The 55,030-nt window shown below is 65.6% G+C and carries 56 protein-coding genes (2 of these 56 only partly in view); 34 read left to right on the top strand and 22 right to left on the bottom strand.

From position 1 onward, the window contains the following. Positions 1-249, top strand: the final stretch of a protein-coding gene (locus tag KW845_RS16660) for a thiamine pyrophosphate-dependent enzyme (RefSeq protein ID WP_218370454.1). The gene continues 351 nt to the left of window position 1, outside the view; 249 of the gene's 600 nt are visible here — the last part of the coding sequence; its start codon lies beyond the left edge, outside the window; the stop codon is at positions 247-249. A 23-nt stretch (positions 250-272) separates the two neighbouring features. Continuing rightward, a complete protein-coding gene (locus tag KW845_RS16655; RefSeq protein ID WP_255592707.1) occupies positions 273-1,268 on the top strand; it encodes a tripartite tricarboxylate transporter substrate binding protein in 996 nt (331 codons plus the stop codon). Positions 1,269-1,332: 64 nt separating this feature from the next. Here the strand turns inward: KW845_RS16655 and KW845_RS16650 are convergent, their stop codons facing one another. Then, entirely contained in the window at positions 1,333-2,313 is a 981-nt protein-coding gene (locus tag KW845_RS16650; RefSeq protein WP_218370453.1) for an NAD(P)-dependent oxidoreductase, read from the bottom strand. A 164-nt stretch (positions 2,314-2,477) separates the two neighbouring features. On the opposite strand from KW845_RS16650, the gene KW845_RS16645 reads away from it, so the two are divergent. The 3 genes from KW845_RS16645 to KW845_RS16635 all read left to right on the top strand — a co-directional run bounded on the left by KW845_RS16645 (position 2,478) and on the right by KW845_RS16635 (position 4,723). After that, complete coding sequence (locus KW845_RS16645; protein ID WP_218370452.1) at positions 2,478-2,777, top strand: LysR family transcriptional regulator; 300 nt, start codon at positions 2,478-2,480, stop codon at positions 2,775-2,777. Between the two features lie 73 nt (positions 2,778-2,850). Further along, a complete protein-coding gene (locus tag KW845_RS16640) occupies positions 2,851-3,660 on the top strand; it encodes an HpcH/HpaI aldolase/citrate lyase family protein (RefSeq protein WP_255592798.1) in 810 nt (269 codons plus the stop codon). A gap of 43 nt (positions 3,661-3,703) precedes the next feature. Then, positions 3,704-4,723, top strand: a complete 1,020-nt coding sequence (locus KW845_RS16635) for a tripartite tricarboxylate transporter substrate binding protein (RefSeq protein ID WP_218370450.1) — start codon at positions 3,704-3,706, stop codon at positions 4,721-4,723. A gap of 16 nt (positions 4,724-4,739) precedes the next feature. Here KW845_RS16635 and KW845_RS16630 read toward each other — a convergent pair whose 3' ends face one another. Beyond that, positions 4,740-5,681 carry a LysR family transcriptional regulator gene (locus KW845_RS16630; RefSeq protein ID WP_218370449.1) on the bottom strand — a complete coding sequence of 314 codons (942 nt, stop codon included), beginning with the start codon at positions 5,679-5,681 and terminating at the stop codon, positions 4,740-4,742. 201 nt (positions 5,682-5,882) lie between these two features. Here KW845_RS16630 and KW845_RS16625 point away from each other — a divergent pair, with 201 nt between their 5' ends. The 4 genes from KW845_RS16625 (at position 5,883) to KW845_RS16610 (ending at position 9,577) form a co-directional block, all read left to right on the top strand. Then, positions 5,883-6,767, top strand: coding sequence for an NAD(P)-dependent oxidoreductase (locus tag KW845_RS16625; RefSeq protein ID WP_218370448.1), 885 nt, complete (start codon positions 5,883-5,885; stop codon positions 6,765-6,767). A 69-nt stretch (positions 6,768-6,836) separates the two neighbouring features. After that, the gene (locus KW845_RS16620; RefSeq protein ID WP_218370447.1) at positions 6,837-7,805 is read left to right on the top strand and encodes a tripartite tricarboxylate transporter substrate binding protein; all 969 of its coding nucleotides are present in this window, start codon (positions 6,837-6,839) and stop codon (positions 7,803-7,805) included. A gap of 30 nt (positions 7,806-7,835) precedes the next feature. Further along, positions 7,836-8,516 (top strand): RraA family protein, encoded by a 681-nt coding sequence (locus tag KW845_RS16615; protein ID WP_218370446.1) that lies wholly within the window; start codon positions 7,836-7,838, stop codon positions 8,514-8,516. Then, on the top strand, positions 8,513-9,577 hold the full coding sequence (locus KW845_RS16610) for a hydroxyacid dehydrogenase (RefSeq protein ID WP_255592705.1): 1,065 nt from the start codon (positions 8,513-8,515) through the stop codon (positions 9,575-9,577). Before KW845_RS16615 ends, KW845_RS16610 begins: the two co-directional genes overlap by 4 nt. 30 nt (positions 9,578-9,607) lie before the next feature. Here the strand turns inward: KW845_RS16610 and KW845_RS16605 are convergent, their stop codons facing one another. Both KW845_RS16605 and KW845_RS16600 read right to left on the bottom strand, forming a co-directional pair. Then, entirely contained in the window at positions 9,608-10,276 is a 669-nt protein-coding gene (locus KW845_RS16605) for a GntR family transcriptional regulator (RefSeq protein WP_218370445.1), read from the bottom strand. A gap of 134 nt (positions 10,277-10,410) precedes the next feature. Then, a complete protein-coding gene (locus tag KW845_RS16600) occupies positions 10,411-11,292 on the bottom strand; it encodes an IclR family transcriptional regulator (protein WP_218370444.1) in 882 nt (293 codons plus the stop codon). A gap of 184 nt (positions 11,293-11,476) precedes the next feature. On the opposite strand from KW845_RS16600, the gene KW845_RS16595 reads away from it, so the two are divergent. The 11 genes from KW845_RS16595 (at position 11,477) to KW845_RS16545 (ending at position 23,463) form a co-directional block, all read left to right on the top strand. After that, the gene (locus KW845_RS16595; RefSeq protein ID WP_218370443.1) at positions 11,477-12,577 is read left to right on the top strand and encodes a GTP-binding protein; all 1,101 of its coding nucleotides are present in this window, start codon (positions 11,477-11,479) and stop codon (positions 12,575-12,577) included. Positions 12,578-12,582: 5 nt separating this feature from the next. Then, the gene (locus tag KW845_RS16590; RefSeq protein ID WP_218370442.1) at positions 12,583-13,953 is read left to right on the top strand and encodes a dihydroorotase family protein; all 1,371 of its coding nucleotides are present in this window, start codon (positions 12,583-12,585) and stop codon (positions 13,951-13,953) included. An 11-nt stretch (positions 13,954-13,964) separates the two neighbouring features. Beyond that, entirely contained in the window at positions 13,965-14,645 is a 681-nt protein-coding gene (locus KW845_RS16585; protein WP_218370441.1) for an isochorismatase family protein, read from the top strand. Positions 14,646-14,674: 29 nt separating this feature from the next. Then, positions 14,675-15,838 carry an ABC transporter substrate-binding protein gene (locus KW845_RS16580; protein WP_218370440.1) on the top strand — a complete coding sequence of 388 codons (1,164 nt, stop codon included), beginning with the start codon at positions 14,675-14,677 and terminating at the stop codon, positions 15,836-15,838. A 54-nt stretch (positions 15,839-15,892) separates the two neighbouring features. Further along, positions 15,893-16,813 carry a branched-chain amino acid ABC transporter permease gene (locus tag KW845_RS16575; protein WP_218370439.1) on the top strand — a complete coding sequence of 307 codons (921 nt, stop codon included), beginning with the start codon at positions 15,893-15,895 and terminating at the stop codon, positions 16,811-16,813. A gap of 20 nt (positions 16,814-16,833) precedes the next feature. Then, on the top strand, positions 16,834-17,709 hold the full coding sequence (locus tag KW845_RS16570) for a branched-chain amino acid ABC transporter permease (RefSeq protein WP_218370438.1): 876 nt from the start codon (positions 16,834-16,836) through the stop codon (positions 17,707-17,709). Continuing rightward, on the top strand, positions 17,702-18,460 hold the full coding sequence (locus KW845_RS16565) for an ABC transporter ATP-binding protein (protein WP_218370437.1): 759 nt from the start codon (positions 17,702-17,704) through the stop codon (positions 18,458-18,460). The genes KW845_RS16570 and KW845_RS16565 overlap by 8 nt, the downstream gene beginning before the upstream one ends. A gap of 22 nt (positions 18,461-18,482) precedes the next feature. Beyond that, positions 18,483-19,178, top strand: a complete 696-nt coding sequence (locus KW845_RS16560; RefSeq protein WP_218370436.1) for an ABC transporter ATP-binding protein — start codon at positions 18,483-18,485, stop codon at positions 19,176-19,178. Further along, complete coding sequence (locus tag KW845_RS16555) at positions 19,163-20,593, top strand: MmgE/PrpD family protein (RefSeq protein WP_218370435.1); 1,431 nt, start codon at positions 19,163-19,165, stop codon at positions 20,591-20,593. The genes KW845_RS16560 and KW845_RS16555 overlap by 16 nt, the downstream gene beginning before the upstream one ends. A gap of 72 nt (positions 20,594-20,665) precedes the next feature. Then, positions 20,666-22,075 carry an FAD-binding protein gene (locus tag KW845_RS16550; protein ID WP_255592704.1) on the top strand — a complete coding sequence of 470 codons (1,410 nt, stop codon included), beginning with the start codon at positions 20,666-20,668 and terminating at the stop codon, positions 22,073-22,075. Beyond that, positions 22,072-23,463, top strand: a complete 1,392-nt coding sequence (locus KW845_RS16545; protein WP_218370434.1) for an MmgE/PrpD family protein — start codon at positions 22,072-22,074, stop codon at positions 23,461-23,463. The genes KW845_RS16550 and KW845_RS16545 overlap by 4 nt, the downstream gene beginning before the upstream one ends. Here the strand turns inward: KW845_RS16545 and KW845_RS16540 are convergent. From KW845_RS16540 to KW845_RS16520, 5 genes are all read right to left on the bottom strand, one after another. Further along, positions 23,456-23,677 (bottom strand): biotin/lipoyl-binding carrier protein, encoded by a 222-nt coding sequence (locus tag KW845_RS16540; protein WP_370628243.1) that lies wholly within the window; start codon positions 23,675-23,677, stop codon positions 23,456-23,458. The two genes, KW845_RS16545 and KW845_RS16540, sit on opposite strands and share 8 nt — an antisense overlap. A gap of 46 nt (positions 23,678-23,723) precedes the next feature. Next, positions 23,724-24,713 (bottom strand): tripartite tricarboxylate transporter substrate binding protein, encoded by a 990-nt coding sequence (locus KW845_RS16535; RefSeq protein WP_218370433.1) that lies wholly within the window; start codon positions 24,711-24,713, stop codon positions 23,724-23,726. A 122-nt stretch (positions 24,714-24,835) separates the two neighbouring features. Continuing rightward, on the bottom strand, positions 24,836-26,389 hold the full coding sequence (locus KW845_RS16530; protein WP_218370432.1) for an acyl-CoA carboxylase subunit beta: 1,554 nt from the start codon (positions 26,387-26,389) through the stop codon (positions 24,836-24,838). Between the two features lie 40 nt (positions 26,390-26,429). Then, entirely contained in the window at positions 26,430-27,644 is a 1,215-nt protein-coding gene (locus KW845_RS16525; protein WP_218370431.1) for a CaiB/BaiF CoA-transferase family protein, read from the bottom strand. Further along, positions 27,641-28,420, bottom strand: coding sequence for a GntR family transcriptional regulator (locus KW845_RS16520; RefSeq protein WP_218370430.1), 780 nt, complete (start codon positions 28,418-28,420; stop codon positions 27,641-27,643). Before KW845_RS16520 ends, KW845_RS16525 begins: the two co-directional genes overlap by 4 nt. 136 nt (positions 28,421-28,556) lie before the next feature. Here KW845_RS16520 and KW845_RS16515 point away from each other — a divergent pair, with 136 nt between their 5' ends. Further along, positions 28,557-29,345 (top strand): SDR family NAD(P)-dependent oxidoreductase, encoded by a 789-nt coding sequence (locus KW845_RS16515; protein ID WP_218370429.1) that lies wholly within the window; start codon positions 28,557-28,559, stop codon positions 29,343-29,345. A 9-nt stretch (positions 29,346-29,354) separates the two neighbouring features. Here KW845_RS16515 and KW845_RS16510 read toward each other — a convergent pair whose 3' ends face one another. From KW845_RS16510 to KW845_RS16495, 4 genes are read right to left on the bottom strand one after another with little or no spacing between them, the layout of a single operon-like run. Beyond that, entirely contained in the window at positions 29,355-31,475 is a 2,121-nt protein-coding gene (locus tag KW845_RS16510; protein ID WP_218370428.1) for an acetate--CoA ligase family protein, read from the bottom strand. A gap of 7 nt (positions 31,476-31,482) precedes the next feature. Beyond that, complete coding sequence (locus tag KW845_RS16505) at positions 31,483-31,866, bottom strand: Zn-ribbon domain-containing OB-fold protein (protein ID WP_218370426.1); 384 nt, start codon at positions 31,864-31,866, stop codon at positions 31,483-31,485. Continuing rightward, the gene (locus tag KW845_RS16500) at positions 31,866-32,999 is read right to left on the bottom strand and encodes a thiolase family protein (RefSeq protein ID WP_218370424.1); all 1,134 of its coding nucleotides are present in this window, start codon (positions 32,997-32,999) and stop codon (positions 31,866-31,868) included. The genes KW845_RS16505 and KW845_RS16500 overlap by 1 nt, the downstream gene beginning before the upstream one ends. A 16-nt stretch (positions 33,000-33,015) precedes the next feature. Beyond that, complete coding sequence (locus KW845_RS16495; RefSeq protein ID WP_218370422.1) at positions 33,016-33,987, bottom strand: tripartite tricarboxylate transporter substrate binding protein; 972 nt, start codon at positions 33,985-33,987, stop codon at positions 33,016-33,018. Positions 33,988-34,177: 190 nt separating this feature from the next. Between KW845_RS16495 and KW845_RS16490 the strand changes: the two genes are divergently transcribed. Together KW845_RS16490 and KW845_RS16485 are read left to right on the top strand one after the other, a co-directional pair. Then, positions 34,178-35,158 (top strand): tripartite tricarboxylate transporter substrate binding protein, encoded by a 981-nt coding sequence (locus KW845_RS16490; protein ID WP_218370421.1) that lies wholly within the window; start codon positions 34,178-34,180, stop codon positions 35,156-35,158. A 35-nt stretch (positions 35,159-35,193) separates the two neighbouring features. Further along, on the top strand, positions 35,194-36,729 hold the full coding sequence (locus tag KW845_RS16485; protein ID WP_255592703.1) for an acetyl-CoA acetyltransferase: 1,536 nt from the start codon (positions 35,194-35,196) through the stop codon (positions 36,727-36,729). Here KW845_RS16485 and KW845_RS16480 read toward each other — a convergent pair. Together KW845_RS16480 and KW845_RS16475 are read right to left on the bottom strand one after the other, a co-directional pair. Beyond that, positions 36,726-37,370: a TetR/AcrR family transcriptional regulator gene (locus KW845_RS16480; protein ID WP_218370419.1), complete on the bottom strand. Its 645-nt coding sequence runs from the start codon at positions 37,368-37,370 to the stop codon at positions 36,726-36,728. The two genes, KW845_RS16485 and KW845_RS16480, sit on opposite strands and share 4 nt — an antisense overlap. A gap of 106 nt (positions 37,371-37,476) precedes the next feature. Then, positions 37,477-38,088, bottom strand: coding sequence for a TetR/AcrR family transcriptional regulator (locus KW845_RS16475; protein ID WP_218370418.1), 612 nt, complete (start codon positions 38,086-38,088; stop codon positions 37,477-37,479). Positions 38,089-38,218: 130 nt separating this feature from the next. Between KW845_RS16475 and KW845_RS16470 the strand changes: the two genes are divergently transcribed. From KW845_RS16470 to KW845_RS16455, 4 genes are all read left to right on the top strand, one after another. Next, positions 38,219-39,196, top strand: coding sequence for an NAD-dependent epimerase/dehydratase family protein (locus KW845_RS16470; protein WP_218370417.1), 978 nt, complete (start codon positions 38,219-38,221; stop codon positions 39,194-39,196). Between the two features lie 27 nt (positions 39,197-39,223). Then, complete coding sequence (locus KW845_RS16465) at positions 39,224-40,552, top strand: NAD(P)/FAD-dependent oxidoreductase (protein ID WP_218370415.1); 1,329 nt, start codon at positions 39,224-39,226, stop codon at positions 40,550-40,552. A gap of 306 nt (positions 40,553-40,858) precedes the next feature. Further along, on the top strand, positions 40,859-41,677 hold the full coding sequence (locus tag KW845_RS16460; RefSeq protein ID WP_218370413.1) for a glucose 1-dehydrogenase: 819 nt from the start codon (positions 40,859-40,861) through the stop codon (positions 41,675-41,677). A gap of 5 nt (positions 41,678-41,682) precedes the next feature. After that, positions 41,683-43,503: a glycoside hydrolase family 15 protein gene (locus KW845_RS16455; protein WP_218370412.1), complete on the top strand. Its 1,821-nt coding sequence runs from the start codon at positions 41,683-41,685 to the stop codon at positions 43,501-43,503. Between the two features lie 15 nt (positions 43,504-43,518). Here KW845_RS16455 and KW845_RS16450 read toward each other — a convergent pair whose 3' ends face one another. From KW845_RS16450 to KW845_RS16440, 3 genes are read right to left on the bottom strand one after another with little or no spacing between them, the layout of a single operon-like run. Then, positions 43,519-44,505 carry a tripartite tricarboxylate transporter substrate binding protein gene (locus KW845_RS16450; RefSeq protein WP_218370410.1) on the bottom strand — a complete coding sequence of 329 codons (987 nt, stop codon included), beginning with the start codon at positions 44,503-44,505 and terminating at the stop codon, positions 43,519-43,521. 10 nt (positions 44,506-44,515) lie between these two features. Next, positions 44,516-45,517, bottom strand: a complete 1,002-nt coding sequence (locus tag KW845_RS16445; RefSeq protein WP_218371400.1) for an NADPH:quinone oxidoreductase family protein — start codon at positions 45,515-45,517, stop codon at positions 44,516-44,518. Further along, positions 45,517-46,767 carry a CaiB/BaiF CoA transferase family protein gene (locus KW845_RS16440; RefSeq protein WP_370628242.1) on the bottom strand — a complete coding sequence of 417 codons (1,251 nt, stop codon included), beginning with the start codon at positions 46,765-46,767 and terminating at the stop codon, positions 45,517-45,519. Before KW845_RS16440 ends, KW845_RS16445 begins: the two co-directional genes overlap by 1 nt. 42 nt (positions 46,768-46,809) lie before the next feature. Here KW845_RS16440 and KW845_RS16435 point away from each other — a divergent pair, with 42 nt between their 5' ends. Continuing rightward, entirely contained in the window at positions 46,810-47,751 is a 942-nt protein-coding gene (locus KW845_RS16435) for a LysR family transcriptional regulator (RefSeq protein ID WP_218370408.1), read from the top strand. An 18-nt stretch (positions 47,752-47,769) separates the two neighbouring features. Here the strand turns inward: KW845_RS16435 and KW845_RS16430 are convergent, their stop codons facing one another. Together KW845_RS16430 and gshA are read right to left on the bottom strand one after the other, a co-directional pair. Then, on the bottom strand, positions 47,770-48,288 hold the full coding sequence (locus tag KW845_RS16430; protein ID WP_218370407.1) for a lipocalin family protein: 519 nt from the start codon (positions 48,286-48,288) through the stop codon (positions 47,770-47,772). A gap of 103 nt (positions 48,289-48,391) precedes the next feature. Next, positions 48,392-49,969 (bottom strand): glutamate--cysteine ligase, encoded by a 1,578-nt coding sequence (gene gshA, locus KW845_RS16425; protein ID WP_218371398.1) that lies wholly within the window; start codon positions 49,967-49,969, stop codon positions 48,392-48,394. Positions 49,970-50,133: 164 nt separating this feature from the next. Between gshA and KW845_RS16420 the strand changes: the two genes are divergently transcribed. After that, a complete protein-coding gene (locus tag KW845_RS16420) occupies positions 50,134-50,670 on the top strand; it encodes a hypothetical protein (protein ID WP_218370405.1) in 537 nt (178 codons plus the stop codon). On the opposite strand, the gene KW845_RS16415 is transcribed toward KW845_RS16420, so the two are convergent. Together KW845_RS16415 and KW845_RS16410 are read right to left on the bottom strand one after the other, a co-directional pair. Further along, the gene (locus KW845_RS16415; RefSeq protein ID WP_218370402.1) at positions 50,660-50,875 is read right to left on the bottom strand and encodes a helix-turn-helix domain-containing protein; all 216 of its coding nucleotides are present in this window, start codon (positions 50,873-50,875) and stop codon (positions 50,660-50,662) included. The genes KW845_RS16420 and KW845_RS16415 overlap by 11 nt on opposite strands. A 209-nt stretch (positions 50,876-51,084) precedes the next feature. Next, complete coding sequence (locus tag KW845_RS16410; protein ID WP_218370401.1) at positions 51,085-51,957, bottom strand: LysR family transcriptional regulator; 873 nt, start codon at positions 51,955-51,957, stop codon at positions 51,085-51,087. 118 nt (positions 51,958-52,075) lie between these two features. Between KW845_RS16410 and KW845_RS16405 the strand changes: the two genes are divergently transcribed. The 5 genes in view from KW845_RS16405 to KW845_RS16385 are tightly spaced (at most 20 nt apart) and all read left to right on the top strand, a layout consistent with a single transcriptional unit that may run on beyond the window. Continuing rightward, complete coding sequence (locus KW845_RS16405; protein WP_218370400.1) at positions 52,076-52,885, top strand: succinate dehydrogenase/fumarate reductase iron-sulfur subunit; 810 nt, start codon at positions 52,076-52,078, stop codon at positions 52,883-52,885. Further along, complete coding sequence (locus KW845_RS16400) at positions 52,882-53,223, top strand: succinate dehydrogenase (RefSeq protein WP_218370399.1); 342 nt, start codon at positions 52,882-52,884, stop codon at positions 53,221-53,223. Before KW845_RS16405 ends, KW845_RS16400 begins: the two co-directional genes overlap by 4 nt. Before the next feature lies 1 nt (position 53,224). Then, positions 53,225-53,578: a succinate dehydrogenase gene (locus KW845_RS16395; RefSeq protein WP_218370398.1), complete on the top strand. Its 354-nt coding sequence runs from the start codon at positions 53,225-53,227 to the stop codon at positions 53,576-53,578. A gap of 3 nt (positions 53,579-53,581) precedes the next feature. Continuing rightward, positions 53,582-54,460, top strand: a complete 879-nt coding sequence (locus KW845_RS16390) for a fumarate hydratase (protein WP_218370397.1) — start codon at positions 53,582-53,584, stop codon at positions 54,458-54,460. 20 nt (positions 54,461-54,480) lie between these two features. After that, positions 54,481-55,030, top strand: the 5' portion of a protein-coding gene (locus KW845_RS16385; protein ID WP_218370396.1) for a fumarate hydratase C-terminal domain-containing protein. It continues 62 nt past the right edge of the window; only the first 550 of its 612 coding nucleotides appear in the window; the start codon lies at positions 54,481-54,483; its stop codon lies beyond the right edge, outside the window.

The following is a 55,030-nucleotide window of genomic DNA, read 5'->3' as shown; positions in this document are numbered from 1 at the left end:
GCCCATGCCGGACGCGGCGTAGACATTGCCGCGGTGGCTACGGCCTGCGGCTTTGGCACGGCCATTGTCGCGCGCACCGAATCCGAGCTCGACCAGGCGGTAGACACGATTCTGCACGGTGCTGGCCCCGTGCTGGCCACCGTGAAGGTGGCGACCGGCCCCCAGCCGACGTCGCTGCCGCCGCGCGACGGGCCGTATCTGCGCAGCCGTTTCCGCGAGGCGCTGCTGGGCGCGGATGCGCATCAGTAGGCAGCAATAACAAAGAGGAGACCATGATGATCGTCACCCGGAATCGTCGCGCAGTGGTGAGCGCAATCGTGTTGGCCGTGGCCGCTTGCGGGCTTGGCATCCAGCCATCTGCCGCGCATGCGGAAGCGGCCTATCCAAGCAAGCCCATCAGGCTGGTGGTGCCGTTCCCGCCGGGGGGCGGCGGCGATCGCCTGGGGCGATTATTGGCCGACCCCCTGGCCAAGGCGCTGCACACCGATGTGGTGGTAGAGAACCAGGGCGGCGCCAACGGCAATATCGCGCTGCAGACGGTTGCGCGCGCCGATCCGGATGGATATGTGCTGGGACTGACGCTCATCGACCATATCGCGGTCAACCCTTTCATCCACAAGAACCTGTCCTATGATCCGTTGAAGGATTTCAAGGCGGTGGGCATGGTGCTGTCCACGCCTTATGTCATTGCCGTGGGGCAAGACGGCCCGGCCACGCTGGCAGACCTGGTCGCCAGGGCGAAGGCCAGGCCTGGCGAGGTAAGCATCGGCTATCCGACGATCAATATCCAGATGGCCATGCTTGAGTTCGGGCGCCGCACGGACACCGAGTTGAACTTGATTCCCTACCGCGGTATTGCGCAGGGCATGCCTGACATGCTGGGTGGCCGGTTGACTGCCTGGGTGGGCACCAGCGTGACCATGCGCGGGTTCATCGAAGGCGGGAAGGTTCGGGGCCTGGGGGTTACGTCGGCCGAGCGTTCGCCGGCCTTGCCCGACGTGCCCACGGTGGCGGAAAGCGGTTACCCGGGCTATGAGCAGGTCACCTGGTACGGCATTGTCGCGCCCGCCAGGACGCCGGACGAGACGATAGGAAAAATCAACCGCGCCTTGAACGAAGTGCTGCATTCGCCCGCGGTGAAAGCTGAGATCGAGCGGGACGGCGCGCGCGTGATCGGCGGGCCTCCCGAGCCGTTCATGAAGGCGCTTGAAGCCGATATGCGCCGCCTGGGGCCGATGATCAAGGCCGCGGGGGTGAAGACGCAGTAACCGGCCGGCGCGGGGCCTGCTGGCGGCAACAGGCCCCGCGACCGCCAAGCGGCTCGCCGCGCCGTCACTGGCTTTCCATCCACACGCGCAAGCCGTGTATGCCCGCGGCCAGGCTTACGCGCGGTTCCCATGCCAGTTGCGTTCGCGCGCGCTCGATCGAGATGTCGAGCTTGCTGTGAGAGGGCGCCTTGGCATCGCGAGTGTCTTCTTTATATGCTGGCTTCAGCGTGCTGTTGTATTCGTCCAGCACCATTCCGACCAGCTTGTTCACACTGGTGGAAACACCCGACGCGATATTGAAGGTGGCCCCCGGCCCGCCCCGGGCCATCATCGCGATGCATCCACGCGCCACATCGCTTGCGTGGATGAAGTCGTGCGACTCTTCGCCCGTGCCGGCAATTACGGGTGGCTGGCCGCGGGCCACAGCCTGCAGCGCTTCCAGAATATATAAGGCATTGACGCCTCTGCCGTGCTGGTTTTCGCCGTAGACCGTAGAGAACCGGGCATTGCATGCGGCAACGCCGTACTTCTGCGCATATAGCCGGCCCAGGTGTTCTCCTACGAGCTTTGTGGAGGCGTAAGTCGAAATTGCCGCATTGACGCCGTATGAGCCAAATGGCGTCTCTTCCGTAATGGTTTCGCTGCGGCGGTCGCCATAAACGGAAATGGAAGAAGCGAATACGATTTTCTTGCCGGCCAGCAGGCGCGCCGCCTCTAGCGTATTAAGCATACCCATTACGTTGACTTCCACGCCGAGGGGCGGGTTGGCGTTCATGGGCAAGGTCAGGTAGCCGGCCAATGCGAAAACACCGTCGACATCCTTCATTGCATGAAGCAGGTCTGGAAGCCGTGTGATGTCTCCCCGGATGACCTTGACGCCAGGCTTGGCTTCCATCACCTGTGCCAGTTCTGATGAACCGAGACTGAAATTATCCAGGAGCCGGATTTCTTTTGCCCCTTTCTCCTGCAATGCATCAACCAGGTGCGAGCCTATCAGGCTTAATCCGCCTGTAATCAGAAACGAACCATTTTCAATCTCGAGCATGTTTGTCTTTCCAGCGTTGTTGAATGAAATTCTGAATCAACAGAAAGGGCAGCCCATAGTACAAGTCAGTACCGCGCGTGACGGGTTTTCAGTGATCTGTTATACGCAATAGTGTGATGCCAAAATGTATGATTCGGCTTTGCACACGCTACGCGGAAAGCCCGGTGAAAAAACGCCTGTTTGACACTCGAACGCTGATCTACTTCTACCTTGTTGCCACCCGGGGTTCGTATCGCCTTGCCGCCCGGGATCTGGCAATCAGCCTGTCTGCTCTGTCTCGGCCGATCCAGCAACTTGAACGGGACCTTGGCGTGCTGCTGCTGGTACGTGGCGGCCGTCACGAAACTCAACTGACGCCTGCGGGGCAGAGTTTTCTTGGTGATGTCGGCCGGATCCTGGGCGAATTACAGGAAATAAGGCTCTGGTCCTGTGAGATCAGTAAATCGCATCGATCTATTGATTAATTAGCATCATCAAGCCCTGGCTTACACGGGGCCCGGCGTGTACCTTGGGCGCTTCGATGATGGAGTGATCAATATGATTCAAATCGGTCTGAAAGATCTGCTGAAACAAGCCCCCGAGTCTGGAAAGACAGTTCTGGGGGCATTTATTTTTTCGCCCGACCCGGATATTTCCGCTGTTTACGGATACGCCGGCTTCGATTTCGTCGTCGTTGACATGGAACACGGTGCCAACGATGTGCGCAGTGTCGCTGGACACGTGCGAGCGTGCCAGGCCACGGGTATTCGCCCGATCGTGCGCCTGGGCGTGGCGAATTTCCCGGATGCCGGGCGCTTGCTGGACGCGGGCGCGGCGGGATTCATGCTGCCCCACTACGGCATGTCCTCTTACGGAGCCAATGAGGTCGTGCGTGCCATGTCATATGCCCCCAAGGGCAGCCGCCCGACTTGCACCGGGGTACCTGCCGCGGGGTTCGGTTTGTTGCCATTTGCCGAGGTGGCGCAGGCTTCCAACGAGAACGTCGTGTCCATGGGCCTGATTGAGGATGCCCAGGTAGTCGAGCGGATAGAGTCGATTCTCGATGAGGTGTCTGTCGACTGCCTGATGCCCGGGCCGGCAGATCTTGCAACGTCCATGGGGCTGCATGGGCAATTGCGCCATCCCGACATTCTCGGGGCTATCGAGAAAATCAAATCAGCAGCCGGCAAACGCCGCATACCGGTAGGGCTGTACATCAACGACCCTGCCGAAATAGAAGGCAGTGATCCGGCCGGCGTGGCGTTCTATGTGTATTCGATCGACTACAAGAGCATGGCCAACCATCTGCGCAATGTCCAGGTCACGGCGCACGAGATCTATAAGAAGGCGACCTCGGTTACCCGGTGACCAGCCCATAAATAATTCTTCTAAATACCAAAGGATGGCAGAGATGATTTTCAAGAAAATGAGGATATTGCGCGCCTTGAGCATGCCTGTTGTAGCGGCTGGAACACTCTTGATGGGTTCAACCCCTGCGTGGGCCCAGGCGGATTATCCGTCCAAGCCCGTCACGGTCATTGTGCCGTTCACGGCTGGAGGATCATCGGACATCACGGCGCGCCGTGTCGCCGATTCCATGTCCAGGATCATGGGTCAGCCTATCGTCATCCAGAATCAGCCCAGCGCCGGAGGCATTGTGGGCGTCAACGCCGCCAAGCGGGCTCCACGCGACGGTTACACGCTCGTTGCGGGCACCATCAGTACCCATGCGATCAATGGCGGCCTGTACAAAGACCTTTCTTATGATGCCGTCAACGACTTCACACCCATCAGCCGCATCGGTTCCTTTCCCAATATTCTTGTCGTTCAAAGCAGCCTGAACGTCAAATCGTTGAAAGACCTCATCGCCCTGGCGAAAGCGCGGGCGGAAGCGGGGCAGCCATTGACCTATGCCTCGGGTGGCGTAGGATCGACCTCTCATCTGGGAGGAGAATTGCTGCAGCAGGTTGCCGGCGTGCAACTGACGCACGTTCCGTACAAAGGGGCTGCGGGCGCGCTCAGCGACCTGCTCGGCGGCCGCATCGATCTGATCTTTGGCAATTCCCAGCTTGTGCTGCCTCATATTCAGACAGGGAAGCTGATCCCTTTGGCTGTCACGACGAAAGAACGGTCAAACCTGTTCCCCGATGTACCCACGGTGGCAGAGGTCGGTTTCCCAGAGGCCGAAATGTCTGTGTGGATCGGCCTTTTTGCGCCGGCCGGCATCCCCCCGGCGGTGGCCGACAAGATCAGCGAGATAACGTTGCAGGCGCTCTCCGACCCCGAACTGGTCCGGGATTTCACGGCGGAAGGCGTTTTCATCGAGCAGGACGAAAGCGTGGCCGCATTCCGCCAAGAGCTGATTGCTCAGAACAAGAGATGGAAGGCAGTGATTGACAACGCTGGTATCGCCATGGATGGCGGCTCATGACAGGCGTTATCCGTAGCTAAGAGATTCTGAGGCCCTGGCCGACTCTTCTGAGCAAATGGGCAAGCAGGCGGGTCGCCGGGGACGGCTGCCCGCCTTCGCGTGTGGCGATATAGAACTTTCGGATCGGTGCGGGCGTGATGGGTATGGCATGTATCAGGCCGCTGCGCAGTTCGTCCTGGCAGACCAGGCGTGAGAACACGCTGCAAAGGCCGTGATGCAATACCAGCAGTTTCTGGATGCCGGGACTGTCAACCTCTGCGACCGGGTTCAGGTGTATGCCCTCTTGTTCCGCCAGGGATTCAAGGATCTGCCGGCTGCCCAGTGGCATGAGCGGTAGCGCCAAAGGAAGCTGAGCCAGCTTATCGAAGGTGATGCCGTCCTTGGTCGCGCCCGCCGGAATCGTGCGGCACATCAGGTAGAGTTCTTCTTCATAGAGAAGCTCGGCACTGATTTGCCTGTCGTGGCTTGGGCCGACAATGATGCCCACATCCACTTCCCCGGCCTTGAGCCACTGGTTGATCTGGCGCGCCGGCCCTTCCAGGATGCTGATGTGGGTCTTCTTCAGGTCCGCGGCATATAGGCTAAGTAATGGGGGCAGCAGAAAGCTCGACAACGTGGCGGGAACGGCGAGCCGTGCCTGCCCGGTGGCGCTGTCCCGGAATTCAATGGCCCTGCGCTGGGCCATTGTCAAGGCAGAGAGCAGGGGCTCGGCGCGCAGCAAGAGTTCGTGCCCGTCCGGCGTCAGGGCAATCCCTTGCCGGGATCTTTCCAGCAGCTTGACGCCCAGGTCGTGCTCGAGCGCCAGGATGCTGCGCGTCAATGACGACTGGCTGACTCCAAGCTTCAGTGCCCCTTCGCGCAGCGACTTTTCCTTCGAGATCACACAGAAGTACTTGAGCTGGTTGAGGTCCGGCAGGGTCTTGATTGCTTCGATCGGGATGGTGTCCAGGTCTTTCATCGTCATCGAGGGATAGGGGCAGGACGTTGGCGCCGGCGCGCCTTGGGCAACTGTATACCGCCAACGGCGAATTCCGCGTCGTGATCAGCGCCAGGGCCGATAATGTACTAATTATGTATTTATCGGCTAGGATTTTCCCTATGTATCAGGTAGGCGCTTAACTTATAGGTATAAAATTGTACTTTTAATGTATTTATTCCCATGAAGATCGTTCTTATCGGCTGTGGCGAAGTCGGGCACTGCTACGCGCAAGCCTGGCTGGCCGCCGGGTATTCCGTGCCTGCTGTCTGTGAACTGCGCCAGGACGGGGCCATGCGTGCCCAGGCGCATGCCTACGGTGCAACCTTGCATACCACGCCGGGGTCGTGGCTGGCCGAGGCAGACCTGGTGGTGTCCGCGGTGTACGGCCATGCCGCCCGTGCTGTCGCCGAACAGGCCATCCCCCATATGCGCGGCGATGCGTGGTATGTCGACTTCACCACCGCCAGCGCGGCCGACATGCGCGCCGCGGCCGAGGTGGCGGACAACCATGGCGTGCCGTTCGCCGATGTCGCCATCATGGGGGCCATTGCCTTGCTGGGTGCCCGTACGCCGCTGCTGTGTGCCGGCACGGCCGCGCCGGCCGTCGTCGAGTTTGCGCAAGGCTGCGGTATTCCTGCCCAGGCCATCGCCGGGCAGGCGGGCGACGCGGTGCAGCTCAAGCTGCTGCGCAGCATCCTGACCAAGGGCATGGAAAGCCTGGCTGTCGAGTGCCTGGTGGCGGCCGAGCAGTTGGGCCTGCGCAGTGCGCTGTACGACGTGCTGGGTGACATGGACCGCACCCCGCTGACGACCTTCCTGGACTCTTTCGTGCGCTCGCACGTGCTGCATGCACCGCGCCGGCTGGCCGAGGTGCGCGAGGCACGCGAGCAATTGGTGCAGGCCGGGCTGCAACCGCTGGTGCTCGATGGGGTAGAGCGCCTGTTCGCGCGTACTGCCGATGGTATCGAGACGGCGCGCGCGGCGACCGGCGGGGCGCCGCTCGAGGTGCCCGACACGGTTTCCGCGCGGCTGGCCTGGCTGACGCCGCTGGCGCGGCAATCCTGAATTCCGCCGCGTCGCCGCAATGGGCGTCGCGGCACGCTCGACACACAATCACAACAGGTGAGGAAGACTATGCAAATCCTGAAGCGCATCATGGCGGCCGCCATGCTGGCATCGTGCTCGGCGGCTGCCGGCGCGGCTGACCTGGGCAATGCGCCCATTACCTTCATATCGCCGTTCCCGCCCGGCGGCGGCACCGATACGCTCACGCGCATGATGGCCACGGCCATCGGGCAGGATACCGGCTGGAACATCGTCGTCGAGAACAAGCCCGGCGCGGGCGGCAACCTGGCGCTGGACGCCACCGCGCGGGCGCGGCCCGATGGGCACACGCTGGTCATGGCCCAGACCGACAACATCGTGCTCAATCCCTGGCTGTACAACAAGCTGAGCTACGACACCTTCAAGGACTTCACGCCGGTAGGGCTGGTGGCTTCCTCGCCCAGCGTGTTCGTCGTGCTGCCGGATTCTTCCTTCAAGACCCTGGACGATGTCGTGCGCGCCGCGCAGGCCAAGCCCGGACAGGTATCGCTGGGCATTCCCGGCATCGGGGGCAGCGGCGACCTGATCGGCCACCTGTGGCGCAAGGCCGCCGGCATGGAACTGATGCATGTGCCGTATCGCGGCTGGTCGCAAGCCTTTCCCGATTTGATGAGCGGCCGCATCGACCTGTATACCGGCTCGGTCGCCTCGCTGCTGCCGCAGATCCGCAGCGGCAAGGTACGTGCCCTGGCGGTAGTGGCCGAAGAGCGTTCGCCGGCCCTGCCGGACGTGCCCACGTTTGTGGAAAGCGGCTTCAAGACGATCAACCAGACGATCTGGTGGGGCTTGATGGCGCCGGGCCAGACCCCCGACGATGTCATCGCCACCCTGAATTCGGCGGTCAACCAGGCCCTGGAAAAACCCGAGCTGGTGCAGAAGTTGCAGCAGGCGGGCTATAACGTCATGAAAGGCACACCGCAGGACCTGGGCAAGCGTCATCGCGCCGACCACGACGTGTTCGGCAAGGTCGTGCAAGAAGCCGGAATTCCACGACAATGACTTTCTTTTTCCCTCTATAGGAACATCACCATGATCGGCTTCGAGATCCACGCCCGCCAACGTACTGTCAGCGCCGAACTGATCGAGCAGTTCCGCCGCATTCCGGTGGCCAACATCAGCGACTGCATGTCGCGCATGACGGCGGGCGGTGCGCGGCTGCGCCCCATGCATGACGGCACGCTGCTGGCGGGGCCCGCGCTGACGGTGCGTACGCGTCCTGGCGACAACCTGATGGTGCACAAGGCGCTGAACCTGGCCCAGCCCGGCGATGTGATCGTGGTGGATGCGGGCGGCGACCTGAGCAACGCCATCATTGGCGAAATCATGACCTCGTACGCGGCTTCGCGGGGCATTGCCGGTATCGTCATCAACGGTGCCATTCGCGATTCGGGCACCATCCGCCGCAATGCCTTTCCGGTCTACGCGGCCGGCATCACGCACCGCGGGCCTTACAAGGACGGCCCGGGCGAGATCAATTGCACGGTTGCGCTCGACGGCATGTCGATCGCGCCCGGCGACTTGATCCTGGGCGATGAAGACGGGCTGCTGTGCGTGCCCTACGAACAGGCCGAAGAACTGTACCGGCAGGCCTCTGCCAAGCACGCGGCCGAAGAGCAGACGCTGGCGCAGATCGCCGCCGGCAAGCTCGATACCTCGTGGATCGACGCCCGCTTGCGCGCGCAAGGCTGCACCCTGCCGGGGCAGGCATGACAGCAATGCCGGAACAGCCCCTGGCGCCGTTGCAGGTCGTGCGCCTGGATCTGTGGACAAACCCGGTATTCGACGAGGTCATCGTCCAAGCGCCGGGCCTGGCGCTTTCGGTGCTGCCGGCCACGGCCGGCGATCCGGCCACCTGGGCCGGGTTGGCGCGGGCCCAGGCCTATCATGTGTCGGCCGCCAAGGATGAGCTGCCGTGCTGCTGGCGGGTCAATGAGGCACTGCTGGCGCGCTGCCCCGGCCTGCTGTGCGTGTCGTCCGGCGGCGCCGGCTACGATACCATCGATGTGGCGGCGTGCACGCGCGCCGGCGTGGCCGTGGTCAACCAGGCGGGCGCCAATGCGGCGTCGGTGGCCGAGATGACATTCGCCATGCTGCTGGCGCTGGTCAAGCGCCTGGCGGCATCTGGCGCCGCATTGCGCAACGGCACCGCGGCCAGCCGCGAGGCGCTCATGGGCAACGAGATCGAAGGGCGCGTGCTGGGCATTGTCGGCCTGGGGGCCATCGGCCGCCGCGTCGCGCGCATTGCCGCGGGCTTTGGCATGCGGTCCATTGCCTACGATCCGCTGCTGGCGCCCGACGAGATCCGTGTGCGTGGCGCCGAACCGGTCGAGTTCGCTGATCTGTTGCAACAGGCCGATGTGGTCAGCCTGCATTGCCCGCTGGATGCCGCCACGCGCGGCATGATGGACGCCGAGGCTTATGCGCGCATGAAAGCGGGCAGCTTGTTCCTGTCGACCGCACGCGGCGGTATCCACGATGAAACCGCCCTGCAACAGGCCCTGGAAAGCGGCCACCTGGCCGGCGCCGGGCTCGATGTGTGGCAGGTAGAACCGCCCGCGCCGGCGCATCCGCTGTTGCGCCGCGAGGACGTCGTGGTCGCGTTCCATACCGGCGGGGTCACGCACGAGGGGCGCCGCAAGGTTGCAGAGGGGTCGGCCCGGCAGATTGCCGCCGTGCTGGCCGGCGAGCGGCCGCCGCAATTGCTCAACCCCGAGGTCTGGCCGCGCTTGCTGCAGCGCCTGGCTGACACCCGCATGGCCCGGGCGGCCTGAGGGCGGGGGCGGCCCGCAACAGGCGGCTGCTCAGCAAGAGTGGCCGGTGCCGGCGCTGGGCTTGCGCTGGTTGCGAAACAGGCGGTGCGTGGCCGCCAGGTGAAAGCGCATCGCGGTCTCGGCGAAATCGGGATCGCGTGCGCGCAGGGCCGCGATGATCTGGCGATGCTGTTCGACACTGTGCAGCATGTCGTCGCGGCTGTAGAAATAGAACGAACCGATGATGATCGGCAGGTCCAGCAGGTTTTCCACCAGCGAGCGTACGCGCGCCGATTGCGCGGCCGCCAGCAGTGCGTGGTGGAAGCGGTTGTTGTAGTGCTGGACCTGCGCGACGTGGTCGGCATCGTCGGACTGCACCGCGCGCAGCATGTGTTCGTTGATTTGCTCGAGCTCGTCGACCTGCTCGCCACTGGCGCGGCTGGCGGCCGCGCGCGCCGCATACGGTTCGAGCAGCAGGCGCAATTCGAAGGCTTCGGTGATGTCGCGGTCGAGCCACCCCAGCACCACGGCGCCACGCCGTCCCTCGCGCGCGACCAGGCCATCTTCGACCAGCCGTTCGATGGCGCCGCGCACCGGCGTGCGGCTGACGGCCAGTTCGCTGGCGATGTGCTCTTCGCGCAGCCGCTCGCCGGGCAGGAAGGCGCCCGACATCAAGCGCCGGCGCAGTTCTCCGTATACCAGGTCGCGCGCGCTAGGCATGCAGCCCCGCCCTTGCCGTGAATCGCTTCGTATGGTCTTTCATCTTCTGGCTCGCCATGAATATGCCGATTATGACCCGAGCCGGCGTACAGGCAAGTGTTCATGCCTTGCGGTCAGCGGCGCGGCATGCGCCGCTACGGCGCCAGGCCGCTGAGGATCTCGGACGCGCTTTCGCGCAGGTGCCAGTCGGCATAGGCTTCGCTGCTCAGCTGGCTGGACAGTTCGGCGGCGCAATGCTGCAGCACCTCTACCTGGACCCGGCGGGGCGGGTTCGGAATATTCTGGATCGACCCCACGACGGCCAGCGCGCCCGCCAGCTGATCGCCATTGCGGAAGATGGGGACGGCGATGGTGTTCACGCCTATCATCATTTCGCCGTCGGAGACCTCGTAGAACTGGCGCCGGATCATGTCCAGGCGCTGGCGGATGCGGGCCGGATCGGTCAGCGACAGGCTGGTCTCGGGCTGCAATGACTGGGCCAGGCGGGCCTCGATCACGGGCTTGGGCTGGAATGCCAGCGTCAGCCGCCCCAATGCCGAGCAATGGGGCAGGGGCCGGTTGCCCGGCTTCACGGTGATCAGGATGCGGCCGTAGATGTTCTCGACCGTGGCGATCACCATGGGCGTGCCGTTGATGGGTACCGCCAGCACCGCGGTTTCTTTCAGCGCATCACGTATGCGCACCATGTAAGGCTCGGCCCGCGCGCGCAGGTCGAACTGGTTGCCCGCCGCTTCGCCAAGCTGGAATACGCGCCATCCCAGGTGGTAGCGGTCGGTGGTGCGTTCCTGTTCTATCAGGCCCATTTCTTTCAGGGTGGAAAGATGGCGGTGGATGCGGGGCTTGGTCTCGCCCAGCGCGTCTGCCAGCTCGGTCACGCCCATGGGCCGCTGCTGCAGCGCCAGTTCGTCGAGCACGCGCACGGCCACCTTCACGGCTTCCACGGAATTGGGGTTTTTTTCGGTCATGGGGCGGTTCGGGCCGGTATTCAACAGGGGATAGACGGGATTCTGACGCATTCGGGCTCCGAACCGGGCATAGTGCCCAGGCATGTGCTGCATTGTTACGTATGTCGATATCGAATTTTCTCTAGCGTAACGTTAAATGATTAGTTATGCTTGTTGAAATAGAATTTCGCTTGTCGATATACGCGTGCTGTGCAGGCAAGCGGCCGGCAGGCATTACTTCAAGAGGCATTTCTGCATGTCCGTGCGTGTTGATTGCGACCTGCTCACGGGTTACCTGGGCAGCGGCAAGACGACGTTGCTGAACGCGTGGCTGCGTTCGCCGCTGTCGGCGGGCACGGCCGTGGTGGTCAATGAAGTCGGCGATATCGGCATCGACCAACTGGTGCTGGCGCAGGTTACCGACAACGTCATGTTGCTGGAATCCGGGTGCCTGTGCTGCACCTTGAGCGGCACCCTGCGGGAAACCCTGCTGGACGTATGCGCCACCGCCCGGACCCGCGGCACCCCGCTGTCGCGCATCGTGGTGGAAACCACCGGATTGGCCGAACCGCTACCCATCCTGCATTCGCTGCTGGGCGACAAGATCCTGGCCGACAGCATCGCGCTGAACCAGGTGATCGTGACCGTCGATGGCCAGCAAGGCCTGCGGCAGTTGGCCACGCAGCCCGAATCCGTACGGCAACTGGCCGCGGCCGAATGTGTCGTGATCACCAAGGCAGACCTGGCGCCGCCGGACGATCTGCGCCGCTTGCGGCAGGCCGTCGTCTCGATGAACCCCACCGCGGTGCTGCGCGAGTCGGTGGCAGGCAATGCGGCCGATGCCACCTTCACGGCCGCGGCTGGCGGCCCGCAAAGGCAGGCCGTGCACGCCGCCATGGCCGCTACCCGCGCCGAACCGCATAGCCATGACCACCACGCCCACGATGCGCACGATGCCCACGGCGACGGCCACGCGCATTCGCTGTTCCATTCACGCGTGAGCACCTTGGGTTTCTACATCGATCATCTGATTCCATGGCCCGGCCTGGCGGCCTGGTGGCACCTGGTGTCGAACCACTACGGCGACAACCTGCTGCGCGGCAAGGGGCTGCTGCGCATGCAGGACCCCGTACGCCCATTCGTTTTCATGCAAACCGTGGGCAAGGTCTTTCACCCGCCCGGCCCCGTCGACACCTGGCCCGACCCCGACCCCCGTTCGCGCCTGGTGTGCATCGGGGTGGACCTGGACCCCGCCTGGCTGGAACAAAGCCTGGCGGCGTTGCGGATCGATGAACCCGGTTTCCTTCCGGCCACGCTGGCCGAACTTTCCAGTTTTGTTCCCACCCATTCGGAGTAGCTCTGATGTCCCATGATTTCGTCTTGCGCGGCGGCACTGTCGTCGACGCGCAGAATGAAGGACGCCCTTTGGACCTGCTGATCCAGGACGGTCGCATCGCCGCGCATCTGGCCCCCGGCACCCCGGTAGGGTCGGGGGCGCCCGAGATGTCCGCGCACGGCCTGCATGTGTTCGCGGGCCTGATCGACGCGCATATCCACTTTGGCTTCGGCGAGAAAATCACCGAGTACGAAACCGAGACGGTGTATGCGGCGCAGGGCGGCTTCACGACGGTGCTGGGCTATTTCCTGAATAACGAAGGCTATACCGACGTCTATCGCCGCGAGCAGGAATACGCGCGCACGCGCGCCCATGTCGACTACGGCTTTCACTTCAGCGTGGCCAACGAGATGCACGTGCGCGAACTGGCCGAGTACGTGGAAAAGTACGGTGTGACCTCGTTCAAGTACTTCATGAATTTCAAGGGCGAAGAGGGCCGCTACCTGGGGCTGGACGGCACCGACGATGGCTACTTCTACGATCTGCTTGCGCAGGCGGCGAAGCTGGGCGATGTGAAGGTGGTGTGCCACACCGAGAACATCGAGATCGTCAACCGGTTGCGCAAACGCCTGCAGGCCGAAGGACGCGACACCCTGAAGGATTGGTCGGCCTGCAAGCCGGCGTTTACAGAGGCCGAGAGCTGCGTGCGCGCGATGATGTTCGCCGAGCACCTGAATGCCCGTATTTATATTCCGCACTTGAGCACGCGCATGGCGCTGGACGAAGTGCGCCGGTGGCGCCAGCGCTACGAGCACGTCTATGTGGAAACCTGCCCGCACTACCTGACGCACGACGAGAACGCCGATATCGGGCCGCTGGGCAAGGCCAACCCGCCGTTTCGTTCCGACGACGACGTGCAGGCCATGTGGGAAGGCTTGCGTGACGGCAGCATCGACGTGGTGGCATCCGATCACGTGCCGCGCAAGAAATCGACCAAAGAGCGTCCGATGTGGCTGGCATCGCAGGGTTTCCCGGGCACGGCCACGATTCTGCCGGTGCTGCTGTCCGAGGGCTACCACAAAGGGCGCCTGGGGCTGTCGCGCATTGCCGACCTGCTGACGCGCCGCCCCGCGCAGATCTTCAACCTGGACCCCGACAAGGGGTCGCTGCAAGTGGGCGCCCATGCCGACCTTACGTTGGTGGACCTGGACAAGGTGCGCACCGTGAACGCGCAGGAGCTCGGGTCGTACTCGGACTACAGCCTGTACGACGGCTGGAGCCTGAAAGGCTGGCCGGTACGCACCATCGTGCGCGGGGAAACGGTCATGCAGGACGGCAAGATCGTCGGCAAGCCCGGTCATGGCAAGTATCTGTCACGTGAATTGAAATCGAATTGAAGGAAACCGCAATGAAACCCTGGGACAACATCATCAGCGAGGATGAGCAGCGCGCCTACCGGGCGGCGGGTTTTGGCCGGCCGTCGGGGCTGGGCGTGCGCCCGGCCCTGTTGATCATCGACGTGCAATACCGGACGGTGGGCACCACGCCGCAGCCTTTCTGGGAAGCGATCAAGGAATTCCCCACCAGTTGCGGCGAAACCGGTTGGCACGCGGTGGCGAACATCCAGAAGCTGCTGGCCGTCTTCAGGGCCAAGAACTGGCCCGTGCTGTATCCGCACGTGGCGCCGAAGAAGGCGGCCGAGGGCGGCCGCCTGGCCGAGAAGGTGCCCGCCATCATGAACATTCCGGCCCACGGCTACGATTTCGTGAAAGAAGTGGCGCCGCGCGACGGCGATGTCCTGCTGCCCAAGAAGCACCCCAGCGCGTTCTTCGGCACCGCGCTGGCCAGCCACCTGATCGACCTGCAGGCCGACACCCTGATCGTCACGGGCTGCACCACCAGCGGTTGCGTGCGCGGCAGCGTGGTGGATGCCTTTTCGCTGAACTTCAAAGTGATGGTGCCCCAGGACGCGGTGTATGACCGCAGCCAGGTATCGCACGCGGTCAACCTGTTCGACATGTCCGAAAAATACGCCGATGTCGGAACTACCGAATCGGTCATTGCCAGCCTGCAGAAAGTCGGCGGCTAAGTTGTCCACACAATCGCAAGGGGAATGACATGAAACAAGTTCGCAGAAACCTCGTGGCCGCGCTGGCGCTGGCCGCCGCGTGCACTGGATGGTCCGGCACTGCCATGGCGCAGCCCGCCGCCAAGACACCCCTGAAGTTCGGCCTGGCCATGCCGCTGACCGGTTCGCAGGCGCTGTTCGGCGCCGACCAGGCCAAGGCCGCGCAATGGGCGGTACAGGACATCAACGCGAAGGGCGGGGTCGACGGACATCCGCTCGAGATGATCCTGCTGGATACCCAGGCCGATCCGCGGCTGGGGATCAACGCGGTGAACCGCCTGGTGAACGTGGATAAAGTGCCGGTGTTCGGCACTGCCTGGAGCGCCGTGGTCAAGGCCGTTGCGCCGATCGCCAATCGCAGTGAAGTGCTGGGCCTGAGCGTGGGAGCGAATTCGCCCGAGATCGCCAAGCTGGGCGACTACATCTACACCACCTACCCGCTGGCGGACGTGGACGTCGTCGCGCAGGCAAGATACGCACGCGACACGCTGAAGAAGGAGCGGGCCGCCGTGCTGTATATCCACAACGACAGCGGGGTGGAAGGCGCCAAGATCTACCGTGAAGCGTTCCAGCAGATGGGCGGCAAGGTAGTGGCCTATGAAGCCTACGATGCGCAATCGACCGATTACACGGGGGCGCTGCTGAAGGTGCGGACATCGAACCCCGACATCATCCACGTGCAGGGGCTGGTTTCCGACCTGCCGCAAGTGATTGCCCAACTGCGCCAGCTGGGTATCAAGCAGCCGATCTCCACCTACTCGGCGGGCTACAACCCCAAGGTCATACAGCAACTGGGGGCGGCCGCCGAGGGCCTGCTGGTCTCGGCGCTGGCGCCGTCGGCCGAGCAGAATCCGGAAATCGCCGAATTCGTCGAGCGCTGGAAAAAGACCGAGGGCCGCATCCCCAACGGGCTGCCGTATACCCAATACCTGTATGACATGCCCTACCTGATCAGCGACCTGTACAGCCATCTGCTGAAAACCGGCCAGCCGCTGTCGGGGGCGAACATGCGCAAGGCACTGGTCGATATCGCCGAATTCGACCTGCCCATGACGGGCAAGCTGCTGGTCAGTCCCGACCATCGGGTGAAGAAGCCGGTGTACCTGTTCGAGGTCAAGAACGGTGCGTTCACGCCGGTAGCCACGGTCGAGTAAACGCGCCCATCGCGTCTTCAAGAGGCGGCCCTGGCCGCCTTGCTAGGAGCAGGAATGCTGGATTTCCAGACCCTATTGCAGATCTTCTGGACCGGCCTGGCCAACTCGACCTATGCGGTGCTGCTGGCGGCGGCCTTCGCATTGGTGCTGAAGGTGGTGAAGGTATGGAACTTCGCCCAGGCCGGACTGATGGGGATTGCCTACTACACGATGTACCTGGCCATACAGAAACTGGGCTGGCCGGGCTACGCCGCGTTCGCGCTGGGCGCGGCCGCGGCCATCGCCGCGGCACTGGCCATGGAGGTATACGGATTGCAGACGTTCCGCCGCCGCCATTCGCCGCCGCTGACCTTCTTCATCTTCACCTTGGTGTTGTCCGAACTGGTGCAGTACCTGCTGGCCATGGTTGCCGGCACCGAGCCGGTGTCGCTGGCGGCGACCATCATGTCGGCCTCGTATATCGTGGGTGGGGTGGTGGTCAGCGAATGGGACTTGAAGGCCATTGCATTCACGGTGGTCTTGATGGCGCTGCTGTTCTTCGTCATGAAGCGCACGCGCCACGGGCAGTACATGATCGCGGCAGCCGACAACCCGCACCTGAGCCGGTTGTACGGGGTGAATGTCAGGCGGGTCTATGCGCTGACGTTCGTGATTGCGGCGGTGCTGATCGCCGCCGGCATGTACCTGTTCGGCACGCGGGCGTCGATGGTGCCCAACACGCCCCTGGAAATGATGCTGTTCGCGGTTATCGCAGCCTTGCTGGGCGGCATGGGCAATGTGTTCGGAGCGGCCATCGCGGCCGTGTTCCTGGGGTTGCTGCGCGCCTTCAGCATCCTGGTCATTCCGTCTGCCTGGCAAAGCCTGATCCTGTATGCGCTGCTGTTCATCACGATCCTGTTCTTCCCGCAAGGGGTGCGCCTGGCACGCCGGCGGCGCGGGAAACCCGCGGCCACGTCGGCCGCGGCGGGCACCTGATACGCGGATCGGAGTCACTCATGGAATATGTAGCTTCTTTACTGGTGCTGATCGGGCTGTACGTGATTCTGGCGTCCAGCTTCAACCTGATCATCGGCTTCGGCGGGCTGATCAGCATCGCACATCCGATCTTCTTCGCGCTGGGCGCCTATACCGTGGGGGTCTTGAGCACGCAGTTCGGCCTGCACCCCGTGCTTAGCGTCGCGGCGGGCTTCGTGGTGGCCATGCTGGCCTCGTTCATGCTGTCGCTTCCGTCCTTGCGCATTTCCGGCGATTACCTGTTGATCACCAGCATCGGGTTCCAGCTGGGGCTGCTGGAGATCATCAAGAACCTGGAGTTCGTGGGGGGCGCCAGCGGACTGGGCGGCATACCCAATGTGGTGCAGGAACACCGCAGCCAGGTGTTCGCGGCGGTAGCGCTGGGCCTGGCCGTGCTGGTGGTGGTGGCGCTGCGGGCCCTGGTGCGCGGGCCGTACGGCCGGGCGATCCAGGCCATGCGCGATGACGAACTGGCGTTTCGGGCGCTGGGCCGCAATGCCATGAACATCAAGATCGCCATCTTCGCGGTAGGCTCGGGCGTGGCCGGCGTGGCGGGCGGGCTGTATGCCTACTACTACCAATACCTGACGCCCGATCAGTTCCAGATCTTGCAGTCGGCCATGATCCTGACCATGGTCGTGGTGGGGGGGATGGGGTCGGTCTACGGGCCGGTGGTGGGCGCGGTGTTGCTGTTGCTGCTGCCGGAAGCGATTACCTTCCTGAACCTGCCGTCTTCCGTCATGGGGCCGCTGCAGGGGGTGATCTTCACGTCGCTGGTGATCCTGTTCCTGTTCTTGCGGCCGCAGGGGCTGGTGCCCTCGAGCAAGCGTGTCTCGGCCGGGGGCAACCATGAATAGCGTGCTGAGCCTGCAAGGCGTATGCAAGCGCTTCGGCGGCGTGGTGGTGGCCGACCAGATCACGCTGGAACTCAAGGCCGGCGAGATCCTGGGCCTGATCGGGCCGAACGGGGCGGGCAAGACGTCGCTGTTCAACCTGATATCGGGCGTATTTCCGGCCGATAGCGGATCCATCTTGCTCGACGGGCGGGCGTTGTCGGGCATGCCGCTGTATGCGCGGGCGCGTGCCGGCGTTGCGCGTACCTGGCAGCACATGCGCCTGTTCGGTTCGTTGAGCGTGCTGGAAAACCTGCTGGTGGCGGCCACCGACTACCCGGGCGAATCGCTATGGCGGCTGCTGACGGCGGGTGCCGCCATACGGCGCGCCGAGCAGCAGTCTCGCGAGCGAGCCATGCGGATCTTGCAGCGCATGAAACTGTCGGCGCTGGCCGATGCCAACGTCAACGACATCACGTTCGGGCAGCAAAAGCTGGTGGGCCTGGCGCGCGCGTTGATGAGCCAGGGGCCGCTGTTGTTGCTGGATGAGCCGATGGCGGGCGTCGAGGGCATGGCCTACGAGACGATGCGCGAGATCGTTCGCGAAGAGGCCGCGTCGGGGCGGGCCGTGTGCGTGGTAGAGCACAACGTGTCGTTCATTCGCGATCTGTGCAACAGCGCCGTGTTCATGGCGCAAGGCCGGATCCTGGAACGCGGCGACGTGGCCACGCTGCTGCAAAGCAAGACGCTGGCCGACCTGTACTTCGGCCAATGACCGCCGCCACCGGGGACATCGAATGCTGGAACTGAAAGACCTCAACGTGCACTATGGCAAGCTGCATGTGTTGCACGACCTGTCGATCCAGGTGCCCGATGGGCAGCGCGTCGGCATATTCGGCCATAACGGCGCGGGCAAGACGACCCTGCTCAAGGCCTGCATGGGCGACCTGGAGCGCGTGCAGGGCAGCGTGCAGTATCGCGGCCAGGTGGTGCGCGCCAATGAAGTGCACGTGAACGTGACTTATGGCATGGCGTTCGTGCCCCAGGGCAACAATGTCTTTCGCGACCTGCAGGTGCAGCAGAACCTGAATATCGCCGGCATGCGCCACGACCTGGCGGCGCGCAAGCGGGCCTTTGACGAAGTCCATGCCTTGTTCCCGCTGCTGGCCGAACGCAGCGAGCAAGTGGCCGGCTCGCTCAGCGGCGGGCAGCAGCAGATGCTGGCCCTGGGCATGGCCCTGATGACGCAGCCTTCGATCCTGCTGCTCGACGAGCCCACCATCGGCCTGGCACCCGTGATCGTGCGCGATGTGCTGGCAAGCATCAGCGAGATCAACCGCAGCCGCAAGACCACGATCGTGATCGTGGAACAGAATGTGCAAGCCACGCTGCAGAATGTCGAGCGAGCCATCGTGATCAAGTCGGGGCGCGTGATCTACGACGGCGCCAGTGCCGACCTGCTTGGCCAGGAGAGCCTATGGGACCTGTTCTGAACCCTGATCCCGCGGCGGACGCGGCGGCCCGGCAGGCGGCGGCGGACGCCTTCGCGGCCTGCGTGCGGCGGGTGGTTGCCGCGCAATGGCAAGACCTTGCCGCACCGGTACGCCGGCGCGCCGCCATGATCGTGGCCGACGATGTGTCCGCGGCGTTCAGCGCGCTGGACGAGCCGCAAGTCGCGCAGGCCCGGCAGGTCATGCTGGCGCGGCCGCCGCAGGGCGGCGCGTCGCTGCTTGCTCCGCATGCGCCAGGCGTCGGCCCCTATGCCGCCGCTACGCAGAATGCCCTGGCGATGGGCTGGAACGAACTGGACGAGGGCTATCGCAAGGCAGTGTGCCATGGCGGCCTGTACGTGCTGCCGGCCTTGATGGCCACGGCCGAACAAGAGCGCGCGAGCGCCAGCGACGTGCTGCACGCGCTGGTGCTGGCCTACGAACTGGTCACGCGCGTGGCGCGCGCGTGGCGTTTCACGCCCATGCGCATTCATCCGCACGCCCTGTTGGCGCCGGTGGGAGCCGCCGCCGGCGTCGCCATCTTGCGCCGCTTGCCGCCCGACACCGTGCTGAGTGCGGTGGCGGGTGCCTGCTCGATGGGCATGGCCGGCCCATTCAACCAGGCACTGCAAGGGGTGCTGGTTCGCAATGCCTGGGCCGCGCAGGGGGCAGCCATGGGCATGCTGGCGGTCGAGCAGGCGCAAGCCGGCATAGGCGGCAGTGCCTGTACGCCGTACGACGTCTACGTCACCGCCCTGGGCGCCGCCACCGACCTGGCGGCATTTCACGACGAGGGCGAATGGGCGGTGGCGTATGGCTACCAGAAGATCAACGCCTGCTGCCAGTACGCCCACTCTGCCATCGAGGCGGTGCAGGCGCTGATTGCCGGCGATGCGTCTTTGCTGGGCGGTGACCGCGTTACCGCGATTCGGGTTCTGGCGCATCCGTTGGCCCATGGCCTGGACAACCGCGAACCGACCACGACGCTGGGAGCGAAGTTCTCGCTGCCGCACGCCGTGGCGGCGGCCGTCGTGCATGGGCATGGCGGCGCCACGGCCTTCGACAGCGCGTCGTTGGCTGATCCGCGCATTGCGCGGCTGCGCCGCCTGGTGTCGCTGCAGCCATTTCCCGATCCCAGGCCCTGGCCCCTGGACCGCCCCGCGACGGTGGCACTTGAGACAGCGGATGGCACGCTGGAACAGACGTGCTGGAGCGCGCGCGGCGGGCCGGACCAGCCCTTCGACGACCAGGATGTCTGGTCCAAGATCGAGTCGCTATGCCGTGGACAGGCCCCCCAGGCGCCGCGCGTCCTGCATGCCTTGGTCGACATGGCCGCCGGCCAGGCCCAGGTGCCCCCGGGCGTGCCGCCCTTGCATGGCCCATGGCACGAATGGATGCAGGCACTTACCGCCGCCTGAGCGGCAGGCCGCGCCAGGCGCGGTACCGATGAACCGCCTTGGCACGGCCAGGGCAAGCGGAAGGAACCAGTGATGCAAGCAGTCATCGAGCGGCACGACCCCGGCACCGAATGGGATATGGAGGTGGATGTACTGGTGGTGGGGGCCGGCGCTTGCGGCCTGGCTGCCGCCATCGCGGCACATGACAAGGGTGCCGGCGTGGCCATCCTGGAAAAGCGCGAGCGCCCCGGGGGCAATTCTTCGCTGAGCACGGGATCGGTGCCGGGCGCCGGCAGCCGCTTTCAGCGCGAGGCAGGCATCGCCGACTCGGCCGACCATATGGTTGCCGACCTGGAGCGCATGGCCGGCCACAGTGAGCTGCCTGCGTTGACGCGCCGCATGGCCGCGCTATCGGCCAGCCTGTGCGAATGGCTGGTCGACACCGTGGGTGCCCGCATGGCGCTGATTACCGACTACTGCCACGTAGGTCACACCGTGCCGCGCCTGCATGCGCCGGTGTCGCGGCGGGGACAGGATCTGGTGGACGATTTGCTGGCCGCGGTTGGCCGCCGCGACATCCCCCTGGCCGTGAACAATGCCGTGTCCACCCTGTATGTGGACGATGGCGGCGCGATCGTCGGCGCGGCGGTGACGGGGCCCGGCATCGAGACATCGCGCATCGGCGCCCGCGGGGTGATCCTGGCCACCAATGGATTTGCCGCCAACCGCGAACTGGTGCGAACGTACTGCACCGAGATCGCGGGTGCCGAGTACTTCGGCGCGCTGGGCAGCGAGGGCGAGGCCGTGCTCTGGGGCCGGCAGCTGGGCGCGCGGCTGGCGAACATGCAGGCCTACCAGGGTTATGCGGCGGTGGCCTATCCGCATGGATCGCTGCTGTCGTGGACCACGATAGAGAAGGGCGGCATTCTGGTGAATGCGGCCGGCCAGCGCTTCGGCAACGAAGACCTGGGCTATTCGGGCTATGCAAAGCGGGTGTTGGGCCAGGCAGGCCCGGTGTATGCCATTTTCGACGACCGGATCAAGGCCCTGGCGAGCAAAGAAGAAGAATTCCAGGAACTGGTCGACCACAACGGCGTGAAGGGCAGCGACAGCGTGGCGGGGCTGGCCGCCATTTTCGAACTGCCGCAAGCGGCGCTGGCGCGCACGCTGGCCGATTACAACCAGGCGGCCGGCGCCGAGGGCGCCAGCGCCGATCCGCAAGGGCGCAGGCATTTCGGCATGGCGCCGCTGACGGGAAAACTGTGGATCTGCCGGGTGACGCCGGGCCTGTTCCACACCCAGGGCGGGTTGGCGGTCGACGCGGCCGGCCGGGTGTTGCGTGACGACGGTTCGGCCATCGCCGGGCTGTATGCCGGCGGCGGCGCGGCGGCGGGCATCAGCGGCAGTTCGGGCGCCGAGGGCTATTGTTCGGGCAATGGCCTGCTGACGGCTATCGGCCTGGGCTACCTGGCCGGCCGCGCGGCCGCGGAGCCGCGGGCATGAGCGCCAGCCAGCCCGCCGCAGTGCGCATGGCGGTCTTCCTGCATGGCCTGTCGCTGCGCGATGTTCCGCACGATGTGCAGCAACTGGCCCGCCTGCACCTGGCCGATGCGATCGGCGTGGGGCTGGCCGCGTCCAGCGTGCCGGCGCACCGTGCCTTCCTGGCGAAGCTGCTGGCCCAGTTTCCCGCGCCGGGCAAGGCCGCGGTGCTGGGCATGGGTATCTCCGCGCCCGCCACGGTGGCGGCCTTGGCCAACGGCGCATCCATGCACTCGCTGGAGTACGACGATACGCATATGGGCTCGATCGTGCATGGCAGTTCGGTCATCGTGCCGCCGGTGTTGGCGGTGGCGCAGGAACTGGATCTGGGCCTGCCCGAGGTCGTGCGGCTGACCGTGGCCGGCTGGGAACTGCTGGTGCGTGTCGGACAGGCGGCGGCTGGCGCGTTCCAGCGCCGCGGCTTCCAGGTCACGTCGGTGGGCGGCGCCGTCGTGGCGGCCATGCTGGCGGCTGCCGCGCGCGGCGCGCCGGCCGACATCGTGGCGCGCGCCGGCGGTATCGCGGGTAGCCAGGCCAGCGGCATATTCGAATTCTTGAGCGATGGCTCCAACGTCAAGGCGCTGCACCCGGGCTGGGCCGCGCATGCGGGCCTATGGGCCGCCGGCCTGGCCATGGCCGGCATGACCGGCCCGCTGACGGTGCTGGAAGGCAAGCACGGGATATACGCGGCCTACGCCGACGACCAGGCGGCGGGGGACAGGCTGGCGGCCGGGCTCGACAGCCTGGGGGCCGCCTGGGTCTTGCGCGACGCCGCATTCAAGCTGTATCCCTGCTGCCACTACATTCATCCGTATCTCGAGGCGGCCAACCAATTGCGCGGCGAGGCGCAGGCATTGGGCCGGCGCATCGAATCGGCGCATTGCCGGGTGGCGCACGGCGCTGGCCTGGTCATCGCGCAGCCCTGGGAACGCAAGCAGGCGCCGCGCGATACCAACGACGCCAAGTACAGCCTGCCGTATTGCGTGGCGATGGCCCTGCTGGACCAGCCCATCGATGTCACGGCAATGACCACCGGGCCCCTGAGCGAGCCGGCCCTGCGGCTGGCCGCGCGTATCGGCGTATCCGATTGGCCGGACAGCGGCTTTCCTGAACGCTTCGGTGCAGAATTGTCGGTGACGCTGGACGATGCGACAGTGCTCGCCGCACGCGTCGAGCAGGTGCTGGGCAGCGCCGAGCGGCCGGCCGCGGTGCAGCAGGTGCGCGACAAGTTCCTGCGCAACGCCGGCCTTGCCACGCCGCAGCCGCAAGCCCTGTGGCAGGCGCTATTGGACGGCGATGTGTTGCCGCCGGCGGCGAATGAGGCAGGGGCAGCGGAAGCGGCAATCAGGTAGCGATCACGGCCACCGTCTGGCCCTCCTGTACCGCTTCCCCTTCTTTCACCAGGATTTCGGCAACGCTGCCCGCATCGATGGCCAGCACCGGGATTTCCATCTTCATCGATTCCACCAGGATGATGACATCGTCGGCCTGCACCGCCGCGCCCGGCCGGGCCTCGATCTTCCATACCGTGCCGGTAACTTCGGCCACCACGTTTATGCGTCCCACGTCGGGTTCTCCTTGGTCTATCGCCAGTAAACAGCCTTGGCCGGCGTCAGGGCCTGGCCAGGTTCAGGTCCAGCAGCAGGCCGCGCGTGGATGCATATTCGGCATCCAGCACTTTCTGCATTTCTTCGTGCCTGGCAAAGCGCGGCCGCCACAACTGGGTTTGCAGGAAGTCGTTCCATTCCTTGCTGGCGGCCACCTTGGCCAGCGCGGTTTCCCAGTACTGCAACTGCGCGGGGCTCATGTTCCTGGGCCCCAGCACTCCTTGCACCGAAGTGGATACCGCATCGATGCCTTGTTCTTTCCAGGTGGGCACCGCCGCTAACTGCCCCGGCAGGCGTTCGGCCGTGGTCACGGCCAACAGGCGGATGGTGCCGGCCTTGTACTGCGACAGGACATTGGGCGACGAGGCGGACACCACGTCGACGTGTCCGCCCAGCAGGGCCGTGATGGATTCGCCAGAAGACTTGTAGGGCACGATGACCAGCTTGGTGATGTCCACGCCCGCCTGCTTCAGCGGCTTGGCGATGGCCAGGTGGATGTGGTTGCCTACCGAGGTGGCCACCGCGATCGACAGCGAGTCGGGTTTCTGCTTCAGTTGGGCGACCAGGTCGTGTACGTTCTTCAAGGGCGAGTCGGCCCGCACCGCGACCAGCATGGACTCTTCCAGCAACAAGGCAATGGGCGTCATCTCGGCGTAGGAAAGCGCATCGGGGTGCAGGACGCGGGCGCTGATCATGCCGGTGCTGAACGTGCCCAGCCAGTGCGAATCGCCCTCGTGCGCGCGCAAGGTCTGCAGGCCCACCGCGCCGCTGCCGCCTGGCTTGTTGGTGATGACCAGGGTCTGGTCCAGTATCTTCTGCTTGTCGAGCAGCCGCTGCAGCTCGCGCGCGGCGGTGTCCAGGGCGGCGCCCGGGCCTGCCGGCACCACGAATTCGATACTGTGCTGCGGCTTCCACGACTGGGCATCGGCGGGCCACCCGAAGGTGGCCGCCACGAATGCCACCCACACCATCAAGCTGCGAAATGAAGCGCTCATCTTGTCTCCTTTGCGGAATTCGGCGCGGGCACCCGGCCCAAGGCCTGGTGGCCGGCGCATCCGTCATTGATGGAATAGCGGAATCTGCTGCGTCGGGATCGGGGCAATGGGAAAAAGCGGAACTAGCGGGCTTTCAGGACCTCCCAGGCATCTTCGACCCAGTCGCACAGCACATCGCGCGTTTCGCGCGGGTCGATGACGTCCAGCATGCCGAACTTCTCGGCCGTGCGAAAGGGCGATGCCAGGCGGTGGTAATAGGCTTCCAGCCGGGCCTGTTCGGTCGCGGGGTCGTCGGCGGCCGCGATATCGTTGCGGTGCGCCGCCGCCACGCCGCCTTCGATGGGTATCGAGCCCCAGCGGGCCGAGGGCCAGGCAAAGCGGTGGTTCAGTTGCGGGAAGTGCTTGGGCGCGTGCAGGCCGCCCGCCATGCCGAAGGCCCGCCGCATGATGATGGACACCCAGGGCACGGTGGATTTTTCGATCGTGGTCAGCACCCGCACGGCCCCCAGCAGCGTGCCGCTGAGTTCGGCCTCGGGGCCGGTGGCGTTGCCAGGCTGGTCTACCAGGTGCACGACGGGCAGGTTGAAGGTCTGGCACAGTTTGACGTGCCGCTCGATTTTCCAGGCCGAGGTGGTGGTCATCGCGCCGCCCGATATGCGGGGGTCGCTGCACAGCACGCCGACCGGATAGCCATGCAGGCGGGCCAGCGCGGTTATGGTCGAGCCACCCTGGTAGCGGCCGATCTCGAACACGCTGTCGCGGTCGAACACCGAGGCCAGTATCTTGCGCGGGTCGTAGATCTTGCGGCGGTCTTTCGGTATGGCGTCTTTCAACCAGTCGTCGGCGCGGCCGGGCGGGTCGTCGGCGGCAATGCGGTCGGCCATCAGGCCCGCATGGCGGGGCAGGTACGACAAGAAGCGCCGCACCTGCGCAAAGGCTTCTTCTTCGCTGGTGGCCTCGTTATGCACCAGCGCGCTGCGGCGATGCACCTGGTAGCCGCCCAGCTCGTTCTTGTCGATATCGATGCCGTAGGCCTGCTTGACTACCGGCGGCCCGGCGGCGAAGACCTGCGCCTGGTCGCGCACCATTACCGAAAAATGGGACATCAGCACCTTGATGGCGCCCAGGCCCGCGCAGGCGCCCAGGGCCACGCCCACCACGGGCACGGCATCGAGCAAAGGCACTACCGGCCAGGTCGGGTACCCGGGGATTTTGCTGGCGCCTTGCTGCTCCAGCAGCTTGACGCTGCCGCCGGCGGTGTCCACCAAGCGCACCAGGGGCATCTTCAGGTCCAGGGCCATGCGTTCGGCGTAGATCCACTTGTCGGAAATCGTGGCTTCCGACGAGCCCGCGCGCAGGGTGTAGTCGTCGGCCGAGATCATGGCCTTGCGGCCTTCGACGCGGCCCGAGCCGATGATGGCGTTGACCGGCGACAGGGACTGGAAGAAGCCGTCGGCATCGTAGCGGCCTTTGCCGGCGATGCGCCCCAGTTCGCGAAACGACCCGGTATCGCATAGCAGCGCGATGCGCTCGCGCGCGTTCAGGCGACCGCGCGCCTTGTGCTTGTCCAGCGCTTGCGGCCCGCCCATGGCGGCAGCCTGTTCACGCCGCAGGGCCAGCTCTTGCCGTTCTGCTTCCCAATCCTGGGCGGCGGGTGCGCCGCGCGTGTCTTCCATGCCTGGTCTCCGTTGGATGCCCGCCGGGACGGTGTCTGCGCTACGGGCGGGTCTTGATGAGTTGTTGCGCTTGCAGCGCCTGGATGTCTTCAGCGGTCATGCCCAGCTCTTGCAGCACGGCCTGCGTGTCGGCACCCAGGTCCGGACCGCTGTGGCGGATATGGCCCGGCGTGCGCGACAGCTTGGGCACGACGCCGGCCTGGGTGGTATGCCCCAGGGTGTCGTGCGGCACGCGCACCAGCATGCCGCGCTGGGCGTAGTGCGGGTCTTCGTAGATGTCGGCAATGGTGTAGATGCGCGAGGCCGGGATCGATTCGGCGATCAGCAGCTGTTCCAGGGGTTCGGCATCGTGCTGGCGGGTCCATGCGCCGATGATGGCGTCCAGCGCCGTCATGTTCTGGCGCTCGCCGCGCGCACGGATCGTGGCAAAGCGCGGGTCTGCCAGCAGTTCGGGTTGCCCCATCACCTGCGCCAGCCGGCTGAAGATGATGTTGCTGTTGGCGGCGATCAGCACCCAGGCGCCATCGGCGCTGGGGTACAGGCTGTTGGGCGCCATGGTGGGCAGGTTGGGTCCCACGCGCTTGGGCACGAAGCCCAGCTTCTCGAAGGCCGGCACGTAGGGCTCCATCTGGCTGAACGACGTCTCGTACAGGGCCGCGTCCACCACCTGGCCCAGCCCGGTGCGGCCGCGTTCGTGGATGGCCATCATGGCGCCGAAGGCCGCGTACACGGCGGTCAGGTAATCGGTGGTGGCCAGGGCCACGCGCGCGGGCGGGCGGTCGGGGTCGCCCGTCATGTGGCGCACGCCGCCGAAGGCTTCGCAGATGGCGCCGTAGCCGGGCCGGCCGGCGTAGGGGCCGTCCTGGCCGTAGCCGCTGATGCGTACCATCACCAGGCCGGGATTGGTGGCCGACAGTGTGTCGTAGTCCAGGCCCAGGCGTTCCATGACGCCGGGGCGGTTGTTTTCCACCAGGATGTCGGCCCGGTCTACCAATGCGCGCGTGATGGCGCGGCCTTGTTCAGATTTCAGGTCCAGCGACACCGAGCGCTTGCCGCGCAAGATGGTGGCTGCGTACAGCGACACGTCATCGACATGCCGGCCCATCTGGCGCACGCCGTCGCCTTCCAGGGGTTCGACCTTGGTGACGTCGGCGCCGAAGTCGGCCAGCAGCCGCGCACAGGCCGGACCGGCAATGGTGGAGCAGATCTCCACCACTTTCAGGCCCGCCAGCGGACCGGGCGAGGCCGCGTTCATGCTCGTCTCCGCAAGGGTTGCTGGGCGCTGTCGGACAGGCGTCGCACGACGGCGGTGCCGGATTCTTCGACGCGCTGCCGCGAGATGGCGATATAGGTCTTGGCATCGCCGCGTTCAAGCGCGGCAAGGCCCTTGCGCCACAGCACGGCCGACGCGCGACGCCGTTCGGCCGGTGCCAGGCTGATGTAGGAATAGCGTAGCGTTTGCAGCGACAGCGCGGTCAGCATCTGGGTCAGGCGCGGGTTGTTGCAGTTGCGCACCGACAGGATGGACAGGCGGTACGAGGTTTCGGCGTAACGGCCCTGGTCGTCTTCCAGGCGGGCCAGGGCTTCCAGTTTTTCAACACCGGCGCGCAGGGTGGCCAGGTATTCGGGCGTATGGCAGGCCGCGATCTTGCGCGCCACGATTTCGAGCAGGCCGATGCGGATCTCGAAGATGTCGCGCACCTCGTCCAGGGTCAGGTCGGTGACCACGGCGCCGCGGCGCGGATAGATGGTGGCCAGCCCTTCGCGTTCCAGGATGCGGATGGCATCGCGCACCGGTCCGCGGCTGACATGGAACGAATCGGCCAGGCGCTGCTCGTTCAGGGCTTCGCCGGGCAGCAGCTTGCCCTTGATGATGGCATCGCCCACCTGGGCCGCGATCTGCTCGGGCACGGTCAGGGTAGGGGTGTGCTGGCGGCCTTCGAACAAGCGGAAGGCCACGGCGTTTTCCAGGTCGGTAAGAAGTTGGCTGGGCTTGGACACGATGGGGCGCGGCAGGAAGTGTTGATTCATCTTAGAGCACAATCAGATTGTTAACAATCTTATGATGACCGCGAGAGGGGGTTTTTAGCCGGTTGTCATCCGCTACGGTCTAGACTTGCCGGCAGGAAGTTCCGCTTTCTGCGGACAGAGTCTCAGGGAGACAGGCATGGATCTGCACTTGAAGGGCAAGCTGGCGCTGATATCGGGCTCGAGCAAGGGCATCGGCCATGCCATTGCCGTGGGCCTGGCGCGCGAAGGTGCGCGCGTCATTGTGAACGGCCGCTCGCAGCAGTCGGTGGACGATGCCTTGCAGGAACTGCGTACCCAGGTGCCGGGCGCGTCCGCCGAGGGTGTCGCCGGCGATCTTTCCGACCCCGCGCAAATTGCCTTGCTGGTGCAGCGATTTCCGGCGGTGGATGTGCTGGTGAACAACCTGGGCATATTCGACCCCAAGCCGTTCGAGGATATACCCGACGAAGACTGGCAGCGCTTCTTCGATACCAACGTGATGTCGGGCGTGCGCCTTGCACGCGCCTACCTGCCGGGCATGAAGGCCAAGAACTGGGGCCGGGTGGTGTTCATCAGCAGCGAAAGCGGTATCCAGATCCCGGTCGAGATGATCCACTATGGTGTGACCAAGACGGCGCAACTGGGTTTGTCGCGCGGGCTGGCGGAAAGCTGCGCGGGCACGGGCGTTACCGTCAATGCGGTGCTGCCGGGGCCCACCAAGTCGGCGGGCGTGCACGAGTTCGTGGACAAGCTGTCGGGCGGCAAGCCGTTCGCCGAGTTCGAGAAGGAATTCTTCGAGACCGCCCGCCCCAGTTCGCTGCTCAAGCGCTTTGCGACAACCGAGGAAGTTGCCAACCTGGTGGTGTACGTGTGCTCGGAAGCCTCGTCTGCCACCAACGGCGCGGCGCTGCGCGTGGACGGCGGCGTGGTGCGGGCGGCCTTCTAGGAAAGGGCGCTATTCGCCGGTTTTCAGCACCACGGCATCCAGCGCGCAATACCCTTCGCCCTGGCTTTTCAGCAGAATGGGGTTCACGTCCACGCTGTGGATGTCCGCATGCGTGGCCATCAACTGCCCGACCGCGACCGCTGCGTCGGCCACGGCGCCGATATCCATCGGCGCCTCGCCCCGCACCCCCGCAAAAATTGGGGCAATACGCAATTGCCGTAATTTTTCCAGCGCATCCTGCCGCCTGAACGGGGGCAGCAAAAGCTGCACGTCGGGCAGGGCTTCCACATATTTCCCGCCATCGCCGACGACGACGACCGGCCCGAATACGGGATCCCGGTGCGCGCCTATCATGAGCTCGTGGCGTCCTCGTTCCATCCGCGCAACGATGATTCCGTCCAGGCGCATTTGCCGGGCCGCGAGCGCCGCTTCGATCAGCTGCCAGGCGCCGGCGGCCTCTTCCTTTGTCCGGATGCCGAGCTTGACGATGCCCAGTTCGGTCTTGTGCGCGACATCGCCCGAGCAGCCTTTCATCACGACCGCTCCGCCGAAGCTTTCCAGTGCATCGAGGGCGGCGCCGAGCGAGGTGCAAAGGCGGTGCTCCACCATGGCCAGTCCGTTGCCGGCCAGCAGGCCCAGGCTGTCGGCTTCATTGAGCATGCGGGTCGTGGCGGGGGTAGCGGGATCCCGGCTGTTCGGCGCTGGATATGGGCGGTATTGGCCGTTGGCCGCAGCCTGCCGCGCGGCGGCGCGATCCATCAGTTCGTAGTGCTTCAGGCAGCGTCCCAACGCCGCAATCGCCTGCGCTTCAGTCGGAAAGGTGGGGATGCCTTGCTCGATAAAGTGGGCCGCCACATTCGGCTGGGGCGCCGCGGCGACCACCGGCTTGCCGGTGGCTGCCTCGAGGTGCCCGGCGGCAGCGGCGAAGGCTTGGACATCGTAGCCCGCGCCCGCCACGGGAAACCCTACGAAAAACGCATCGGCGGCGGGGTCTGCGCCTACCGTGCCCAGCGTTTTGCCGAACAGGCTGCTGTCGGTCAGCAGTGCGCCGGTGACGTCGATCGGGTTCGAGATGTTGGCAAAACTGGGCAGTATCCGGCCCAGCGCCGTGCGCGTCGAGGCGGACAGCTTGGCCATGGGCATGTCCGCGCCAGCCGCGGCGTCGGCCGCCAGCACGCAGACCGCGCCGGAATTGCTTACCGCCACCAGCTTGCGGCCGCGTATGGTCCAGCCCTTCAGGTACAGTTCGGTGGCGTCGACCAGTTCATTCATGGTTTGTGCCCGCCAGATACCATGATGTTCGAAGAATGCGTCGACCACCCGGTCTTCGTTGGCCAGTGCGCCGGTGTGCGACTGGGCGGCCGCGCGTCCGTCTGGCGTGCGGCCGGACTTGAGCGCCAGGATGGGCATTTTCCGGTCGCGCGCGATCCGGGCCATGTGTTCAAGGTGGTGGGGGTCGGGAATGCCTTCCAGATACAGCAGCATCAGCTTCACGCGCGTGTCTTCGGCCACCGCCGCGGCCAGCTCGGCGATGGTTACGTCAGCGTCGTTGCCGGTTGCATGGGCATGGCGCACGCCTATGCCGCGCCGCCGCAGGAACCCATATGGGACGACACTGAGCGCGCCGCTCTGGCTCAACACCGCTACATGGCCGTCGGCGGGCGCGTTCTCTTTGAACATGGTCGAGAAGCTGGCGACCGCGCCGGTGCCGAAGTTGGCCAGGCCTTGCGAATTGGGGCCCACGATTCTCATGCCGCGCTCGCGTGCATGGCGCACCATGTCGGCTTCTTTGTCGCGGCCTTGCGCGGAGTTGCCTTCGCCAAACCCCGAACTCATGATGATGGCCACCTTGGTGCCGCGGTCGGCGCACTGCCGCACCGCATCCACCGCCGTGTCTCCGGGAATGGCCACGATGGCCATTTCAGGCGTTTCGGGCAGGCTCTCTATGCTGCCATAGGCCTTCAGGCCCTGCACTTCGGCGCGGCCCGGGTTCACCGGGAACAGCTTGCCGCCGTAGCCGAAGCGCTGCAGGTAGTCCAGCGGCCGGCCGCCGACTTTGTCGGTATTGTCGGAAGCACCGACGATTGCGATAGAGCGAGGATCCAGGGCAGCGCGCAAGTTGTCGTTCATGGAAAGCTCATGCAGGCTCAAGTGTGAAATGGGGAATGAACTGCGCGCCGAACGGCTTGTATTGCGCGGTTACCCGGTCGCCGATGCGTAGCGACAGGTCGCCGTGCGCCATCAGGCGAAAGCCTTCTGCCGCGTCGACCAGCACGATGCAATAGGGCGTGTGGGCGGCCAGCTCTCGAACCGGCGGCCGGTTGACCTGGGTCACGGCATAGACCTGCCCGGTTCCGCAGGCAATCCGGTCGTGGGGGTCGGCAGCGCCGCACTGCGGGCAGAAACCGCGCTTGAAGTACCAGGTGGCCTGGCAATGGCTGCAGTGCTGATAGCGGATGAGGGGCTGCCCGGTTGTCCAGTCGCCTTGTGCAGGGTCGGTTTCGGAACAGGTCGTGGACATCAGGCACGCTCCAGAAAGGCGCTGACATGAGAAGAGAGTACGCCGCCATCGCCATGCAGCAAAGCGATCGAGGCATCGGGCACTTGGCGATCGCCGGCGCGCCCGGTCATCTGCAGGTGGGCCTCGACCAGGTGCGCCAGCGCGCCGCCGGCCCCGCAGTGCCCGTAGCTGAGCAAGCCGCCATGGGTGTTCAGGGGCAATGGCCCGTCAAGATCGAAATGACCTTCGCGCGCCAGGGTGCCGGCCTCGCCGCGCGGGGCCAGGCCCAGTTCCTCGAGCAGGATGGCCAGCGTGATGGTGAAGCTGTCGTAGATGCCGGCGTAGACGGCGTCGCGGGCCGACATGCCCGAGGCGGCTTCGGCCCGGGCCAGCGCCTGGGCGGCGCCGAAGCGGGTCAGGTCCGGGGCCACGGATACGTGTTGATGCGTATGGGCCTGTCCGCAGCCCCGCACCTTGACGCGCTGCGCAGTGGTAGGGCTTTTGCCGACGATGAAGGCCGAGCCGCCGTCGGAGACCGGGCAGCAATCCAGCAACTTCAACGGTGTCGATATCGGCCGGGACGCCATGACGTCGCCGATACTGATCGGGTCGCGGAATTGCGCGCCGGCATGGCGGGCCGCGTGCCGCCGCATCAATACCGCCAGTTCGGCGTAGTCTTCTTCGGTGGCGCCGTAGCTGTGCATGTATCGCGATGCGACCAGGCCGTAATAGGCCGGAATGGTGGGGCCGAACGGCAGCTCGTAAACCGGGTGGCCCACCTGCGACAGTGTCTGGATCGCAGAGTCGCGCGATTGGCCGCTTAACCGGTTTTCTGCGGCAACCACCAGCACGTGCCTGGCCTGGCCACTGTCGACCAACTGATGCGCCAGCATCAGCATCGCCAGGCCGGTGGCGCCGCCTGCCTGCAGCGCATGCGCATACGACGGGGCCAGCCCGAAATGCTCGGCGAAGACGGTAGCCAGCATCAGGTGCGGCAAGGTGGTCGAATACCCGCACAGCAGCCCGTCGATGTCGCCGCGTTCCAACTGCGCATCGGCCAGGGCCGCTGCGGCAGCCTGGCTCATCAGCCCCAGCGTGTCGCTATTGCGCAAAGCGCCATACGGCGTACTTGCCGCCCCTACGATCCAGCTCATTGTGGTTTTTCGCTATTCAATTGATGGTGATGTGGGCGTCCGTGATCAGCTGGCGCCACATCGCGGTTTCTTCGGCGAGTTGCTTGCGCAATTGATCCGGGCCGCCTGGCTGCAGCGTGATGCCCTGTTCCTGCACCCGGGCGCGCAGGGCGGTGTCTTCTGTGGTGGCGCGCAGGGCCGCCGCGAGCTTGTCGACCACGGCCTGTGGCGTGCCTACCGGCGCGAACAGCGCCTGCCAGAACACGCCATGAAAACCAGGCAGCGTCTCGGCCACGGCGGGAACATCCGGCAGCAAGGCGATGCGTTCGGCCGACGTCACGGCCAGGATGCGGCCTGCGCCGGCCCGCATGACGGGCAGCGCGTCGGTCGGCGTGGCGAAGGTGGCGCTGATGCGCCCGCCTCGCAGGTCCACCAGCGCCTGCGAGGCACCCTTGTACGGAATATGCGCCAAGTCGACGTTCGCGCGGCGGTTGAACATCTCTAACAGCAAGTGGTTGACCGACCCGTTGCCGGAACTGGCCACGTTGATCTTGCCGGGGTTCGATTTCGCGTAGGTGATGAATTCCTGAAGATTGGCCGCGGGCAGGTCATCGCGCACCAGCAAGACGAAAGGGCTGAAGTAAGCCGTGCCGACCGGCAGCAAGTCCTTGCCGGGATCTCGTGGCGCCAGGTCGGGCTGCAACGAAGGGTTGATGGCCAGGCTGGCGGTGCCCAGCAGAAGCGTGTAGCCGTCTGGCGGCGCCTCCATGACTTTGGCCGCCGCGATGGAAGCGGCGGCGCCGGGCCGGTTCTCGACGATGACGCTCTGCCGCAGGCCGGCGGCCATGCGCTCGGCGATCGCGCGGCTCATCACATCGGTGAGGCCGCCGGCCGTATAGCCGATGACCAGCGCAATGGGACGCGCCGGGTAGCCGGCGGCGCGCGCCGCGGCGCCATGGCCCGCAAGGGCAAGCGCAAGTCCGTTCGCCAGAAAGGTGCGACGTTGCATGAGTTGTCTCCTGGTATGCCCATCTTTGTGGTTTGTACGGTTAGTCCTGGTCTCCAAGATCACAGGTTGACTTCGGCGCATCTACTAAATAGTATATTAATCTACTGAATAGTAGATGGTCAACAAATGGCAGTGCCAGTGCCAATGTCACCAGCACCGGCCGACTCATAAGACACCAGGAGACAACACCATGAAATACCTGACCAGGATGGCAGTGCTGGCATGCGGCGCGCTGGCGGCCGCCGGGGCGCTTGCCCAAGACTATCCCGCCAAGCCCTTGCGGTTCATCGTGCCTTATCCGGCGGGCGGGCCCACCGATGTCGTCTCGCGGGCCGTGGCTGCCGAGCTGGCGCACGAGCTGCGGCAGCCGGTGGTGGTCGAGAATGTCAGCGGCGCGGGCGGTTCGATAGGGTCGGCCGCGATCGCCAGGGCGGCGCCCGATGGCTACACCATAGGCCTGGCCACCACGGGCACGCATGCCATCAATCCCCATTTGTATGGCGACAAATTGCCCTATGACGCCTTGCGTGGTTTCACGCCTATTTCGCAGGTGATTGCCTACGTGAATGTGCTGGTGGTGAACAACGAGGTGCCGGTACGCAGTGTGGCTGAGTTGGTGTCCTATGCCAAACAGCATCCCGACAAGGTGAACTTTGCCTCATCGGGTAGCGGCTCGACCAATCATCTGTCGGGCGTGCTGCTGACCCAACTGACGGGCGCCCAGATGTCGCACATTCCGTTCCGCGGCGGAGCGCCGGCGCTGGCCAGTGTGGTCGCAGGGCAGGTCACCTGCATGTTCGACTTGCTGGTGTCGTCAGTGCCCCAGATACAGGCCGGCAAACTGCGGGCGCTGGCCGTGACCAGCAGCAAGCGCAGTGCCTTCCTGCCCGATGTGCCCACCATGGACGAGGCCGGCGTGCAGGGGTATGCCCGCGCCGGCAGCGACTTGTGGTTTGGCGTGGTGGGCCCGGCGCATATGCCGGCCGCCGTGACCAAGCGGCTGAATGCGGAAATCGTCAAGATCATGAGCGCGCCTGCCATGCAGAAGCGCTTCGACGCCATGTACCTAGAAACGCGCACCAATAGCCCCGCCCAGTTTGCCGAAGTGCTGGCGGCCGATAGCGAGAAGTGGGGCAAGCTGGTGCGCGAGTCCGGCGCCCGCGTCGATTGAACCGGTTGTATAGGTAGCCATCAATGAATGAATCCTTGAATACGCCCATTCTGGTGGGTTGCGGTGATGTCACCGACATGACGACGCTCGCGGAGCAGGGCCGTTCGCCTTATGACCTGATAGCCCAGGCGGCCCGGCTGGCGCTGGCGGATACGGGTGCCGCCGCGACGGCCCAGGTCATCGACTCGGTGACCATGTTGCGCTGTTTCGCAGATACCTCGCATCGCTTCGCCACGAAACTGGGCGCCTCGACCAACCCGCCCAAGAGCGTAAGCGACCGGCTTGGCCTGCGGCCGGCGCAAACCCTCTACACCTGGAACGGCGGCAACATGCCGCAGTACATGGTGAACCAGTACGCCGAACGGATTTCGCGGGGCGACTTGCGCGCCGCACTGATTTTCGGCGGCGAGGCGCTGCGCACACAGTATGGTGTCGAGAAACGCGCCTTGCCGGTGTCGTGGGCCGAAGACCCAGGGGGTACGCCAGAGCTCGTCGGCGACCCTCGGCGCGGTTGGAGCGATACCGAAGACCGCCACGATATGCGGGCGGCAATCTCGATCTACCCGCTGTTCGAGAACGCCATCCGGGGTGCGCGCGGGCGTACGGTCGCGCAACACCTGCAAGCCATGGCCGGCCTGATGGCCCGCTTCAGCCGCGTGGCGGCCGACAATCCCCTGGCAACGCGGCGCGACGGCTACAGCGCACAACGCCTGGCCACGGTAGACGCCGAGAACCGCTGGATCGGGTTCCCCTATCCGCGGCTCATGAACTCGAACGCCTTCATCGACCAGGCCGCCGCCCTGGTCATTACCTCGGTGGGGCAGGCACAGGCGCTGGGCATCCCGCGCGAAAAATGGATCTACCTGCACGGCTGCGCCGATGCGCACGATCACTGGTACGTATCTGAGCGCATCAACCTGCATTCATCGCCGGCGATCCGGGCCGCGTCGCGGCAGGCCTTGCAGATGGCGGGACTGGACCTGGCCCAGGTCGATTTCCTGGACCTGTACAGCTGCTTCTCGTCCGCCGTCGAGATCGCCTGCCAAGAGATCGGCCTGGCCGAAGACGACCCGCGCGGGCTGACCGTAACGGGGGGGCTGCCGTACTTTGGCGGCCCGGGAAACAGCTACGTGGTGCATTCGATATCGGCGATGATGCGCCGCTTGCGCGCTCGCCCCGGCGCCTTCGGCCTGGTCACGGCGAACGGCAACTATGTGACCAAGCATGCGTTCGGGGTGTACTCGACGACGCCGACGCGTGGAGCCTGGCGGCGCGAAGACCCCGGGACGCTGCAACATGAGCTCGACCGCTTGCCGACGGCCCCGTTTACCGAATGCCCGGCGGGCGCCGCCACGGTCGAGTCATATACGGTGATGCACGACCGCGACGGGCCGCGCTATGGACTGGTGGTGGGGCGCGAGCTGGCAACGGGCCAGCGTTTCATCGCCAATACGCCGGCCGACCAGGCGACCTTGTTGCGCCTGCGCGACGAGGACAGCCTGGGCCTGCGCGGGCGGGTCAGCCACCGCGATGGCCGCAATACGTTTGTGCCCGAGTTCGGCCGGCCCTAGGTGGCGGGGGTATCGGGATGCAAGCCGCCATAGCCCACGATGCGCAGCGCGAAGTCGCAGAACTGTTCGGCGATGGCATCGACGCCCAGGCTGCCCGACGGACGGTACCAGCGCTTTACGCTCAGCAGCATGCCCATGATCGCGCGCGACGCCATGCCGGGATTGTCGACATGGAATACGCCCGCCTGCACGCCGGCCGTGACGATGTCTTTGAGATTGCGATTGAAGCGTGCTTCGAGCGCGCGGATCTCCGCCATCTTTTCGGCTGGAAGATGTTTTTCTTCCAGCGCCAGCATGTTCGTCAGCCCTTGATTGGTCACGTTCTTCCTGACGGCCACGCGCACGAATTGCAGCAGCTGTTCGTGAACCGGGCCGGTACGGGCGGACACGTCGGTCAGCACGGCCAGCGAGTCGCGCAGTTCGCGGTCGTACAAGGCGACCAGGATGGCGTGCTTGCTCTTGAAGAATTGGTAGATGAACGGCTTGCTCATGTCGAGCCGTGCGGCAATGGCGTCCATGGTGGTGCCCACGAAGCCGCATTCGACGAACAGCTTGCCGGCCTCGCGCAATATGTGCGTTGCCTTGAGTTCGTGCAGTTCATCTTTCAACGAGGCCTGGCTGCGCGCAGATGATGTCGGCAAAAGACTGTCTCTCTGGTTCCGGCGGCAGTGGCCGCCCCAAACATGGAATGCCTGGATTTTACTATCGGCGCATCGCTGCGGCGCCTGGGGACTGCGCATGAGCCCGCTATCTGGCGTGCAAGCCGCTGACCAGGGTGCGCACCATTTTCGCTGCCAGCCGCCGCCGGGCGGCGGCATTGGTATCGGCTTCGGGCCGGTACCAGATCAACGACCATTGCAACCCGCCCAGTACCGTCTTTACGGCGATGGAAATATCCAGGTCGGCCAGCGATCCGTCCGCCTTGGCGACGGCCATCTGCTGCTTGAACAACAGCTCGAAACGGTCGCGGCTGGCGATGAGCTCGTCCAGCACCTGGCGCTGCGCCGGCGTCAGCGCGCCGAAGCGGTGCAGTTGCACGCCTTGTACCACCACGCTTTCATAAGCATGATGCTCGAGCAGCGCCTTGGCATGCGCCATCAGCATGGCTTCCAGCACCGCCATGCTGTTTCCCGGCGTTTGCATGGCTGGCTCGACGGCGCCGAACAAGAGTGCCATGCCGTGACGATGGATATCGAAGAACAGGTCAACCTTGGACGCATAGTAGTGGTAGATGCGGCCCTTGGTGGCGCCCATGCGGCGAGCGACGTCGTCCAGCGTGGTTGCATGGAAGCCCTGCTCCATGAAGCATTCGGCGGCAGTCTGCAGGATTTCCTGGATGGATAGAGTTCGGCGTTGCATAGCTTTCCGGATTGACGCCATGATGGGCGCAGCCAGTTTACCCGTGTGGGAACCGGCCAAGGACAGCTTTCACCTTGCATTAAAAAAACATACCCGGTAGGATGTTTTTATCGTACAACGGAGACGCGCGATGCGAGTCATGGTCACCGGCGCGGCCGGATTTCTGGGCACCGCCTTGACGCGGCGCTTGTTGAGCTCGGGGCGGCTGGCGGCCGGCACCGGCGGGCTTGAGCCCATCAATGAGCTGGTGCTGGTCGACCGGCACCCTGTCGCCGCGCCGCCGCAATCCGCCGTGCCGGTGCGTACCCTGGCAGGGGACCTGGCCAGTCCGGCTTTCGCCGCCGAACTGGCGCAGCAAGCATGCGACTCGATCTTCCATTTGGCCGCCACCCTGACGCTGCAGGCCGAACAGGATCCGGTACAGGCCTACGCCACGAATGTCGCGCCTGTGCGCCATTTGATCGAGGGCGCGGCCAGGCCGCCCCGGTTCGTGTTCGCCAGTTCCATCGCGGTGTTCGGCGGCGCATTGCCCGACGTTGTGGATGACACCGTGCGTGCCGAACCCGACACCACCTATGGCACGCATAAGGCAATCGTGGAATTGCTGTTGGCCAACTACAGCCGCCTGGGCCGGGCCGACGCGCGCGCGCTGCGCTTGCCTATCGTGCTGATCCGGCCGGGTGCCGCCAGTCCGGCGGTGTCGGACCGCGTGGCGGCCATCGTGCGCGAGCCCTTGTCCGGACGCGATGTGGTGTGCGGGCTGGCGCCGGATACGCGCATTCCCGTGGCGTCGGCAGGTGCCGTGGCCGAAGCGCTGGTTCGCCTGCACGATACGCCCGCCGGCCGCTTGCCGCATGCCCGCGCCATGAACCTGCCCGCCCTGACGGTCAGCATTGCCGAGATGGCCGCCAGTGTGCTGCGGCGCGGCGGTCGGCGCGCCGTGGGCGCCATCCGCTACGAAGCAGATGCCGCCTTGCAGCGCATCGTGGACAGTTGGCCCGCAGTCTTCGTGTCGAACCAGGCAAGCACGCTGGGCTTGCATGCCGATGCCGATTTCGACGCCATCATCGACCAGTACCTGGCCGACGCCGCATCGCCAGTGAACTGAATCCCATCTTCGACAAAAGGCTTCACTATGCTTGATTCGACCAGCATGGCCCGCGATGCCGGGCTTCCAGTCTGCATCATCGGCGCGGGCTCATCCGGCGTGACCGCCGCCAAGGCACTGATAGAAAAGGGGGTGCCGTTCGAATGCTTCGAAGCCGGCTCGAACCTGGGCGGCATGTGGCGCTATGAGAACGACAATGGCATGTCGTCGGCCTATCGCAGCCTGCATATCGACACCAGCCGCCGGAACCTGGGCTATTCGGATTATCCGATCCCTGACACCTACCCCGATTTCCTGTCGCATTTCGAGGTGCTGCAATACCTGGAGGCCTATGCCGAGCATTTCGGCGTGCGGCCGCATATCCGCTTCAATACCTGCGTCGAGCGCGTCGAACCCTGGGCCGACGCAAGCTGGCAGGTAACGCTGCAAGGCGGCGAAATCCGGCGCTATCGCGCGGTAGTGGTGGCCAACGGCCACCTTTGGGATCCGCGCTGGGCGGAGTTCGGCGGCAGTTTCGACGGCGAGCAGCTGCATTCCCACCACTACCGCACGGCGGAACCCTTCAAGGGCAAGCGCGTACTGATCGTGGGCATCGGTAATTCGGCGGTGGATGTGGCGGTGGATCTGTGCAAGACGGCCGATGCCACCTTTCTTTCTACGCGGCGCAGCGCCTGGATCATGCCGAAGTACATCATGGGGCATCCCATCGATCGCTGGCTGGGGTTCCTGGCCGGGCGGCTGCGCTTGCCGACGCGGCTGGCGCGCACGGTGGTGCAGCGGCTGGCGTACCTGGTCACCGGCGACCAGGCGCGCTTCGGCATACCGCGGCCGCGCCATCCGATCTGGCGCGAACACGCGACGCTCAGCCAGGAACTGATCCCGTACTGCGGCCACGGCTGGATCAAGATAAAGCCGAACGTCGCCCAGCTGGACGGCGCGTCGGTTGCCTTCGAGGACGGTACGCGCGAGCCTATCGACGTGATCATCCACGCCACCGGTTACAAGACCAGCTTTCCTTTCCTGCCGCCCGAGGTCTTCGCGGTGCGCAACGGCCGTGCCGACCTGTACCGCCGCATGCTGGTACCCGACCATCCCGGGCTGTACCTGCTGGGGCTGGTGCAGCCTATCGGGCCGACGATTCCGTTGGTCGAGGTGCAGGGCCGATGGCTGGCTTCGGTGCTGGCGGGTGAAACGCGCTTGCCTGGCCGTCAGGTGATGCAGCGTGAAATCGACGCGCATCACCAGCACCGGGCGCGCCGGTACGTGGAGTCGGCGCGCTATACGCTGGAAGTGGACGGGCGGGGTTACCGCAGGCAGTTGACGGACGATGTGGCCCGAAAAATGGCATCGGCCTGACTGGGCGCCAGTGTCCGCCCGCCTGCTCTTTAGTTGATATTGATATTTATTCGTATTTGTGCCAGAATTGTGCCGCTATGAGGCTAGAGCGGCCTGAAGCAGAGTCTTGAAGTCATTTTCCCCGGCACAGGCCGGGGATTTTTTTTCCTTCGGGCAAGCCCGGCGGCAAGCAAGAATTTTGCTTCGCGGCCCCGGGCAGCACGGGGCCGGGTTGGACCGGGGCCGCATCAGGGTCTAAGCTGGGGCCTGGCTATCGACAAGCGGCGCCCACGAGATCCAGTCTCCGCGCGCCGCAAGGAGAGCAGCATGCGGCATGCAGTAGATCTGTCTGGGCGCGTTGCCATCGTCACCGGGGCCAACTCGGGCATCGGCAAGGGCATCGCGCTGGAACTGGCGGCGGCGGGCGCACGGGTGGTGGTGAACCATCGCCCCAATGAAGATTCCGCGCGGCGCGCCGCGCAAGTGGTGGATGCCATCTCGGGTGCCGGAGGCGCCGCCGTCGCGGCAGCCGCCGACATCAGCCGCGAAGACGACGTGGAACAACTGTTTCGCGCGGCGCAAGACCATTTCCAGGGTATCGACATCCTGGTCAATAACGCCGGCATCGAGCAGCCGGCCGCCATCCAGGACATGACGCTGGCGCAGTGGCAGCAGGTCATCGACGTCAACCTGACCGGCCAGTTCCTGTGCGCGCGCGCCGCGGCGCGCGCCTTCCTGAACCGCCAGCCCAAGCCGCCGGCCGATGCCGCGGCGGGCAAGATCATTTTCATCAGCTCGGTGCATGAAGTCATCCCGTGGGCGTTCCAGGCCAACTACGCGGCCTCGAAAGGCGGTGTGTCGTTGCTGATGCAATCGCTGGCACAGGAACTGGCACCCATGAAGATCCGCGTCAATTCGGTGGCGCCGGGGGCGATCCGCACGCCCATCAACGCCCCGGCCTGGAATACCCCGGAAAGCCTGGCATCGCTGCTGAAGTTGATTCCCTACGGGCGCATCGGCGAGCCGGACGATGTAGCGCGCGCGGTGGCCTGGCTGGCCAGCGACGATTCCGACTACGTGACCGGCTCGACCTTGTTTGTGGACGGCGGCATGACGCTGTACCCCGCATTTCGCGGTGCGGGTTGAGCGCGATGTCCAAGCTTATCGAAGACTACGGACTGATCGGCAACATGCTGTCGGCCGCGCTGGTGGGGCGCGATGGCTCGATCGACTGGCTGTGCCTGCCGCATTTCGATTCGCCGGCCTGCTTTGCGGCGCTGCTGGGCGACGATAGCCATGGCCGCTGGCTGCTGGCGCCGCAGCAGCCGGGTGCGCCGGCCACGCGCCGCTACCTGCCCGATACTGCAGTGCTGGAAACGCGCCATGAAACCGCCACGGGCACGGTGCTCGTATACGACTTCATGCCCTTGAGCGGTGATGACGAGCGCGCCGATGTCGTGCGCATCGTGCGCGGCGAGTCGGGTCGCGTGGACATGCAGATGGAGCTGACGCTGCGCTTCAACTACGGGCAGGCCGTGCCGTGGGTGCGGCGCCGCGACTACGGGCTGAGCGCCATTGCCGGGCCGGACGCGGTCGAGCTGCACACGGCGGTGCCGCTGGAAGGGCGGGACATGAGAAGCGTGGCCAGCTTCACGGTGCAGGAAGGCCAGACCGTGCCATTCACCCTGTCGTATCACCGGTCGCACCGGACGCCGCATTTCGTACCCGACCGCCTGGAAAGCATGGATCGCACCATTGCGTGGTGGCATGAATGGGCCAAGCGCTGCCGCTGGGAAAACGGCCCCGGCACGCGGCGTGACGCGGTGGTGCGATCGCTGATCACGCTGAAGCTGCTGACCTTCCAGCCCACCGGCGGCATCGTGGCCGCGCCCACCACGTCGTTGCCGGAGCAACTGGGCGGCAGCCGCAACTGGGACTACCGCCATTGCTGGCTGCGCGATTCGGCGCTGACACTGTATGCGCTGCTGAACGCCGGCTATCGCGAAGAGGCCGAAGCCTGGCGGCAATGGCTGCTGCGCGCGGCGGCCGGCCACCCCAATCAACTGCAGATCATGTACGGCATTGCCGGCGAACGTTGGTTGCCCGAGCATGAGATCCCGTGGTTGCCCGGCTATGAAGGCAGCGCGCCGGTCCGCATCGGCAACGCCGCGGCTGGGCAGATGCAGTTGGACGTGTACGGCGAACTGATCGAGACGCTGCACGCCGGCCGCATGGCCGACCTGGCGCCGCTGGCCGAAGCCTGGCGCATGCAGAAGGTGTTGCTCAAGCCGCTGGAGCAATGGTGGAACCAGCCCGACCACGGCATATGGGAAATGCGCGGGCCGCGCCGCGCCTTCACGCATTCGCGGCTGATGTGCTGGGTGGCGCTGGATCGCACCATCAAGTCGTGCGAACGCTTCGGGTTGGACGGCCCGGTGGACCGCTGGCGCGCGCTGAGCCAGACGATACGCAACGATATCTGCACCAACGGCTACGATGCGAAACGCAATACTTTTGTGCAGTATTACGGCGGCACGGCGCTGGATGCCAGCCTGCTGCTGATTCCGCAGGTGGGTTTCCTGCCGCCTGACGATGCGCGCGTGACAGGCACCGTCAAGGCCATCGAGAACGATTTGCTGCGCGATGGGCTGTTGCTGCGCTATAGCACCGTGCACAGCGATGATGGCCTGCCGGGCGACGAGGGGGTGTTCCTGGCCTGCAGTTTCTGGCTGGCCGATGCCTACATCATGCAGGGCCGCCTGGATGATGCCACGCAGCTGTTCGACCACTTGCTGTCGCTGCGCAATGACCTGGGCCTGCTGGCCGAGGAATACGACGTGGTGCGCAAGCGGCTGGTGGGCAATTTCCCGCAGGGGTTCTCGCACATCGGGCTGGTGAATACGGCGTACAACCTCAGTGCGGCCGGCGGCACGGCGCGCCAGCGCTCGTCAAGCGACGCGCCGCGCGACTGACCACCGATTTGGGCGCTATTGGGGCTGGATCTGCGCGGCCGTGACGATGTCGCGCCACTTCTTGCCTTCGGATTCAGTGAAGCGGGCAAAGGTTTGCGGGTCCGAACCCACCGGCTTGGCGCCCAGGCTGGCGTACTGGCTGACCAGGCCCGGCTGCTTCAACGCGCGCGCTGCGTGCTGTGAGAGCTTGGCCACGATCTCGGGCGGCGTGCCCGCCGGCGCCCACAGGCCATACCAGGTGCTGATGTCAAAGCCCGGAAAGCCGGACTCGGCCATGGTGGGAATGTTGGCCAGCTCGTCTACCCGTTGCGGGGTGGTGACCGCCACGGCGCGCAGCTTGCCCGATTTGATGAAGGGCATGGCCGAGGGCATCGAATCGAACATCAGTTGAATCTGCCCTCCCACCAGGTCGGTCAGCGCGGGCGCGCTGCCTTTGTAGGGCACGTGCTGCATGGCCAGGCCGCTGCGCACCTTGAACGATTCGCCGGCCAGCTGCTGTGCCGATGCGGTGCCGGCCGAACCAAAGTTCAGTGGACGCGTCTTGCCCAGCTTTACCAGGTCTTGCACGGTGCGCACGCTGGAGCTCTCGGGTACCACCAGCACCAGTGGCACATCGGCCAACTGGGTGATGGGCGCGAAGTCTTTGAACGAGTCGTAGCGCATCGACTTGTACAAATAGGGGTTGATGACGTGCAGCGACGCATTGGCCAGGAAGGTATAGCCATCGGGCTTGGCGCGCGCCACCAGGTCGGCGCCTATCATGCCGCTGGCGCCGGGCTTGTTCTCGACCACCACGTTCTGGCCTATGGTCTTGGACATTTCGGCGGCCACCAGGCGCGACACGGTATCGGTGGGGCCACCGGGCGGATACGGCACCACCATGGTGATGGAGCGGGTGGGAAAGTCGCTGGCGGCGCGGGCCGCCGGCGCACCGGTCGCCAGGCAGGCCAGCGCCAGGGTCATAGCCGCGGTACGGTGCAAGGGGTGCAGCAAGGCAAGCATGGGGTGTCTCCTATTTTATTTTGAGTGCCACTTTGCCGATGACGCGCCGGGTTTCCAGCGCGGCCAGGGCGGCGGCAAGATCGGCGGCCGGATACACCGCCGTGACAGCAGGCCGGATCCGCTGTGCGCGGGCCCAGTCCAGCAAAGTGTGCATGCAGCGCTGCAACGCCGGGGCGTGCACGATGCGTTCGTCGGCCGGGGTCCAGCCCAGGTAGCGGCCATAGAAGAAGCCATGCAAGGCGATGTTCTTGACCAGCAGCAGGTTCAGCGGCACGGCCGGTACCTGTCCGCCGGCAAAGCCGATGGACAGCATGCGCGCATTGGCCGCGGCCGCGCGCACGCTGTGCTCGAAGGCTGGGCCGCCCACCGCGTCGAAGACGATGTCGGCACCCACCCCCCCGGTGCAGGCCTTGACCTGGTTGGCCAGGTCCGCGTCGGCGGCCAACGCATAAGCGGCTCCGGCCTGGCGTGCGGCCTGGCGCTTGGCTTCGGTGCTGGCGCAGGCGATCACGGTGGCGCCCAGCAGGGCGGCGATTTCGACGGCGGCCAGGCCCACGCCCGAGCCCGCGCCCAGAACCAGGACCGCGTCGCCCGGCTGCAGGGCGGCGCGCCATAGCAACGCGGTGTAGGCCGTGCCGTACGAGATCGGCACGGGTAGCGCCGTCAGCGCGTCCAGGCCGTCCGGCACCCGATACACGGTGTATTCGGGCAAGGTCAGGCGCTGCGCATAGCAGCCCCAGCGCGACACGGCCACCACGCGGTCTCCCGCGGCCAGCCGCGAGACGGCCGTGCCGCGGGCGACAATGCGGCCCACGGCTTCGGTGCCTGGCACGAAGGGCAGCGGTGGCCGGCTTTGGTAACTGCCTTCGATCAGCAGGCGCGTCGCATGGCTGACACTGGCATGGTCGATCTCGATGGTGATTTCGTGCGGGCCTGGCGCGGGCGCATCGTCGATGTCGCGCCATGCCACGTCCCGTACCGGGCCGTGGCGCTCGCAGAGCAGGGCGCGCATCATGCCGGCTGCTCCGCCTGCCGCACGATGCCGGCTTGCAGCAGCGCGTCGATATCGGCGCTGGACAGGCCCCAGTCGGTAAGGACTTCCCGGGAATGCTCGCCGATGGCTGGCGCGGCGGCCAAGGACCGGCTGCCGGGCAGGCCGGGCGCGCGCGCGTAGGGCAGCGGCGGGCCGCCGGGTTGCGCCAGCGGTTCGAACAGGCCCAGGTGGCGCGCCTGCGGGTGGGCGGCCAGGTCGTCGTAGTCGCGCACGCTGGCGTGCAGCACATCTTCGCGGGCCAGCCGTTCGATCCAGTAGGCCGAGGACTGTTGGCGCAGTTGCGCGGCAAGCTCGCCGTGCAGGATGTCGCGCCGGGCCATCCGGCTGGCATTGTCCGCGTACGCGGGGTCGGCCAGCCACTGCGGGCGGTCCAGGGCACGGCACAGCCGGGCGAACTGGTCGTTGTTCAGGGCCAGTACCGACAACTGCCCATCGGCGGTGTCGAACACCCCATTGGGGGCGCTGACCGGTCCGGCCACGCGCGCGCCGGCTATGGCATGCGCCACGATGTCATTGACCTGCAGGGCGGCGCAGGCATGCAGCAGGCTCAGTTCGACGTGGGTGCCGCCGTGGCCGCGCGCCTGCCGGTACAGCGCCGCACTGGTGGCCTGGACCGCGTACAGTGCGGTGGCGATGTCGGCCATCAGCAGGCCGATGCGGCGCGGTTCGCCGTCGGGCGACTGATTGGCGACCATCAGCGCGCTGTCGGCCTGCATTACCGAATCCGAAGCCGGGGCATTGGCATACGGGCCGTCCTGGCCATAGCCGCTGATCGACACGTACACCAATTCGGGCCGATCGGCCGCCAGCCCGGCATAGTCCACGCCGATACGCGCGGCCACGCCGGGCCGGAAGTTCTGGATCAACACGTCGGCCTGGCGCGCCAACTGCCCCAGCAGGGCCTTGCCGCGCGGGGAGCGGGCGTCCAGGCACAGGCCCCGCTTGCCGGCGTTGTAGGCGATCGACAGGGCACTGTGCGCGCCGCGCAGCACGCCTACGTGCCGGCCCCAGTCGCCATCAGGCGGTTCGACCTTGACCACATCGGCGCCTTGTTGCCACAGGATCTGTGCGCAATAGGGGCCGGCGATTCCCTGGCTGATATCCAGGATGCGCAAGCCCGCAAAGGGCAGTGCCGGGGAAGCGGATGAGCAGGCAGGCATGGGGTGCAACGGGAAGTGGGTGTATCCACCGATGGTAGGCAGCCCCATCGCGCTTGACAATGCATGTGTCTGTGCCTGCAATGGTGAACGATGTTTGACAATATCCCGGACCTGAACTTGGTCAGGCTGTTCGTAGCCATGGTCGAGTCGCGCAATCTCAGTGCGGCGGCGCAGCGTTGCGGCATGACGCGTTCGAACATGTCGCATCGGCTCAAGCGCCTGGAACTGGCGCTGGGGGCGCAGTTGCTGCGCCGTACTACTCGCCATGTGGAACTGACCCAGGCCGGCCGCCTGCTGTACCAGCACGGTGTGCGTCTGCTGGATGAGATGCGCGCGGCCCAGTCGTCGATCGACAGCCTGGGCGGTACGGTGCGCGGCGACGTGCGCATACGCCTGCCAACCGGGCTGGGCCATTTGTATCTGGCGCCGGTGCTGTTGGAGTTCACGCGGCGCTATCCCGATATCGCCTTGTGCGTGCACATCAACGACAACATCGGCGACCTGGTGTCGGCCGAGGTCGATCTGGCGCTGAAGATCACGTCGGCCCCGCCCGAAGACCATGTGGCACGGCGCCTGTGCAGCATCCAGTGGAGCCTGTGCGCAGCCCCGGCTTTCTTGCTGGATGGCCGGCCGGTGCTGACGCTGGATCAGCTGGGGCGTTGTTCGTTGATTGCGCCGCAATCGCTGGGCCGTCGCTTCGACTTGCGCCTGAAGCATGCGCACGGCGATCCGTTGATCTTGCGCGTGGCGCCGCGCCTGCAATCGGGCGACTACCCCTTTCTGCGAGAGGCCGTGCTGGCTGGACTGGGCGTGGCGCTGTTGCCGCGCTACGCCGTATGGAACCAGTTACGCGACGGGCAGTTGCGCGAAGTGCTGCCCGAGTTCGAGCCTGAAGGGGTAGGCAACGGCATCTACCTGCTGACCGCGCCCAACCGCTTTCCGTCGATGGCCACGCGCGCGTTGGCGGGCTTTGTACAGGAACATATCGAGCAGCATCATCGCGATTGGTTGCGGCCGGCGCCTTTGCAATGAGCGCTGCGGCCGGCCCGCCTAGTGTTGCGGCGTGTATTGCAGTTCGTCCAGCGTATAGCCTTGCGCGCGCGCGGCCTGCAAGGCCTGTTCGAGTTGTTCGGGCGGCAATTGCGGCGTGCGCGCAAGAATCCACAGGGTCTTGCGCTCGGGGCCGCCGATCACGGCCCAGCGGTAGTCGCTGTCCAGCCCGATGATCCAGTACTGCGTGGCCGGTTGCAGGAAGTCGGCCTGGTACTGTGCGCCGGTGGCGCCCTCGTGCTGGGTGGCCAGCCCCGATACCGCGGCGATGCTGCCGTCTTTGGTGCGGCAGCGGTTGTTGATATGCAATGCGCCTTGCGGGGCAACGGTGTATTCAACCGTGGCATCGTCCACGCACAGCCGCTGCAAGGGGGTGGGCAGCCGGGCGATTTCATACCACTTGCCGGCGTACCGCTCGAGGTCGATGGTGTCGACTGCCTGAAGGGGCGGGGCGGCAGGCACGACGCCGGCCAGGCCCAGCAACGCGGCCGACAAAATCAGGACAAGGTGGCGTGGCATGGGCAGCCTCCTGGCAGAGGGCAGCCCGTCGCGTGGCGCCGCGCGCGGCGGGCGGAAACCCCAACGATACGCCTTTACGCGGCCTGGATGGAAACGCGCTGTATCAGGATTGGCCCGGTGCCTTCAGCGCGGCGTGATAGCGCGCCACGTAGGTGTCGAAATCGACGTCGTCGGTTTGTTCCAGCGTTGCTTGCTGGGCATGCGACCGGCGTGCGGTTTCGGCATAGCTGGCGGCGACATCGGCGGGCAGCGCCTGGGCGCGCAGCGTCTGGGCGTGCTGGCGGCTGAGTTGCAGCGAATAGTCGTGGAACGAGATGCCGCCGTCGCGCAGGTCGGCCAGCAGGCGCGCCGAGGGCGTAGCGTCGGGATGGTCGAGCTTGGCGCGCTGGGCTTGCAGCGCGCGCGCATAGGCGTCGCCGCCCAGCGCCTGGTCGTATAGCGCGGCGTACGGGGCGACCTGGTCAAGCAGTTCGTGGCCCCAGGCCGGCACGCTGACGGCCGCGCCATCGCGATCGAGCAGCAGGCCCGGCTTGCGACCTTCTTTGACCACGACCGAGAAGTTGTCGGCGCTGCGCTGGCAATAGCCGTCCTGCATAAAGAACGGGCTGTCGGACGTTGCACAGAACAGCAGGAAGGCGTCCATGAAGCGCGCGGTGTCGGCGGCGATGCCGGCGGGCTGCTGCGGGTCGATGTCCAGGCAGCGCACTTCCACATATTGCACGCCGCGTTCGGCCAGCGCCGTGACCGGGCGTTCGCCGCGGCCGGTGGCGCGCTTGGGGCGGATGCTGGAGTAGTACTCGTTTTCGATCTGCAGCACGTTGGTGTTGAGCTGGATCCATTCGCCGTTGCGATGCGTGCCGATGGCCTGGTAGTCGGGCCAGGGCTGCGTGACGGCACCATACAGCCGGGCCAGGAAGGTTTCCAGGTCGTTGTAGCAGAGCTTGAGCTGCGCTTGTGCGTTGTTGTTCTGGTAGCCCAGGTCGCTCATGCGCAGGCTGGTGGCGTGGGGCAGGTACAGGGTGTCGGCATCGAGGGCCTGCAATGGATGCGGACGATCGCCCATGAAGCTGCGCGACAGTGCCGGCGCGGCGCCGAACAGGTACATCAGCAGCCAGGAATAGCGCGTGAAATTGCGGATCAGGGCGATATAGCCGCGCGAACGCCGGTCTTGGGCGCTGGGGGTGCCGGGGTCCAGGGTTTCCCAGGCCGCATCGGACAGCGAGAAGTTGTAGTGCACGCCGGCGATGCATTGCATGGCCTTGCCGTAACGTTCGGCCAGGCCGCGCCGGTAGACATGCTTGAGCATGCCGGTATTGGACGTGCCGTACCAGGCGATGGGGATGTCGGCTTCGGCGGGCAGCGTCGCCGGCATGGATTGGTTCCAGATGTATTCGCCGTCGAGCACGCTATAGACGAACCGGTGGGTGTTTTCCAGTTCGGCCAGCAAAGGCTCGACCCGGTTGTGGGTGCCGGTGATGAGTTCGAGCAGCGCTTCGGAATAATCGGTGGTGACGTGCTCGTTGGTCAGGGCCGCGCCCAGGCCCGACGGGTGGGCGGTGGATGCCAGCTTGCCGCGGGTGTCGACTCGCAACCCTTCTTTTTCGATGCCGCGCAGGGTCTGGGCGAGCAGGGCGGGATGGGCCTGTAGACGGGCCAGGCGGCTGGCAGCGGTATCGGTCACGGTCATATCGATATTCTAGGATTGAGCGCGGATTTTACGGGGTGTAGGCATTTCCTGCCGAGGGAGCCTGCACTGCCGCCAGGGGCAATTGACCAAACGCAGGCCCGCATGGGATAGGCGACAATAATGCCGTATTCCTGCCAGGTATCGGAGACCGCAACACCATGATTTCAAAGCTGTTTCGCCTGTGGCCCGCGCGCTTGCCCCACTTGCTGGGCGTGGCGTTGCTGTTGGCTGCCTGCACGCCAAGTTACAACTGGCGCGAAATGGAAGTGGCCGATGGCCATGTCCAGGCTGCGTTTCCGGCCAAAGTGCAGACGCAGACCCGCGAAATTGCCCTGGCCGGCCACTCCTTGCGGTTTACCCTGACCATGGCGCAGGTGGACGGGGCCATGTTTGCCGTGGGCCATGCGCCCCTGCCGCCCGAAGTGGCTGGCGATCCGGCTGCGCGCGATGCACTGGGCCATGCCTTGATGCAGTCGCTTTATGCCAACCTGAGCACTCAGCCACCCCAGCCGCTGCCAGCCTATGGCGACGAGATCGAGGTGCGCGGCCAGGCTGGGCAGCAGCCGGGCTGGCTGATGGCAAGGGTGTGGGTGACCGACACGATGCTGATCGACGCGGTGGCCGCGGGTACCGAGCAGACCCTGCCGCGGGAACGCGCGCAAGAATTCGTGCGCGCCGTCAAGCTCAATCGATGAGCGAGGGCAGCAGGCCCTGCCTGAGCGCCAGCGCTACCGCGGCGCGACGGTTGTAGACCCCCAGCTTGCTGCAGGCGTTGCCAATGTGGAAATTGACCGTGCGTTCGCTTACGCCCAGGATGATGGCGGTTTCCCAGCTGGTCTTGCCCAACGCAGACCAGTGCAGACAGTCGCGCTCGCGATTGGAAAGAGGTTTTTCTTGCATTGGGGTGGCAGGGCAGGCGGGGCCGGGAAGGCGCCGATTCTCCATCTGTAACACCAGCCCTACAACCGCCCGCCCGGCGCCAGGCACCAAGTTATCGGACCGGTCCGAGTTACATCCTCGGCTCTACACTCCTCATGGACTGCCAAGACGCAAGCCTAGACGCCACCGGCCTCGACGCCTTAAGAACCTGCTCTCGGCCGCAAGACCCCCTACCTAGCGTTCTGCGCAAACACCCCCCGTAAGGTACGGGTGATCGCCAGCTTCCCGTGGCGCCGCCGCTCCAGCATCCCGACCCGGCGCAGGATGGCCGGCCCCGGTAATGGCTTGACGGCCAATTGCTTGCTGGCGCGCCAATCGGCATTGGCCAGCAGCGGCACCACCGCCACCCCGTAATCCTGGCGCACCAGTTCGGCAATGGCCTCGATGGAGTTCAGTTCCAGAATCGTGTTTGGCGTGGCGCCCTGGCGGGCCAGGGCCTCGGTGATCAGATGGCCGGTCCAGAGCGAACGGTCGAATTGCAGGAAGGGCTCGGTCGCCAGCAGCGAGGCCACCGACTTGCGGCGCAGCCGTGCGGCCGCGATCAGTACCAGGGGCTCTTGGTACAGCGGCGTCCATACCAGCGTGGGCTCGACGCCAGGCGGCGGTTCGGTGACCACGGCGGCATCGAGTTCGCCGCCCGCCACGCGCGCCGCGAAGTCGGCCGACTGCCCCGCCAGCAGGGTGATGTGCAGGGCGGGGTAGTCGCGCTTGATGCGTGCCAGCACCGTGCCGAAAGTACCCATCAACGACGACACCAGCGTGCCGATGCGCAGGCTGCCGCGCAGCGTATCGCCGCTTTGCGCCAGCAACTGTTCGTAGCGGGCTACCAGGTCTTCCAGTTCGGCCAGCACCTGGCGGCCGTGCGGCGTGGGCACCGCCGCTTGCGCGCGGCGTTCGAATAGCTGCGTGTCGAGTTCGCTTTCCAGATTCTTGATCTGCAGGCTGACGGCCGCCTGGGTCAGCCCCACGTGGCGGCCCGCGGCCACGAAGCTGCCCAGTTGGGCGGCCGCCAGGGCGGTACGGAACTGCCGGATGGATGACATGGCGAGCCTCGCGGATAGCTATAAGAAAAACTTGGTCTATCAAAAATAATTAATAGTTTTACTTTTGTCAAAGCGCGCGGCAGTATTAAGAACGTTGCTTTTCCTGGGTGAAACAGGCATGCCGCAGCAAGATTCGCCCCTTGGTGTCCTGCAAGTCAGCGTTTGGCGCGGCGGTGCCGACGGCGGCTTCCAGGCGTTCGAGGTACCGCGCCGCGACCACCAGACCGTGCTGGACGTGGCCACCCATATCCAGCGCCACCTGGACCCCACGCTGTCGTACCGCTACGCCTGTCGCGTGGGCATGTGCGGCTCGTGCGCCATGACGGTCAATGGCGTGGCACGCTGGACCTGCCGCACGCACGTATCGCGCGTGGCAAGCGGCGGCCGCATCGAACTGGCGCCGCTGTCGAACCTGCCTGTCGTCAAGGACCTGGTCACCGACATGGCGCCGTTCTTCGACAAATGGCAGCGTGCCCAGGGCCGCTTCGCGGGGCCGGCCGGCCGCCATGACCCGGTGGCGCGTGTCGATCCGGCATCGCGTGCGCGGCGCACCGCCGACGCCGGCATCGAATGCATAGGTTGCGGGGTCTGTTATGCCTCGTGCGATGTGGTCAGCTGGAAACCCCGGTTCCTGGGTCCGGCGGCGCTCAATCGCGCCTGGACGCTGGTCAACGATGAACGCGATACGGCCGGGGCGCGGCGTCTCGCCGCGGTAGCGGGCGATGCCGGTTGCCACGCCTGCCATACGCAGGGTTCCTGTACGGTGCGATGTCCGAAGGGCATCGCGCCTACCGCCGCCATCGCCGGGCTCAAGCGCGTGACCGCGCGGGCCGCCCTGCGCGGCGAACTGCCCGAGGCCGAGGCCGATGCCGATGATGCCGAGGCCGGCGCCGGCAACCCGGCCAGCCTGTCCGGAGCCGCCCCATGAGCGCGGCGCGCGCCGCGCGGCGCTGGTACTGGCAGCGCGCCAGCGCCGCCGCCATGGCGCTGTTCGTGCTGGCCCACCTGGCCATCATCACGCTGGCGGTGCGAGGCGGCCTCAGTGCGGCCGAGATCCTGGGCCGCACGCGTGGCAGCCTGGCCTGGATGGCGTTCTACGGCATTTTCGTGCTGCTGGTGTCGGTGCACGCGGCCATCGGCTTGCGCAACGTGCTCGACGAATCGGCGCCGCTGCGCAAGGCGGCCGGCCCCGCGGGGCTTGTGGCCGGCGCGCTGCTGCTGGTGCTGGGCTGGCGCGCCGTGGCCGCCGTCACTCTTGGGGGCTGACATGCGCCGCAATGACCTGCGCGCCCGTATGCACGCCAGTTGGCTGGCGTTTGCCGTGCACCGTGTGTCCGGCCTGCTGCTGCTGGCCTTCCTGCCGGTGCACTTCTGGACGCTGGGGCTGGCGTTGCAGGGCGAAGCCGCGCTGGATGGCGCATTGCGCTGGTACGAAGCGCCCATTTTCAAGTTCGGCGAATGGGCCCTGGTGCTGTGCCTGGCGGTGCACCTGGCCGGCGGCTTGCGCCTGTTGTGGATCGAGTTCGCCCCCTGGGGCGGCTTGCGGCGGGGCTGGATCGCCGTCGGCACGGCCGCGTCGCTGGCGGTGTCTTTGCTGTTCGTTGCCAACATGCTGGGTTGAATCATGTCCGAGATCGATTATGCGCAGGTGGAAGATGCCGCGCGCGAACTGTACATACGGGCGCTCAAGCGCCTGCCCGACGATATCAAGCAGGGCTTCGAGCGCCTGCGCAGTACCGAATCGTCCGAGCGCGCACGGTCCATCCTGGACACCATGACCACTAATATCGCGGTCGCCGAAGACCGCGACAACCTGCTGTGCCAGGACACCGGCATTCCCATCTACAACGTGCTGGTGGGCCGCCGCGTGGCGCTGGACGGCTGGCGCCTGAAACAGGCCATCCGTGCCGGCTGTGAACGCGCCACGCGCGAACACCCGTTGCGCTCGAGCGTGGTGCACCCCATCAGCCGCAAGAACGCGCATACGTCCTGCGGGCCGGGGGTACCCGTCATCCATGTCGATTTTTGCGAAGAAGACGAGCGGCTGGAGATCGAGATGATCCCCAAGGGCAGCGGGTCCGAGAACAACTCGTTCTTGCGCATGGCGATTCCGGCCGAAGGGCTGGATGCCGTCAAGATATTCGTCATCGACTGCGTGATGCAGGCCGGCGGCAAGACCTGTCCGCCCACCATCGTGGGCGTGGGGGTGGGTGGTACTTCGGACTTGTGCGTGCACCTGGCCAAGCAGGCCGCCACGCGGCCGCTGGGCTCGCGCTGCGACGACGCGCTGGGCGCGCAGCTGGAAAGCGAGCTGTCGGCGGCCGTGAACCAGCTGGGGGTGGGGCCGCAGGGGCTGGGCGGCGACGCCACGGCCTTTGCGGTGCATGTGGAACTGGCCGCCACGCACATCACCATGAATCCGGTGGCCGTGAATATGCAATGCCACTCGGCGCGCCGCGCGCGGGCCAGCTTCACGCCGCAGGGCGTGCAGTACGGATTCTGAGCGCACCAGGAACTGCAACCATGACTCATCACAACCTGGCCATGCCGGTGACCGAAGCGCAGGCGCGCGCGCTGCGCGTGGGCGATACGGTGACCTTGCAGCACACGCTGTTCGGCATACGCGACGCCAGCTATATCGCCTTGTTCGACCAGGGCCGCGCCACTCGCTTCGACATGAACGGCCATGCGGTCATCCATACCGCGCCCAATGTGCGCAAAGTGGCGGCCACGCCGCAGAGCCCGGCCGGCTATGAATCCGTGTGCATCGGCACCACGACCTCTTCGCGCATGGAACGCTTCACTGCCCAACTGATGCGGCAATGCGGGGTACGCCTCATCGTGGGCAAGGGCGGCATGCACCAGGGCTCGAGCAAGGCCTTTGCGGAACTGGGCGGCGCCTATCTGGGCATCGTGGGCGGTACCGCGGCGCTGGAGACCACCTGGATCGAGTGCATCGAAGATGTCGACCTCGACGACCTGAACCCCGAATCCCTGTGGAAGTTCCGCATTCGCGATTTCGGGCCCTTGCTGGTGGCGATGGACAGCCACGGGGGTTCGCTGTACGACCAGG

Origin of the sequence: Bordetella sp. BOR01 (genome assembly GCF_019218885.1) — a bacterium.
Classification (GTDB): Bacteria; Pseudomonadota; Gammaproteobacteria; order Burkholderiales; family Burkholderiaceae_B; genus Bordetella_A.
The sequence above is the reverse complement of the archived record's forward strand: the minus strand, read 5'-3'. Positions and strand labels throughout refer to the sequence as shown.

Coding starts and splice junctions, on each gene's coding strand:
- KW845_RS16655 (WP_255592707.1), top strand. CDS start 273: ATGATGATCGTCACCCGGAATCGTCGCGCAGTGGTGAGCGCAATCGTG.
- KW845_RS16650 (WP_218370453.1), bottom strand. CDS start 2,313: ATGCTCGAGATTGAAAATGGTTCGTTTCTGATTACAGGCGGATTAAGC.
- KW845_RS16640 (WP_255592798.1), top strand. CDS start 2,851: ATGATTCAAATCGGTCTGAAAGATCTGCTGAAACAAGCCCCCGAGTCT.
- KW845_RS16635 (WP_218370450.1), top strand. CDS start 3,704: ATGATTTTCAAGAAAATGAGGATATTGCGCGCCTTGAGCATGCCTGTT.
- KW845_RS16630 (WP_218370449.1), bottom strand. CDS start 5,681: ATGAAAGACCTGGACACCATCCCGATCGAAGCAATCAAGACCCTGCCG.
- KW845_RS16625 (WP_218370448.1), top strand. CDS start 5,883: ATGAAGATCGTTCTTATCGGCTGTGGCGAAGTCGGGCACTGCTACGCG.
- KW845_RS16620 (WP_218370447.1), top strand. CDS start 6,837: ATGCAAATCCTGAAGCGCATCATGGCGGCCGCCATGCTGGCATCGTGC.
- KW845_RS16615 (WP_218370446.1), top strand. CDS start 7,836: ATGATCGGCTTCGAGATCCACGCCCGCCAACGTACTGTCAGCGCCGAA.
- KW845_RS16610 (WP_255592705.1), top strand. CDS start 8,513: ATGACAGCAATGCCGGAACAGCCCCTGGCGCCGTTGCAGGTCGTGCGC.
- KW845_RS16605 (WP_218370445.1), bottom strand. CDS start 10,276: ATGCCTAGCGCGCGCGACCTGGTATACGGAGAACTGCGCCGGCGCTTG.
- KW845_RS16600 (WP_218370444.1), bottom strand. CDS start 11,292: ATGCGTCAGAATCCCGTCTATCCCCTGTTGAATACCGGCCCGAACCGC.
- KW845_RS16595 (WP_218370443.1), top strand. CDS start 11,477: ATGTCCGTGCGTGTTGATTGCGACCTGCTCACGGGTTACCTGGGCAGC.
- KW845_RS16590 (WP_218370442.1), top strand. CDS start 12,583: ATGTCCCATGATTTCGTCTTGCGCGGCGGCACTGTCGTCGACGCGCAG.
- KW845_RS16585 (WP_218370441.1), top strand. CDS start 13,965: ATGAAACCCTGGGACAACATCATCAGCGAGGATGAGCAGCGCGCCTAC.
- KW845_RS16580 (WP_218370440.1), top strand. CDS start 14,675: ATGAAACAAGTTCGCAGAAACCTCGTGGCCGCGCTGGCGCTGGCCGCC.
- KW845_RS16575 (WP_218370439.1), top strand. CDS start 15,893: ATGCTGGATTTCCAGACCCTATTGCAGATCTTCTGGACCGGCCTGGCC.
- KW845_RS16570 (WP_218370438.1), top strand. CDS start 16,834: ATGGAATATGTAGCTTCTTTACTGGTGCTGATCGGGCTGTACGTGATT.
- KW845_RS16565 (WP_218370437.1), top strand. CDS start 17,702: ATGAATAGCGTGCTGAGCCTGCAAGGCGTATGCAAGCGCTTCGGCGGC.
- KW845_RS16560 (WP_218370436.1), top strand. CDS start 18,483: ATGCTGGAACTGAAAGACCTCAACGTGCACTATGGCAAGCTGCATGTG.
- KW845_RS16555 (WP_218370435.1), top strand. CDS start 19,163: ATGGGACCTGTTCTGAACCCTGATCCCGCGGCGGACGCGGCGGCCCGG.
- KW845_RS16550 (WP_255592704.1), top strand. CDS start 20,666: ATGCAAGCAGTCATCGAGCGGCACGACCCCGGCACCGAATGGGATATG.
- KW845_RS16545 (WP_218370434.1), top strand. CDS start 22,072: ATGAGCGCCAGCCAGCCCGCCGCAGTGCGCATGGCGGTCTTCCTGCAT.
- KW845_RS16535 (WP_218370433.1), bottom strand. CDS start 24,713: ATGAGCGCTTCATTTCGCAGCTTGATGGTGTGGGTGGCATTCGTGGCG.
- KW845_RS16530 (WP_218370432.1), bottom strand. CDS start 26,389: ATGGAAGACACGCGCGGCGCACCCGCCGCCCAGGATTGGGAAGCAGAA.
- KW845_RS16525 (WP_218370431.1), bottom strand. CDS start 27,644: ATGAACGCGGCCTCGCCCGGTCCGCTGGCGGGCCTGAAAGTGGTGGAG.
- KW845_RS16520 (WP_218370430.1), bottom strand. CDS start 28,420: ATGAATCAACACTTCCTGCCGCGCCCCATCGTGTCCAAGCCCAGCCAA.
- KW845_RS16515 (WP_218370429.1), top strand. CDS start 28,557: ATGGATCTGCACTTGAAGGGCAAGCTGGCGCTGATATCGGGCTCGAGC.
- KW845_RS16510 (WP_218370428.1), bottom strand. CDS start 31,475: ATGAACGACAACTTGCGCGCTGCCCTGGATCCTCGCTCTATCGCAATC.
- KW845_RS16505 (WP_218370426.1), bottom strand. CDS start 31,866: ATGTCCACGACCTGTTCCGAAACCGACCCTGCACAAGGCGACTGGACA.
- KW845_RS16500 (WP_218370424.1), bottom strand. CDS start 32,999: ATGAGCTGGATCGTAGGGGCGGCAAGTACGCCGTATGGCGCTTTGCGC.
- KW845_RS16495 (WP_218370422.1), bottom strand. CDS start 33,987: ATGCAACGTCGCACCTTTCTGGCGAACGGACTTGCGCTTGCCCTTGCG.
- KW845_RS16490 (WP_218370421.1), top strand. CDS start 34,178: ATGAAATACCTGACCAGGATGGCAGTGCTGGCATGCGGCGCGCTGGCG.
- KW845_RS16475 (WP_218370418.1), bottom strand. CDS start 38,088: ATGCAACGCCGAACTCTATCCATCCAGGAAATCCTGCAGACTGCCGCC.
- KW845_RS16470 (WP_218370417.1), top strand. CDS start 38,219: ATGCGAGTCATGGTCACCGGCGCGGCCGGATTTCTGGGCACCGCCTTG.
- KW845_RS16465 (WP_218370415.1), top strand. CDS start 39,224: ATGCTTGATTCGACCAGCATGGCCCGCGATGCCGGGCTTCCAGTCTGC.
- KW845_RS16460 (WP_218370413.1), top strand. CDS start 40,859: ATGCGGCATGCAGTAGATCTGTCTGGGCGCGTTGCCATCGTCACCGGG.
- KW845_RS16455 (WP_218370412.1), top strand. CDS start 41,683: ATGTCCAAGCTTATCGAAGACTACGGACTGATCGGCAACATGCTGTCG.
- KW845_RS16450 (WP_218370410.1), bottom strand. CDS start 44,505: ATGCTTGCCTTGCTGCACCCCTTGCACCGTACCGCGGCTATGACCCTG.
- KW845_RS16445 (WP_218371400.1), bottom strand. CDS start 45,517: ATGCGCGCCCTGCTCTGCGAGCGCCACGGCCCGGTACGGGACGTGGCA.
- KW845_RS16440 (WP_370628242.1), bottom strand. CDS start 46,767: ATGGGGCTGCCTACCATCGGTGGATACACCCACTTCCCGTTGCACCCC.
- KW845_RS16435 (WP_218370408.1), top strand. CDS start 46,810: ATGTTTGACAATATCCCGGACCTGAACTTGGTCAGGCTGTTCGTAGCC.
- KW845_RS16430 (WP_218370407.1), bottom strand. CDS start 48,288: ATGCCACGCCACCTTGTCCTGATTTTGTCGGCCGCGTTGCTGGGCCTG.
- KW845_RS16420 (WP_218370405.1), top strand. CDS start 50,134: ATGATTTCAAAGCTGTTTCGCCTGTGGCCCGCGCGCTTGCCCCACTTG.
- KW845_RS16415 (WP_218370402.1), bottom strand. CDS start 50,875: ATGCAAGAAAAACCTCTTTCCAATCGCGAGCGCGACTGTCTGCACTGG.
- KW845_RS16410 (WP_218370401.1), bottom strand. CDS start 51,957: ATGTCATCCATCCGGCAGTTCCGTACCGCCCTGGCGGCCGCCCAACTG.
- KW845_RS16405 (WP_218370400.1), top strand. CDS start 52,076: ATGCCGCAGCAAGATTCGCCCCTTGGTGTCCTGCAAGTCAGCGTTTGG.
- KW845_RS16400 (WP_218370399.1), top strand. CDS start 52,882: ATGAGCGCGGCGCGCGCCGCGCGGCGCTGGTACTGGCAGCGCGCCAGC.
- KW845_RS16395 (WP_218370398.1), top strand. CDS start 53,225: ATGCGCCGCAATGACCTGCGCGCCCGTATGCACGCCAGTTGGCTGGCG.
- KW845_RS16390 (WP_218370397.1), top strand. CDS start 53,582: ATGTCCGAGATCGATTATGCGCAGGTGGAAGATGCCGCGCGCGAACTG.